Source organism: Microbacterium flavum, from assembly GCF_018717645.1.
GTDB lineage: Bacteria > Actinomycetota > Actinomycetes > Actinomycetales > Microbacteriaceae > Microbacterium > Microbacterium flavum.
Genome location: NZ_JAFLHG010000003.1, coordinates 223,334 through 277,846, shown reverse-complemented (window position 1 = coordinate 277,846; position 54,513 = coordinate 223,334). Strand labels below are relative to the sequence as shown.

The following is a 54,513-nucleotide window of genomic DNA, read 5'->3' as shown; positions in this document are numbered from 1 at the left end:
GAGACGCCGCGAGCAGCGCCTGACCGAGAAGGATCGTCGCGATCCGCCCCGCGCGGTCGGCGAGGATGCCGAACAGCGGCGACAGCCCGTACATGCCGAACACGTGCACGGCGATCGTGGTGCCGACGACCGCCGTGACATGATCCGGCGCGAGGTGCGCGAGATGCACCGGCGTCATCGCCATCACCGATGCCATGACGACGTGCGATCCGGCCACCGCGAACATCGCGTAGCGCGCGGCGATCGGCCGGTCGGTGTCGACGATGTGATCGCGCCGAGCCTCGCCGCTGCGCGCCAGGCGCTGCGCGACGAGCAGCGGATCAGGGCGCAACGCGACCAGGTAGAGCGCGAACGCGGCGACCTGCGCGACGATCGAGAACGCGTACGCGCCGGTGAGCGGAGGCATCCCGATCACCCGTCCCAGGGCCTCCCCCGGCGTGAGCAGCAGCGGCCCGACCACGCCGCCGACGGTCGTCGCCCACACGACGACACCCAGGTCTCGCCCACGACGCTCAGCGGGCGCGAGATCGGTGGCGGCGAACCGCGACTGCAGGTTGCCGGCGTTCCCCGCCCCGATGAGGATCACCCCGGCGATGAGCAGCGGGAAGCTGCGCCCAGCCGCCGCAGTGATCACGACGACGATCCCGACGAGCGCGAAGAGGTTGCCGAGGGTCAGCGCGACCCGGCGCCCGCGCCGTGCGGCGAGGCGCGCGAGCGGGATCGCGCAGAACGCTGCGCCGAGGGTGACGGATGCCGTGGCCAGCCCCGAGAGCGATTCCTGCCCCGACACGTCGGCCGCCAGCAGCGCCCCGAGCGACACGGTCGCCCCGAACGCGATTCCGCCCAGCACCTGGCCCGCAGCGAGCACGCGGACCGTACGCCGCTGGAGCGACGCGACGTCTTCGGTCACGCGTTGCGCGCGGTGTTGCGGAGCGTGCCGAGGCCGGTGATCTCGACCTCGACCGTCTGACCGGCCTCGAAGGGGCCGATGCCGGCGGGCGTGCCGGTGAGGATCACATCGCCCGGCAACAGCGTGAACGCGGCGGAGGCGTACGCGATGATCTCGGGCACGGAGTGCACCATGTCCGAGATCGGACCGTCCTGACGGACCTCGCCGTCGACACGCGTGACGATGCGGGCACCGCCGTCGAGGTCGAACTCGGTCTCGATCGCGGGGCCGAGCGGGCAGAAGGTGTCGAACCCCTTCGCCCGCGCCCACTGCCCGTCGCTGCGCTGCAGATCGCGCGCGGTGACGTCGTTGCCGATCGTGTAGCCGAACACGTAGTCGAGCGCGTTCTCCGCGGAGACGTTCTTCGCGACACGACCGATCACGACGGCGAGCTCGCCCTCGAAATCGGTGCGCTCGGACTGCGGCGGGCGCACGATGGCATCCCCCGGGCCGATCACCGCAGTGTTGGGCTTCAGGAACAGCAGCGGCGCGGCCGGTGCCTCGCCGCCCATCTCGGCGGCGTGGTCACGGTAGTTCTTGCCGACGCACACGACCTTCGAGCGCGGGATGACCGGCGCGAGCAGCGCGACATCCGCGAGCCGCACCCGCTCCCCCGTCGTGTCGAATCCGGCGAACAGCGGGTCGCCGGCGAGGACCACCAGCTCCTTCTCGTCGACGATGCCGAAGCGGATCGCCTCCTCATGACTGAAGCGGACGATCTTCACTCGCCGGACTCCGCCCCGGCCCCGGTCCCCGAGCCTGTCGAGGGGTCGTCGAGGCGGACAAGCCACCCGTGGGTGTCTTCGCGACGTCCGTACTGGATGTCGGTGAGCTCGTCGCGCAGCGACTGGGCCAGGGGACCGAGCGGCTGCGCGTCGACGAAGTCGCGGCCCTTGAGCTCGCCGATCGGCGCCACCACGGCGGCCGTTCCACAGGCGAACACCTCGACGATGTCGCCCGAGGCCACGCCCGAGCGCCACTCATCGATCGAGACGGCGCGACCCTGGACCTTGTGGCCACGGTCGGCGGCGAGCTGGAGGATCGAGTCGCGCGTGATGCCCTCGAGGATCGAGTCCGACTGCGGGGTGACGATCGTCCCGTCCTTGTAGACGAAGACCACGTTCATGCCGCCGAGCTCCTCGACGTTGCGATCCTGATCGAGGAAGACGACCTGGTCGCATCCCTCCTCGTAGGCCTCCGCCTGCGGAAGCAGGCTCGCGGCGTAGTTGCCGCCGGTCTTCGCGGCACCCGTGCCGCCCTTGCCGGCGCGTGCGTAGTCCTCGCTCAGCCAGATCGAGACCGGCTTCGCGCCGCCCTTGAAGTACCCGCCCACCGGAGAGGCGATGACGTAGTACCCGACCTTGTTGGCCGGGCGCACGCCCAGGAACGCCTCCTTCGCGAACATGAAGGGGCGCAGGTACAGGCTCTGGTCGGAGCCCGAGGGCACCCACGCGCCATCGACCGCGATGAGCGCCTTGAGCGATTCGATGAAGTACTCCACCGGCAATTCGGGCAGCGCGAGGCGCCGGGCGCTGCGCTGCAGGCGCCGGCCGTTCTGGTCCGGGCGGAAGGTCCAGACCGATCCGTCCGCGTGCCGGTAGGCCTTGATGCCCTCGAAGATCTCCTGCCCGTAGTGCAGCACGGCCGCTGCCGGGTCCAGCGAGAGCGGACCGTAGGGCTGCACGCGCGCGCGGTGCCAGCCGCCGCGCACCGACCAGCAGATGTCGACCATGTGGTCGGTGAACGTGGTGCCGAAGGCCGGGTCGACCAGCAGCTGCTCGCGCTCGGCGGTGGTCTTCGCGGCCAGGTTGCGCGTGACCGAGAACTCCAGAGGAGCGAGTCCGGCGTCGGGTTCGTAGGTGAGGCTCATGTCGTGTCCTGAGGGTGTGATCGGTCGGCGTGGGGTGCGGCCGTTCCAGGCTACGCCTGGACGGCTGCGGCGATGGCGTCGCCGACCTGTGCGGTGGTGCGGGGTGTCGAGCCCCGGTGGGCGATGTCCTCCTCGACGGCGCGGGTGACGCGTGCGGCTTCGCCCGAGAGCCCGAGGTGATCGAGCATGAGAGCGACGGAGAGGATCGCGGCCGTGGGATCGGCCTTCTGCTGGCCCGCGATGTCCGGAGCCGAGCCGTGCACGGGCTCGAACATCGAGGGGAACGCGCCGTCGGGGTTGATGTTCCCCGATGCGGCGAGACCGATGCCTCCGGTGACGGCGCCGGCCAAGTCGGTGAGGATGTCGCCGAAGAGGTTGTCGGTGACGATCACATCGAAGCGACCGGGGTTCGTGACCAGGTAGATCGTGGCCGCGTCGATGTGGACATAGTCTACGGTCACGTCCGGGTGCTCGGATGCCACGGCATCCACGATGCGCTTCCACATCCCGCCCGCGTGGACGAGGACGTTCGTCTTGTGGACGAGCGTCACCTTCTTGCGGCGCTTCTGCGCGACCTCGAACGCGTAGCGGACGACCCGCTCGATGCCGAAGGCGGTGTTCACGCTCGTCTCGTTCGCGACCTCGTGCGCCGTGCCGGTGCGGATCGACCCGCCGTTGCCGACGTACGGACCCTCCGTGCCCTCGCGGACCACGACGAAGTCGATCTCGCCGGGCTCCGCGAGCGGACCGGGAGCCCCCGGATACAGCTTCGAGGGACGCAGATTCACGTAGTGGTCGAGGGAGAAGCGCAGCTTCAGCAGCAGGCCGCGCTCGATGTTCGCGTCCTTCAGCCGCGGGTCGCCGGGCACGCCGCCGACGGCACCGAGGAGGATCGCGTCCTGCGTCGCGATCGCCGCGAGGTCGTCATCGGTCAGGGTGTCGCCGGTCTCGAGGTAGCGCGCCGCGCCGAGGGAGAAGCGCGCCTTGTCGAACGTGACATCGGAGGCCGCAGTCACCGCATCGAGCACCTTCTCGGCCTCGCCGACGACCTCGGGACCGATGCCGTCGCCCGGGATGACGGCCAGCTTGATGACGCGCGACATGGAACTCCTCGAACTCGCGGGAAGGCCGCGCGCCGCCTCAGTGGTCGACGTGCGCGGTGCGGGACCCCTTCAGCGTAGTGGCCGCGATGACCGCCGCGATGGCGACGAGAACCGCCCCGATCACCGCGGTCGTGCCGACACCCGCATCGAACGCGTGGGCCGCGGCCGTGCGCAGGGCGTCCGCGGTGGCGGCGTCGAGCGAGCCCGCAACCGTCATCGCGCCGGCAAGGGTCTCGCGCGCGGCATCCGCGGCGGCTCCCTCGACGCCCGCCGGCAGGACGATCCCGCTCCGGTAGGCGGCCGTGAGGATGCCGCCGAGAACGGCGGTGCCGAGGACGGCTCCGAGCTCGTAGGCGGTCTCCGACACCGCGCTCGCGGCGCCCGCCTTCGCGGGAGGAGCGCTCGCGAGGATCAGCTCGTTGGAGACCGTCTCGGCTGCGCCGATGCCGACCCCGAGGAGCACGAACGCGGCGACCAGGAGCGGCAGCGCCCCCTCGCCCACGGACCCCGGCACCATCAGGTAGGCGATCGCCGAGAACGTGAGCGCCACGGGGACGACGATGCGCGCCGACACGCGCCGGGCGATCGGCACGACGAGCAGGCCCGCCGCGATCATCGCGAGCATCCCCGGAACCAGCGCGAAGCCGGCCTCCATGGGCGACAGGCCGACGATCAGCTGCAGGTGCTGGGCGACGAAGTACAGGAATCCGACGAGCGAGACGACGCTCAGGAGGTTCACGAGCAGCGCTCCGCTGAACGTGCCGCGGCTGAACAGGCGCATATCGAGCATCGGCTGATCGGAGGCGAGCTGCCGGCGCACGAACGCCACGCCGAACCCGACTCCGGCGACGGTCAGGATGACCGGAAGCACGCCGAAGCCGTGCACCGCGACCTCCTTGATCGCGTAGACGATCGGCACCATGGTGAGCATCGACAGCGCGATGCTCAGCGGGTCGATCCGACCCGGCCGCGGATCGCGGCTCTCCGGGACGAGGAGCGGGGCGAAGACGAGGAGGGGCACGAGCACCGGCACCGACATGAGGAACACCGAGCCCCACGCGAAGTGCTCGAGCAGGATCCCGCCGACGATCGGGCCGAGCGCGGCGCCCGCGGAGAACATCGACGCCCAGACGGCGATGGCCATGCGGCGCTGATCGCGATCGGTGAAGATCGACCGCAGCAGAGACAGCGTCGAGGGCATGAGCATCGCGCCGAAGACGCCCATCCCGGCGCGGGCGGCGATCAGCCACGCGGCGCTCGGGGCGAAGGCGGCGAGCACAGAGACCGCGGCGAAGCCGGTCGCTCCGATGAGGAGCATCCGGCGCCGTCCGAAGCGGTCGCCGAGGGTCCCCATCGTGACGAGGAGACCGGCGAGCACGAGCGGGTAGGCGTCGATGATCCAGAGCTGCTGCGCGCTGGACGGGCCCAGGCTGAGTGCGATGTCGGGCAGCGCGAAGCTGAGCACGGTGTTGTCCACCGAGACGAGCAGCACGGGCAGCATGAGCACGACCAGCGCGGCCCAGCCGCGCCAGCCCACGCGCCGTCCCTGAGCGTCGGCGATGCGGAGTTCTTCAGTCAAAGTCATTTGTATACCGTCCAGCCGGTATAGTAACAGATATGAGCCGCCCTCCCCTCGCCCGCGAGAAGGTCCTCGACGCATTCGAGGCGATCCTCGTCGCCGAGGGCGAACGTGCCGCGACGATGGATGCCACGGCGCGCGCCGCGGGCGTCTCCAAGGGCGGCCTGCTCTACCACTTCGCGTCGAAGGAGGCCCTCGAGGCCGGGCTGGTCGAGCGCCTGCAGGTTCTCGTGGACGAGGACGTCGTCGCGATGACGGGCCACCCCGGCGGACCCATCGCGTTCTACCTGCGCTCGTCGGTGATGACGAACGACCCGATCGACCGAGCCATCCTCGCGACCTCTCGCCTCGCCCAGGGCGGCAACGCTCAGGCTGCCGAAGCGCTCCGGGAGGTGCGGGAGAAGTGGGCGGATGCTCTCCGCCCCTACGCCCCCGATGGGGCGGCGCTGGATCTCGTGATGCTCGTGGGCGACGGCCTCTACTTCAACAACGCCCTCTCGGGCGGCTCGATCCCGGGCCCCGTCCCCCGCGGTGACGCCATGGACGCCCTGGTCGCCCTGGTCGAGCGCGCGGTGCGCTGAGGATCAGTCCTCGGTGATCTCGATCTGGCGGAAGAGGTCGGCGCCGACGGCGGTGCGCATCGACTCGAAGATCTCCTCGGGCACCGGCTGGTCGACGGTCAGCACCGACAGGGCCCGGCCGGAGGCATCCGGCTGCGCGACGAAGAGTCCGGCGATGTTGATGCCGGCCTCGCCGAGCTTCTGACCGTAGATCGCGACGATGCCGGGGCGATCGGCGTAGCGCATGACGAGGTGATGCTGCTCGATGGGCACCTCGATCTCGTACCCGTTGATCCCGACGATCTTCGGCACCATCCGCGTGCCGGCGAGGGTGCCCGCGACCGTGAGGACCGTCCCGTCGGACAGCGTGCCGCGCAGGATCGTGATGTTGCGGTACAGCGGGCTGTCGGCCTCGACGATCAGACGGGTCTCGATTCCGCGCTGCTCCGCGAACAGGGGCGCGTTCACGTACGAGACGTTCTCACTGACGATCTTCGAGAGGATGCCCTTGAGGGCGGCAAGGCGGTACACGCTCACGTCGTAGGCGGCCAGCTCGCCCCGCACCTCGATGTCGAGGCTCGTGAGGGCGCTCGCGGCCAGAGCGGAGAACACCTGGCCGAGCTGCTCGACGAGCGCGATGCCGGGGCGCACGAACGGGTCGATGACGCCGCCGGCGACGTTGACCGCGTCGGGCACGAGGTCGCCCTCGAGAGCGAGCTTGACCGAGCGAGCCACCGAGATGCCGGCCTTCTCCTGCGCCTCGTCGGTCGAGGCGCCCAGGTGCGGCGTCACGACGACGTTCGGCAGCGACAGCAGCGGGAAGGCGGTGCCGTCCTGCTTCGGGGGCTCCGACGTGAACACGTCGAGACCCGCGCCGGCGATCTCGCCCGTCGTGAGGGCCGTGAACAGCGCCTCCTCGTCGATCAGGCCGCCGCGGGCGACGTTCACGACGTAGGCGGTCGGCTTCATGATGGCGAACTGCTCGGCGCCGATCATGCCGGTCGTCTCCGGCGTCTTGGGCATGTGGATCGTGACGAAGTCGCTCTGCGCGAGGAGGTCCTCGAGGCTCAGCAGCGTGACGCCGAGCTGCTGCGCCCGCGCGGGAGTGACATACGGGTCGTACGCGACGACCGTCACGCCGAACCCCTGCAGACGGGCGGCGATGAGGGCGCCGATCCGACCGAGGCCGACGATGCCGACGGTCTTCTCGAAGAGCTCGGTCCCCGTGAAGGAGCTGCGCTTCCACGCGCCGGCGGCGAGGGAGGAATGCGCGGCCGGGATGTGGCGGGCGAGGCTCAGGATGTGCCCGACGGTGAGCTCGGCGGCGGAGATGATGTTGGAGGTCGGGGCGTTGACGACCATGACGCCGGCGGCCGTCGCCGCCTTGATGTCGACGTTGTCGAGGCCGACGCCCGCGCGGGCGACGACCTTCAGCCGGGATGCCGCGGCGATGGCCTCGGCATCCACCTTCGTCGCCGACCGCACGAGGATCGCGTCGGAGTCCGCGATCGCCGAGAGGAGCGCGGGACGGTCGGTGCCGTCCACGGTCCGGATCTCGAAATCGGGCCCGAGGGCGTCGATCGTGGCGGGAGAGAGTTCTTCGGCGATGAGGACGACGGGCTTGGACACGGCGGCAGAACCTTTGCGAAGGGATCGGTGGAAGGATGCCAGCCTACCGGGGGCGCGGAGCCGCCGATGACCGTATGACGGGCGAGGTCGCCGCGCTCAGCCGAGCAGCGCGGCGCCGTTCGTCACGCTGTACGCGACGACGTTGAGCCAGAACACCGCGACGATGCACAGGCCTGCGAGGAGGGTGAGGGACAGCTCTCCCCACGTGCGGCGCCAGCCGATCGCGAATGCCACGCCGAAGGCGACGAGGGGGAACAGGACGGCGGCGAGGAGGATCGCCCAGCCGGCGCCGTTCAGTCCCAGAGGGCCGGTGGCCTGCGAGATGAGGAACGCCACCGCGTTCCATACCGCGTAGGCGTAGAACAGTCCGAAGAAGACCGAGAGGGCGACGATCACCCAGGTCGGCAGCGCGCGCGGGCGCGCCGGGCGGGGCGTCGGCGTCGCGGTCGCACCGGACTCGGAGGTCATGACGCCACCGTCCCGACAGCGCCCACCATGACGAACGGCCATGGGACGAGCAGGACGAGACCGGCCACGAGGCACGAGATCCGCACCCACGCCTTCGCGCTCCGCGTGAGGACGTAGGCGGTGCCGAACCAGACCACGGGGGCGATGACGGCGAGCCAGAACGCCGCCTGGTAGCCGACGGGGCTCACGAGGTACTGCGCGGTCCCCTGCAGCCGGATCCCCCCGACGATCCAGCCGATGGTGAAGAGGAGGTAGACGCCCGCGAGCACGCCCAGCGCGAGGAGCGCTGCGGTGGACAGCGGCTCGCGCTCCCCCGGCATGACGACCGATCCGTCGGCCTCGATCCGTCCGACGCTCGCGCTGTCCTTGCCGACCGCGGTGAACCCGTCCGGCAGCGCGACCGGCTCAGCGGCCGGATCGTCGCGCGGAGCAGCGGGCGCGGCGGGTGCAGCCGCACCCACGTCGAGGGTGGGGTCGTCGTCCCCCTCCCAGCGGAGGGCGTCGTCGTCGCGTCCGGACATCACGCGCTCAGCGTAGCGCGCTCAGCGGGCCGCGTCCGCGACTGCGGCGACGGCAGCGCGGACCGCCTCCGGGTCGGTGACGTCGTAGCCGGGCGTCCCGCCGCCCGGGCCCGAGGGGTCTTCGGCCCCCGCCCGGCCGCGCGCGGAGAGGTGCACGGCGTCGACGCCGGTCGCGACGATCGCGGGGATGTCCTCGGCGCGGATGCCGCCACCCGCCATGATCTCGACCTCCCCGCTCTCCCGGGCCAGGCGCGTGAGGGTCTCGAGCCCGTCGATCGACCTCGCCGCTCCACCGGACGTGAGAATGCGATCGACGCCGATCTCCCGCAGCTGCGCCAGCACGGCGAGGATGTCCGGCGTCGCATCGATCGCGCGGTGGAAGACGAGCGTCGCCGCGCCCGCGGCATCCCGCCAGCGCGCCACGGCGTCGAGATCGGCGCGCCCCTCCGCAGTGAGCGCGCCGATGACGACGCCTCCCGCGCCGTGGCGGACGGAGGCGGCGATGTCGGCCTGGACCAGGGCGATCTCCTCCGCCGAATAGACGAATCCGCCGCCGCGGGGGCGGACGAGGACGTTCACCCGGTCTCCCCCGACCGCCTCCGCCGCGGCCTCGATGAGGCCCAGCGAGGGTGTGAGACCACCCATCGCAAGCGCCTGGCACAGCTCGAGGCGATCCGCGCCGGCGGCGATCGCCGCTCGCGCTCCGGCGGGGTCCTGGACGGCGATCTCGAGCGCGACGGTCATACCCGCCACGCTAGCAAAGCGCCGGATCGGCGACGGGCCGGATCAGCAAAGGCGAGGGCCCGACCCCCTGGTGTGGGGTCGGGCCCTCTGGCTGTGACAGCCGTTCTCGGCGGGTGCGCCGAGAGTCTTCGTCAGCGTGCGGCCGAACCTTCGGTGTAGTCGCTGTCCTGCTGCTTCCACGCGAAGAGCGAGCGCAGCTCCTTGCCGGTCTTCTCGATCGGGTGCGACGCCTCCTTCTCGCGGAGCGAGAGGAACTCGGGCGCGCCGGCATCCTGGTCGTCGATGAAGCGCTTGGCGAACGCGCCGGACTGGATGTCGGCGAGGACGGCCTTCATGTCCTCCTTGACCTCCGGGGCGATGACGCGGGGACCGGAGACGTAGTCGCCGTACTCGGCCGTGTCGGAGATCGACCAGCGCTGCTTGGCGATACCGCCCTCCCACATCAGGTCGACGATGAGCTTCAGCTCGTGGAGCACCTCGAAGTAGGCGATCTCGGGCTGGTAGCCCGCCTCGGTGAGGGTCTCGAAGCCGTACTGGACGAGGTGGCTCATGCCGCCGCAGAGGACGGCCTGCTCCCCGAACAGGTCGGTCTCGGTCTCCTCGGTGAAGGTCGTCTTGATGACGCCGGCGCGCGTGCCGCCGATCGCCTTCGCGTACGAGAGCGCGGTCGCCCAGGCGGTGCCCGAGGCATCCTTCTCGACGGCGATGATGTCGGGGATGCCGCGGCCGGCGACGAACTCGCGGCGCACCGTGTGACCCGGAGCCTTCGGGGCGACCAGGATCACGTCGACACCCTCGGGAGTGTCGATGTAGCCGAAGCGGATGTTGAAGCCGTGCGCGAACGCGAGCGTCTTGCCCTCGCTGAGGTTCGGGGCGATCGACTCGCTGTAGATGCCGCGCTGGTGCTGATCGGGCGCGAGCACCATGATCAGGTCCGCCCACTGCGTGGCGTCGGCGACGCTCTTGACCTCGAAGCCGTCCTCCTGGGCCTTCGCGGCGGACTTCGAGCCGTCCTTGAGGGCGATGACGACCTCGACGCCGGAGTCGCGGAGGTTCTGCGCGTGGGCGTGGCCCTGCGAGCCGTAGCCGACGATCGCGACCTTCTTGCCCTGGATGATGGACAGGTCGGCGTCGGCGTCGTAGAAGATCTCAGCCATGGTGTGTGTTTCTCCTTGATTGGGAAGGTGAGTGTCCAGGACACGCGGGGAGTCTGGGGCGAGGATCCGCGTGTCGTGGACACTCGCCGGGGTGTAGTCGGGTGGAGTGGCGTCAGCTGCGGAGGACCCGCTCGGTGATCGACTTGCCGCCACGGCCGATGGCGACCATGCCGGATTGGGCGAGCTCCTTGACGCCGAACGGCTCCAGTGCGCGCAGGATCGCGTCGACCTTGCCGCGGTCGCCGGTCACCTCGACGACCACCGCGTCACTCGCGTAGTCGACGATCGAGGCGCGGAACAGGTTCACGACCTCCAAGACGTTCGAGCGCGTCTGGTTGTCGGCGCGCACCTTGATCAGCATGTGCTCGCGCTGGACGGATGCCGCGTAATCGAGCTCGACGATCTTGATGACGTTCACGAGCTTGTTCAGCTGCTTGGTCACCTGCTCGAGCGGAAGGCCCTCGACGTCGACGACGACCGTGATGCGGGACAGTCCCGGCACCTCGGTGACGCCCACCGCGAGGGATTCGATGTTGAAGCCGCGCCGGGCGAACAGCCCCGCCACTCGGGTCAGAAGGCCCGGCTTGTCCTCGACCAGGAGGCTCAGAACGTGCTTGCTCATGATCAGTCCTCCTGGTCGAAGCTCGGCGCGTGCTGGCGCGCGTACTGGACGAAACTGTTGCTGACGCCCTGCGGCACCATCGGCCACACCATCGCGTCGGCCGAGACGACGAAGTCGATCACGACCGGGCGGTCGTTCGTCTTCAGCGCGAGCTCGATGGCCGCATCCACGTCCTCCGCCTTCTCGACGCGGATGCCGAGGCATCCGTACGCCTCGGCGAGCTTCACGAAGTCGGGGATGCGCCGTGTGCCGTGCCCCGTGTTCAGGTCGGTGTTGGAATGGCGTCCGGCGAAGAACAGCGTCTGCCACTGGCGCACCATGCCCAGGCTGGAGTTGTTGATGATCGCGACCTTGATCGGGATCTCGTTGATGACGCAGGTCGCGAGCTCCTGGTTGGTCATCTGGAAGCACCCGTCGCCGTCGATCGCCCAGACGACACGGTCGGGTTCGGCGACCTTCGCGCCCATCGCCGCGGGCACCGAGTAGCCCATCGTCCCGGCGCCGCCGGAGTTGAGCCACGAGTTCGGCCGCTCGTAGGAGATGAACTGCGCCGCCCACATCTGGTGCTGGCCGACGCCCGCCGCGTAGACGGCCTCCGGGCCGGAGAGCTCGCCGATGCGCTTGATCACGTACTGCGGCGCGAGCAGGCCGTCCTCGGGCTCGGTGTACCCGAGGGGGAACTCCTGGCGCAGTCCGTCGAGGTAGGACCACCACTCCGAGATGTCCGGCGTGTGCTCTGCGCGCGCCGGGTGGAACGCGGCATCCAGGTCGACGAGCACCTCTTTGAGGTCACCCACGATCGGCACGTCGGCCGTGCGGATCTTGGAGATCTCCGCGGGGTCGATGTCGACGTGCACGATCTTCGCGTTCGGGGCGAACAGCTCCGCCTTGCCGGTGACGCGGTCATCGAACCGCGCTCCGAGCGCCACGATGAGGTCGGACTCCTGCAGCGCGAGCACGGCGGGAACGGTGCCGTGCATGCCGGGCATGCCGAGGTTCTGCGTGTGCGAGTCGGGGAACGCGCCGCGCGCCATCAGCGTCGTGACGACGGGCGCCCCGGTCGCCTCGGCGAAAGCCAGCAGCTCCGCCGACGCGCCGGCGCGGATGACGCCGCCGCCGACGTAGAGCACGGGCTTGGCGGACGTGGCGATCAGCTGGGCGGCAGCCTGGATCTGCTTGCCGTGCGCCTTCGTCACCGGACGGTACCCGGGCAGGTCGATCTTGGGCGGCCAGACGAACGGCGCGGATGCCTGCTGGGCATCCTTGGTGATGTCCACGAGCACGGGGCCGGGTCGCCCCGTCGAGGCGATCTCGAACGCCGCGGCGATCGCACCGGGGATCTCCTCGGCGCGCTTGACCAGGAAGGAGTGCTTGGTGATCGGCATGGTGATGCCGACGATGTCGGCCTCCTGGAAGGCGTCGGTGCCCATCAGGTGGCTGAAGACCTGGCCGGTGATGCAGACGATGGGGACGGAGTCCATGTAGGCGTCGGCGATCGCGGTGACGAGGTTCGTCGCTCCCGGGCCGGACGTCGCGATCGCGACGCCGGTGCGCCCCGTGGCGGCGGCGTAGCCCTCGGCGGCGTGACCGGCGCCCTGCTCGTGGCGGACGAGGATGTGACGGACCTTCTCATCGTCCATGAGCGGGTCGTAGACGGGCATGATCGCGCCGCCGGGGAGACCGAAGACGTCGGTGACGCCGAGGAGGTCGAGTGTGCGCACGACGGCCTGCGCGCCGGTGATCGAGGGGGACGCGGCGGATGTTCCGCGCGCGGGCGGCCGGGGCACGGCCGCAGCGGTGTCGAGTGACATGTGGGAGACCTCGGTGATCGTGGATGCGAAGAAGAAGCGGGCCTAGCCCGTCGTCGCGCCCTCCGCAGCGGAGCGCACGAGTTTCGAGTACTTGGCCAGAACGCCACGGGTATAGCGCGGGGGAAGGGGCTCCCAGCCGTCCCGGCGGGAGCTCAGCTCTGCCTCGTCGACGAGTAGGTCGAGGGTGCGAGCCGCGATATCGACCCGTATCAGATCACCATCGCGCACGAAGGCGATGGGACCAGCGTCCACCGCTTCGGGTGCTATGTGGCCGATGCACAGGCCGGTTGTGCCGCCTGAGAATCGTCCGTCCGTCAACAGTAGTACATCTTTTCCGAGCCCCGCGCCCTTGATGGCGGCGGTGATCGCGAGCATCTCGCGCATTCCCGGGCCGCCCTTGGGGCCCTCGTAGCGGATGACGATGACATCCCCCGCGTCGATCGCACCGGCCTCCAGTGCGTCCATCGCGGCGCGCTCGCGCTCGAAGACGCGGGCCGGACCCTCGAACACCGAGGCGTCGAAGCCCGCGGTCTTCACGACCGCACCCTCGGGCGCCAGGGAGCCGTGCAGGATCGTGATGCCGCCCGTCGCGTGGATCGGGTTGTCGAAGGAGTGGATCACCGTGCCGTCGACGGGATCCGGGTTCAGCGCCTCCAGGTTCTCGGCGAGCGTTTTGCCGGTGACGGTCAGGGCGTCGCCGTGGAGGAGTCCCTCATCGAGCATGGCCTTCATGATGACCGGGATGCCGCCGTGCCGGTCGACGTCGTTCATGACGTACTTCCCGAACGGCTTCATGTCGGCCACGTGCGGAACCTTGTCGCCGATGCGGTTGAAGTCGGTGAGGCTGAGCTCCACCTCCGCCTCGCGCGCGATCGCCAGGAGGTGCAGGACCACGTTCGTCGAGCCGCCGAGGGCCATCGCGAGCGCGATCGCGTTCTCGAACGCCTGCGGCGTGAGGATGTCGCGCGTCGTGATGCCCTGGCGGAGCAGCTCGACGACGGCCTCGCCCGAGCGGTGCGCGAAGTAGTCGCGCCGACGGTCGGCCGAGGGCGGCGCGGCCGAGCCCGGCAGCGAGAGCCCGAGGGCCTCGGCGACCGACGCCATGGTGTTCGCCGTGTACATTCCACCGCAGGCGCCCTCGCCGGGGGCGATCGCGCACTCGATGCGCTTGAGGTCCGCCTCGCTCATCTTGCCCGCCAGACACGCGCCGACGGCCTCGAACGAGTCGATGATCGTCACGTCCTTCTCAGTGCCGTCCGAGAGCTTCACCCAGCCCGGCGCGATCGAGCCGGCGTAGAGGAAGACGCTCGACAGGTCGAGGCGGGCGGATGCCATGAGCATCCCCGGGATCGACTTGTCGCAGCCGGCGAGGAGCACGGTGCCGTCGAGGCGCTCGGCCATGACCACCGTCTCCACGGAATCGGCGATGACCTCGCGGGAGACGAGCGAGAAGTGCATGCCCTCGTGGCCCATCGAGATGCCGTCCGAGACGGAGATGGTGCCGAACTGCAGCGGGTATCCGCCGCCGGCGTGCACGCCCTCCTTCGCGCCCTGCGCGAGCCGGTCGAGGCTGAGGTTGCAGGGAGTGATCTCGTTCCAGCTCGATGCGATGCCGATCTGGGGCTTGTCCCAGTCCTCGTCGCCCATGCCGACGGCCCGCAGCATGCCGCGGGAGGTCGTCGCCTCGATGCCGTCGGTGACGGCGCGGGAGCGGGGCTTGATGTCGACGGTGGCGCTGGTGTCGTCGCGGGAAGGCATTCTCGCAGTCTATTCCCGCCGGTGGGCGCGCTCGTGTGCGAGGCGCACAAGCATCGCGGCGAGTTGTGGGATGCCCTCCACACGGACCCGCGCGTGAGTGGAGCCGGTCCCGACGTGCACGCCGACGTCGCCGGGCTGGAGTGCACCCAGCGCGTCCTCGTCGGTCACGTCATCCCCCGCGAAGAGCACCGCGCTCGCGCCGGTGCGCTCCCGCAGCCATGCCACGGCGGCATCCTTGCCCTCGGCGCGGAAGGCGTACTCGACGATGTGGTGTCCCTCCCGACGGCGCCAAGTGGGTGCCTCGCGCGCCATCAGCGCGTCGACGCGCGCGTGCAGGTCCGCGCGATCCGCCTCCGCCACGACGCGTGAGGGGACGGCGAAGCCGTACGACTTCGGCTCGATCCAGGCGTTCGGGATGTCGGCGACCAGCTCCTCCGCTGCCGCGCGCAGGCGGTCCCGAAGGGCCCGCTCCGACGCGGTCGGCCCGTCCCCCGCGGTCCCTCCGGGCACCCAGTGCTCGGCGCCGTGGGACCCCGCGAGGAGGATCGGCGAATCGTCGCGATGCTCGGCGATGATGCGTAGGTCCCCGAGGCTGCGACCGGACACGAGCGCGACGGATGTCTGCGGAACCGCGATCAGGGCGTCGAGGGCCTCCCGAGACTCCGGCAGCATCCGCGCATCCATCGGCTCGTCGATGAGCGGCGAGAGCGTTCCGTCGAAATCGAGCGCCACGAGAAGGTGACGCGTGTCAGCGAGACGGGCGACGGCATCGTCGGGGCTGAGGCTCGCGCTCGTGCTCACGAGGTGGCCGCCTCGCCGCTGCGGAGCGCCAGGTCGCCGAGGAAGGAGCGCGACCAGTCGGAGACGTCGTGATCGCGGACGCGGCGGCGGAGCGCCCTCATGCGTCGGCGGCGCTCGGCCTCGGGCATCTCGATCGCGGCCGTGATGGCATCCTTCAGACCGGCGATGTCGTGCGGGTTCACCCGCACCGCCTGGGTCAGCTCGTCGGCCGCCCCGGTGAACTCGCTGAGGATGAGGACGCCTCCCCCATCGACGCGACTGGCGATGTACTCCTTGGCGACGAGGTTCATCCCGTCGCGGAGCGCCGTGACGAGCATGACGTCGGCGGCGAGGTAGAGCGCCACCATCTCCTCGCGCGGGTACGAGTGATGGAGGTACCGGATCGCCGTGTGCCCGACGGTGTCGTAGTCGCCGTTGATCCGACCGACGGTGAGCTCGATCTCGTCGCGCAGCTGCATGTAGGCCGCGACGCGCTCACGGCTCGGACTCGCGACCTGCACGAGAGTGACGTCCTCGACGTCCAGTCGGCCGTCGGCGAGCAGTTCGCCGTACGCCTTCAGGCGATGACCGATGCCCTTGGTGTAGTCGAGCCGGTCGACCCCGAACAGCACCGTCTTCGGATTGCCGAGGCTCTCGCGGATCTCCTTCGCCCGAGCCTGCACGTCCGGGCGCCGGGCGAGCTCGTCGTACGCCGCCACGTCGATGGAGATCGGGTAGGCCTTCGCGATCGCCGTACGCGTGCCGCCGCCCTCCGCCTCGGTCCTCGGCACCTTGATGGAGCCCGCCTTGGTCTCATACCCCAGCTGACGCCGAACCGCGCGGGCGAAGTTGCCGGCATCCGCCACCCTCTGGAAGCCGATGACATCGGCGCCGAGCAGGCCGGAGAGGACCTGCTTCCGCCACGGGAGCTGGGCGTAGAGGCCGTATGCGGGGAACGGGATGTGGTGGAAGTAGCCGATCGTCACATCGGGCCGAAGCTCTCGTAGCAAGCTCGGGACGAGCTGCAGCTGGTAGTCCTGCACCCACACCGTCGCGCCCTCGGCCGCGACCGAGGCCGCGGCCTCGGCGAACCGCCGGTTGACCCGGACATACGCGTCCCACCACTCACGGTGGTAGGCCGGCGGTGAGATCACGTCGTGGTAGAGGGGCCAGATGGTGTCGTTCGAGAAGCCCTCGTAGTACAGCTCCACATCCTCTTCGCTGAGGACGACGGGAACGAGCGCCATGCCGTCGAAGGTGAACGGCTCGATCTCCGCACCCGGTTGGCCGGGCCACCCGACCCAGGCGCCGCCGCTCTGCTGGAGCACCGGTTCGAGGGCGGCGACCAGTCCTCCGGGCGAGCGGCGCCAGTCGTCGTCCTCGGCGGAGCGGTCCACCGGGAGTCGGTTGGAGACGACGACGAGATCCGCCGTCGTCGTCGCGTGATCGCTGTGCGTCGTCGCGTGGTCGCTCTGCGCGCTCATGGCGCTCCTCTCGGCGGGGGTCGTTCCAGGCTAACGTGGTCGTATGCGCAAGTACCTGTTCGGGACCGGGCTCATCTCCGCCGTGACGAGCGGCGTCGCGCTTCTGCGCGGCGCGCGCGGAGACGTGCCGTTCACGTGGCGACAGGCCCTCGCATGGCTCAGCTGGGGCATCACCCTCGCCCTGTCCATCGGCACGCTGATCGACACCTACCGGGCCTCGCGCGGCCATCTGATCGCCACCGACTCGCCCATCCACGGCGACGAGGAGAAGCTGCTCAAGAAGCGCCTGCAGCGCTGAGCGTGCTGCGCGCGGGCGTCAGCGCACGCTCAGCGGGCGCAGGTGCAGCGGTTCTCCGCCGGCACCCCGGCGAGGGCGGACTCGATGTGCTCGCCGCACCCCGCCCAGGTCGTCTTGCCGCAGCGTGCGCACGTCACCGGCTGGCACATGTCAGATCTCCATCTCGTAGTGGACGAATCCGGTACTGGTCGCGACAGCGTCATAGAGGCGCCGCGCCGTCGAATTCTCCGATTGGGTGAGCCAGTAGACCTTCTCGGCACCGGCGGAACGAGCCTGATCGCGCACGTGGCCGATCAGTGCGGACCCCACTCCCCCGCGCCGGAGATCCGGGGCGACGAACAGGTCCTCGAGGTAGCAGTACTCGCCGCGACGCCAGGTCGCGGGGTGGAACAGCCAGTGCACGATCCCGACCGCTCGGCCGTCGTCATCACGGGCCATCGCTCCGTGCAGGACGCCGTCGGCGACGAGGCGGGCGAAGGTCATCTCGGTCACCTCGGCGGGAACCTCGCTCGCGTAGAAGCGCAGATAGCCCTCCCAGAGCGCGCGCCACTCCCGCTCATCGGCGGAGGTGATCGGAGCGATGGTGGGCACGTCTCCAGGGTAGCGCCGCCCGCCGATGGAGGCGCTCAGCGCGTGACGATGAGCGCCTCGCCCTGACCACCGCCGCCGCAGAGGCCCACCGCCGCCGTGCCGGTGCCCCGTCGGACGAGCTCGTGGACGGCGTGGACGACCAGACGCGCTCCGGAGGCCCCGATCGGGTGGCCGAGGGCGATCCCGCCGCCGTGGATGTTGACGACGTCTTCGGTGAGTCCGAGCTCGGCCTCGGAGTGGGCGACCACGGCTCCGAACGCCTCGTTGATCTCGACGAGATCGAGATCGGATGCCGCGAGGCCCTGGCGATCCAGCGCCTGCGCGATGGCGCGCGCCGGCTGGGCGTGCAGGGAGTTGTCCGGCCCCGCAACCTGGCCCGCCGCGCCGACGACCGCGAGGACGGGCCATCCGGCGGCAGCCGCGTGTGCGCGGGTCGTCAGGACGACCGCGGCCGCGCCGTCGGAGATCTGCGAGGCGTTTCCCGCCGTGATCGAGCCGTCCGAGGAGAAGGCGGGGCGGAGGCCGGCCAGGGTCACCTCGGTCGTCGTGTCGCGGATGCCCTCGTCCTGGGCGACGCGGGTCGGCTCGCCACGGCGCTGGGGCACCTCGACCTCGACGATCTCCGCCGCGAAGAGGCCGGCGTCGCGCGCCGCCGCCGCACGCGCGTGGGAGAGCGCGGCGACGTGATCCTGCGCCTCGCGGGTGATGCCGAACGCGGGGTTGAGGCGCTCGGTGGAGGCCCCCATGGACTCCTTGTCGTAGGCATCCGTCAACCCGTCGTAGGCCATGTGGTCGAGCACCTCGATCGAGCCGTAGGCGTAGCCGTCCCGCGACCCCATGAGCAGGTGCGGCGCGCGGGTCATCGACTCCATGCCGCCCGCGACCACGACGGTCGCATCGCCCGAGGCGATCATGCGCTTCGCATCGATGATCGCGGTGAGGCCCGACAGGCACACCTTGTTCACCGACGAGGCGGGCACGTCCCAGCCGAGTCCTGCGGCCAGGGCCGCCTGGCGGGCGGGGTTCTGACCCGACCCGGCGGGCAGGACCTGACCCATGATGACGGCGTCCACGGCGTCCGCGGGGATCCCGGCCTTCTCGAGGGCGCCCGCGATCGCGAAGCCCCCGAGCTGGGGGGCGCTGAACGAGGCCAGCTGGCCCTTGAGGCGACCCTGCGGCGTGCGGGCGGCGGCGACGATGACGATGTCGTCGGTGGTCATGCGAGCTCCTTGAGCGATTCGGAGAGGATGAGGTCGGGTTCGGTCGCGGCGATGACCTCATCGACGGTGACCCCGGGCGCCGTCTCGACGAGGACGAGCCCGGCGGGAGTGACGTCGATCACGGCGAGGTCGGTGATGATCCGATCGACGACGCCGCGGCCGGTGAGGGGCAGCGAGCAGGCGTCCACGATCTTCGCCGAGCCGTCACGGGCGACGTGCTCCATCAGGACGATCACCGTACCGGCGCCGTGGACGAGGTCCATCGCTCCCCCGGGCCCCTTGACCATCTTGCCGGGGATCATCCAGTTCGCCAGGTCTCCGGTCCGGGACACCTGCATCGCCCCGAGGATCGCGGCGTCGATCTTGCCGCCGCGGATCATGCCGAAGCTCAGCGCGGAGTCGAAGAACGCCGAGCCCGGCAGAACCGTGACGGTCTCCTTGCCGGCGTTGATGAGGTCCGGATCGACGTTCTCCTCGGACGGATAGGGACCCACGCCCAGGATGCCGTTCTCCGACTGGAGGACGACCGTGACGCCGTCGGGCACGTGGTTCGGCACGAGGGTGGGAAGTCCGATGCCGAGGTTGACGTACGAGCCGTCGGCGAGCTCGGCGGCCGCGCGTGCGGCCATCTCGGTGCGGGTGAGTGCCATGGTCAGGCTCCTTCGGGGATGTCGCGGGGCGTCGCATCGGTCCCCGTGCTTGTCGAGGGGTCGGCCGAGACGGTGCGCCGCTCGATGCGCTTCTCGATGTCCGGACCCACCTCGACGATGCGGTGGACGTAGATGCCGGGAAGGTGCACGTCATCGGGATCGATCCCGCCCGCGGGGACGAGCTCTTCGACCTGCGCGATGCAGACCGTGCCGGCCATCGCGGCCAGCGGGTTGAAGTTCCGCGCCGACTTGTGGAAGACGAGGTTGCCGTGCACATCCCCCTTGGCGGCGTGGACGAGGGCGTAGTCGGTGACGATCGCCTCTTCGAGGACGTACTCGCGCGCGGTGCCGTCCGGGGCGAAGGTGCGCACGTCCTTCTGCGGAGAGGCGACGGCGATGCCGCCCTGTCCGTCGTACTTCCGCGGCAGCCCGCCCTCGGCGACCTGCGTGCCGACTCCGGTCTGGGTGAAGAACGCGGCGATTCCGGCGCCGCCGGCCCGGAGCTTCTCCGCCAGCGTTCCCTGCGGGGTGAGTTCGAGCTCGAGCTCACCGGAGAGGAACTGCCGCTCGAACTCCTTGTTCTCGCCGACGTAGGACGAGGTCATCTTGCGGATCCGCTTGGCGTTCAGCAGGACGCCGAGCCCCCAGTCGTCCACGCCGCAGTTGTTGGAGACGATGGAGAGGTCCTGCGTCCCCTGCGCGAGCAGCGCCTCGATGAGGGCGATCGGGTTGCCCGAGAGGCCGAACCCGCCGACGGCCAGGGAGGCGCCGTCGGGGATGTCGGCGACGGCCTCCGCGGCCGTCGCGTACGTCTTGTCGATCACGTGAACTCCTTCGTCGTCCGTGTCCCTCCATCGTCCGCCCTCGCGAGCCGGTTGGCGCGCCGGTGTTTGCGATGTGGGCTGTCGATCGCATATTGTCCACATCATGGACAACACGCCGTCTGCGACCGTTCCCGGCGCGCAGGCGATCGCCCGCGCAGCCTCACTCCTGCGCCTCGTCACCGGCGCGGGAGACGGCGGACTGACCGTCGCAGATCTCGCGCGACGAGCGGACCTCACCCGCCCCACCACGCACCGCCTCCTCTCGGCACTCCGGCACGAGGGGCTCGTCGACCAGGACGAGCGCACCGGGCGCTGGATGCCGGGACCCGAGCTGTACCTCATGGGCACGGTGGCGGCATCCCGCTACGACATCACCGCGATCGCCCGCGACATCGTGCGCTCTCTGGCCGTGCGGACCGAGGAGAGCGCGTTCCTCTCGGTGCGCCGAGGCGACGAGACCGTCTGCCTGCTGCGAGAGGACGGCGCGTTCCCGATCCGGTCGTTCGTCCTCTCGGAGGGGACGCGATTCCCCTTGGGCGTGGCGTCGGCGGGTCTCGCCATCCTCGCATTCCTCCCGCCCCACGATGTGGACGCCTACTTCGACCGGCACCCCGAGCTCCCCGAGCGGCACGGCGCTGCGCATGCGGAGCCGCGGCTGCGTGCCCGACTGCGTGAGACGCATGCCCGGGGCTTCGCCGTCAACCCGGGGCTCATCGTCCCGGGCAGCTACGGTCTGGGCGCGGCCGTGTTCACCGCGTCGGGGCACCCCCAGTGGGCGCTGAGCCTCACCGGCGTCGAGTTCCGCTTCACGCCGGATCGGATCCCCGAGCTGGGCCGCACCCTCCTCGCGCACGCGCACCAGCTGTCCACGCGCGTCGCGGCGTCGGCGCGCTGACCGCAGCTGGCGGGGTGCTCACGCTGTGGCGAGCGACAGCTCCCGTTCGACGGCGGCGGCGATCCGCGCGGCGCCGGAGGCACTGAGGACGACGGTGTAGTGGTTGAACCCCTCCCAGCGCTCGTGGGCGATGTCGGGGTAGGCGGCCAGCAGACCGCGCAGGTGCTCGTCCGGATACAGCCCGGGCGCCTCGTCCTGCAGCCCGCGCGGCACGGTGATGAGGAGCGCAGGTCGCGACAGCGCGGCGAGCGAGTCGACGACGGTCGTCGTCGTGTTCATGTCGACGGTGTCCTCGACGGTCGTCGCGTACGACGTCGCGGGGCGGAGCCCGCCGTCTCCCGCGGGCACGAGGTCGTACGCCAGGTAGCGCTCGAGCGCGGGCGTCCAGTCCGCGGCGAACGCGGGGTGGTCGCGCCAGAAGTCGAGGTACTCCGCGACATCCGCGAACCGCAGGTTGAGCCGCGCCGCGGTCGGACCGAGGATCGCGCCGACCAGCTCGTCGGCGTCGAGGCCGGCGGGTGCCCCCAGGGGCAGCCCTCCATCCACGAGGAGCAGTCGCGCGACGAGGTCCGGATGCCGCGCCGCGAAGGCGACGGCGACGAACGCTCCCATCGAGTGCGCGACGACGACGGTGGGGCCGAGCCCGTGCGCGCGGGCGACCGCCGCGAGGTCGTCGGCGTGGCTGAGCATGCCGGCGGGGCCGACGAGCTCGTTGCTGCGCCCCCGTCCGCGGAGGTCGGGCGCGATGATGCGCACTCCCGGGAGAGCGTCGGCGAGGTTCTCCCAGGCCAGATGGGAGGAGGTGACGCCGTGGATCGCCAGGATCGTCGGGGCATCGGGCTCCGCGGCGTCCCACACGCCGACGGCGAGGTCTCCCCCGGCGACCGGGACGCGCACCTCGCGCCGAGCGCGCGTCATCGTGCGGTCCAGCCGCCGTCGATGGTGTAGCTCGCGCCCGTCACCATTCCGGCCTTGTGCGAGGCGAGCCATCCGACCAGCGAGGCGACCTCGTCGGCTTCGACGAGGCGCTTGACGACACCCTCGGTGAGCATGATCTTCTCGACCACCTCGCTCTCCGGGATGCCGTGGACCTTCGCCTGATCGGTGATCTGCTTCTCGACGAGAGGGGTGCGCACGTACGCGGGGTTGATGCAGTTGCTCGTCACGCCGTGCGGGCCGCCTTCGAGCGCCGTCACCTTCGACAGCCCCTCGAGGGCGTGCTTGGCCGAGACGTAGGCGGACTTGAACGCGCTCGCACGGAGGCCGTGGGCGCTGGAGATGTTGATGACCCGGCCCCAGCCGCGGGCGTACATCCCGGGGAGCGCCGCGCGGATGAGAAGGAAGGGCGACTCGACCATGAGCCGATGCATGAAACGCCACCGCTCGGGGTCGAACTCCTCGATCGGGGCGACCGTCTGGATGCCGGCGTTGTTCACGAGGATGTCGACGTCGAGGGTCAGATCCTCCTGGGCGGCGGTGTCCGACAGGTCGACGACCCAGGCCTCGCCGCCGAGGGCTCCGGCAGCCTCGTTCGCGGCCTCGGCGTTGAAGTCGGCGACGATCACGTGTGCTCCGCGCGCGGCGAACTCCTGCGCGCACGCGAGGCCGATGCCGCTGGCACCGCCCGTCACGAGTGCGCGGTGGCCCGTCAGGTCCTGCTCAGTCATTCCCACCTCCGGGGGTGCGGCGCGCGTCGAGCGCGTTGCGGATGAATCTCGTCATGTGGTCGATGATCGCGTCGGGCATCTCGGTGGGGGCGGCACCGGACTCGTCGCGCTCCCAGAGGAGGTAGCGCATGCCGATGAGCTCGCCCGCTCCCATCAGGGCCCACGCCGTGACCTCGGGGTCGAGGCCCGCGTCGACCTCCCCGTCGCGCTGCGCGGCGCGGAGCCCCGCCTCGTAGCCGTCGACGATGCGGGTGTAGTGCAGGCGCAGCATCTCGGGCGAGACGAACTCCGCCTCCCGCACGATGCGGTAGAGCGCGGGATGGGCCGCCGTGAAGCGGAAGAAGCCCTCGAAGCCGGCGCGCTCGGCCTCGATGCGTCCCGATGCCCCCGCCATGGCCTCACTCATGGAGTGGCGCACACGTCGGTTCAGATCGACGACGAGCTCTTCGAAGATCTGCTGCTTGCTGTCGAAGTAGAGGTAGAAGGTCCCGAGGCCGATGCCGGCCCTCTCGGTGATCTTCACGATGGATGCCTCGTGGTAGCCGAGGCTCGCGAAGACCTGCTCGGCGGCTTCGAGGAGCTTCCGCCTCGTCGCCTCTCCGCGTTTGGTGAGCGGCTTGCCGGTCGCCGACAGCGCAGGGGCCGGGTCGGCGGTCTCCGCGATCAGGTGCGATGCGGTGTCATCCATCGACGGTCTCCTTCATCAGGTCGGCGGCGCGACGGCGCAGCCGCGAGCGGGCGAGCTTCTCGATCGTCGAGCGGGGCAAGGACTGGACGAACGCGATCCGCACCGGCACCTTGTAGCCCGCGAGCTCCGCACGGGCGTGCGCGAGCACCTCGTCCTCGCCGAGCACCGCCCCCTCGGCGCGGACGACGAACGCGACGCCGCGCTCGCCCCACACCGCGTCCGGCACGCCGACGACAGCGGCCTCGAGGATGCCGGGATGCAGGCACAGCGCCCGCTCGACCTCGGCGGGCGCGACGTTCTCGCCCCCGGAGATGAAGATGTCCTTCAGCCGGTCGACGATCCGGTAGACGCCCGCGGCATCACGGTGGACGATGTCGCCGGTGCGCAGCCACTCGCCGGACATCACCCGCGCCGTCGCCTCCGCGTCGTGCAGGTAGCCGGCAAAGACGCTCGGCCCGCGCACCCACAGCTCCCCCGTCGCCTGGCCGGAGAGCGCGAGGCCTGTCGCGGTGTCGACGATGCGGACGTCCACGTGGGGATACGGACGACCGACGGCTCCGGGGAAGAGCCCGCTGTCCGACGCCGGCAGGCAGAGCACGTTCGGGGCGGCCTCCGTGAGCCCGTACCCCTGCGTCAGCGGCACGCCGGCGGCGGCCCAGCACGCCGCGAGGTCGGCGGGCAGGGTGGCGCCGCCGACGAGCGCCTGGCGCAAGGGGCCCGCGGCGACCTGCGCGAAGGCGGGATCGTCGGCGAGCAGGCGGTACTGGGTGGGCACGCCCATCATGGCCGTCACGCCCCGCTCGGCGAGCAGCTGCAGGATCCGCTGGGGCTGGAAGGACCGCTCCAGCACGACCGTCGCCCCCACCCACCAGGCCAGCAGCGGCTGGCAGTTCCACGCGGCGATGTGGAACTGCGGGAGCATCGAGAGGACGATGTCCTCACTCGTCAGCTGCTGCGCGCCCGCGAGGGCCAGGTTGTTCCAGAAGCAGTTCGCGTGCGTGAGGACGACGCCCTTCGGCGCCGCCTCGCTCCCGGAGGTGTAGATGACGAGGAGCGGATCGTCGTCGCGGACGGCGCGCCGGGGGGCGGGGGCGCCCGCGCGCACCGGGACGGATGCCTCGACGCCCGTCGTCCCGAGGGCGCACGCCGGCAGAGGCCGCGGCACGCGCCGCAGTGCCTCTGCGGCGAGGCCCTCGTACTCGTCCTCGATGAGGACCAGGGTGGGGTCCGACTGCGCGAGGACCTCGCCCAGCTCGCGGGGTGCGAGACGCCAGGACAGCGGCACGAACGCGATCCCGGTCTTGGCGCACGCGAAGAAGGCGACCACGTGGTCGATGGAGTTGCCCGAGACGGTCGCGATGCGGTCTCCCGGGCCGTAACCGCGGCGGCGCAGGGCGTCGGCAAGCGCCGCGGCCCGCTCCTCGAGCTCGCCGTAGCCGATCCGGACGCCGCGGTCATCGATCGCGGTGCGGCGGGGAGAGCCGACCGCGCGGTCGGTCAGCCAGCGACCGATCGTGTGCGGACCGTCGAGCGTCATACCCGCGCCTCCACCTGCTCGGCGGCGGGCTCGTCCGACTCGTCGATCTGGCGCAGCTGCGACCGCGTCCGCTCACCCCGTCGACGGCGCACCGCGGCGTCGATCGTGCCGGCGATGCCCCCCGGGAGGAACATCACCACGAGGATGAACAGCACGCCCAGGATGAACAGGGGCTCCGAGAGCGGGATGCGCAGAACGTCCGGCAGGGAGTGGATCCACTCCGCGCGGGAGAGCACGGTCAGGCGCTGATCCAGGATCGTGTAGAGCACACCGCCTACGATCGCACCCCAGCGGAACCCGACGCCACCGAGGACGACCATCACGAGCACCGTGATCGTCAGATCGGCGCCGACACTCGAGGGTTGCGTGCCCGACTGCAGGAGCATGTACGCGATCCCGGCGAGGGAGGCGCACAGCGCCGCGACGACGAACACGATGAGCTTCGCGGTGTACGGCCGAAGGCCCAGCACCTGCACCCGCAGCTCGTTCTCGCGGGTCGCCTGCGCGAGATGCCCGAGCCGGGAACGGTCCACCCACAGGACGATGAGGTACACGACGACGAGCACCACGAGGGTGAACCAGTAGAGGTTCCGGGTGTTGACGACCCCGACGAGCCACTCCGGCACCTGCGCGACCGGCAGTCGCAGGCCCTCCTCGCCGCCCGTGACCTGCTGGTTGCGCCGGACGAGGACGGAACCCGCCTGCGCGAAGGCGAGCGTGACCATGGCGAACGGGATGCCGGAGACCCGCATCGAGATCGCACCGGTGAACACGGCGATCACCATCCCGCCGAGGAGGGCGATGAAGACACCCGGCCAGAGCGGCACGCCGAAGAACTGGAGGGCCAGCCCGAGACCGTACGATCCGGCCCCGAAGTAGAGCGCGTGCCCGAAGGAGAGCATCCCGCCCGTGCCGAGGAGCAGGTTGTACGACAGCGCGAGGGCCGCGAACACCATGCACAGCGAGAGGAGCGCGAGGGTGCCCGGCGTGTAGGTCGCGCCGGGCAGCACACCGGGGATCTGGATGTTCAGGAGCGGCAGGACCGCCATGAGCACGACGAGCGCGCCGCCGACGATGAAGGGGAGGTAGGCGCCCGAGCGTCCGCGGACGAGGGTGGGGACCCCGGTGGTGACGGTCATGCTTTCCTCCCCATGAGGCCGGTGGGGCGCACCAGCAGGACGACGGCGAGCAGGACGACGACGATGAAGTCGCCCGTGCCGTTCAGGTAGACGTTCGCGAACTGCTGCAGCACCGCGACGATCACCGATGCGATGGCCGCCCCCGTGAGCGAGCCGAGCCCGCCGATCACCGTCACGATGAACGCGAAGATGAGCAGGGTCGCCCCGAGGTGGGCGGAGACGAAGGTCGTGTAGTGCATCGCGAGGACGCCGCCGATGCCGGCCGCCGCTCCCCCGATGGCGAAGACGAGCGTGAAGCTCTTGCGCACATCGATGCCCAGGGCGGTGACCATCGAGCGGTTCTCCACGCCGGCGCGGATGATCATGCCGTACCGGGTCTTCTTGAGGAACAGCACGAGACCCACGAGGACGAGCGTCGCCGCGATCATCAGCACCCAGTACGTGTTCGGGATGCGCGCGCCGAGGACCTCGGTCGTGCCCTTCAGCCACGGCGGACCGGCGATGTTGACGGCATCCGTTCCCCAGATCCCCTCGAAGAGGGCGACGGCCGCGAAGGAGAGGCCGACCGTGACGAGGACCTGTTCGATGTGCCGTTCGTACAGGGGGCGGATGAGGATCAACTCGGTGAGCGTCGCGAAGATCGCGCCCACCGCCGCGCCGACGAGCACCGAGATGAGGAAGGAGCCCCAGGATGCGGTGCCGAGCGCCTGCGCGACCTGCCAGCCCACGAAGGCGCTGAGAGTGAGGAACGCGCCGTGCGCGAAATTGAGCACGTGCATCAGGCCGTAGATGAGGCTCAGGCCGGAGGCGACGAGGAAGTAGAGGGCCCCGAGCCCGACGCCCGTGAGGAGGATGAGGACGATGCTGCTCATGAGTGGACCTCCGCGCTGACGCCGAGCAGGCGCGTGGTGAGGGAGTCGTCGTCGAGGATCTCGCGGGCGGACCCCGTGTGCACGACCCGCCCCCCGGCGATCACCACGGCGCCCTGCGCGAGGCGCCGGACGACATCGAGGTTCTGCTCGACGAGGAGGATGGGGACGATCTTGGATGCCTCTTCCAGCGCATCCGCGACCTCGCCGACGATCTTCGGGGCCAGGCCCTTCGTGGGTTCGTCGACCAGGAGGATCTGGTTCTCGTTGAGGAGCGCGCGGGCCACGGAGACCATCTGCTGCTGACCGCCCGACAGGGTCCCGGCCGCCTGGGCGCGTCGCGCGACGAGGTCGGGGAACAGCTCGGCGACGAACTCGCGGCGCGGATTCTTGTCGCGCTCGGCGAGGGCGAGGTTCTCCGCCACCGTGAGCCCGGCGAAGACCTCACGGTCCTCCGGCACGTAGCCCACCCCGCGCTGGACGATCCGATGGGTGGGCAGTCCGTCGATCCGCTCACCCGCGAGGGTCACCTCGCCGCGACGGTGGATGAGGCCGAGGATCGCGCGGATCGTCGAGGTCTTGCCGACGCCGTTGCGGCCGAGGACGGCGGTGATGCCGGTGGCGGGCACCTCGAACGACACCGACTCGACGACCTGCTGTCCCGCGATGGAGGCGGAGAGGTTCCGGACGGTGAGGATGGGCGGCGCAGTGGTGACGCTCATGCGGCGCTTCCTTCCGTGCGGCCGAGGTAGGCGCTCTGCACGAGCGGGTCGGCCATGATCTGCTGAGGACGGTCGTACGCGATGATCGACCCCGAGTACATGACGGCGACCTTGTCGACGAGGCCCATGAGGACGTCGATGTGGTGCTCGACCATGAGGACGGTGCAGCCGGTCTCGCGCTGCAGGTCGCGGATGTTCTCGACGAGACCCGCCACATCCCCCGAGGCGACGCCCGCCATGGGCTCATCGAGGAGGACGATGGATGCCTGGGTCGCGAGCAGCACCGCGATCTCGAGCTTGCGCTTGTCGCCGTGCGAGATGTCGCCGGCGGCGGTGTCGAGCTTGTGGGTGAGCCCGACCTTGACGAGCTGCGCCAGTGCGTGCTCGGTCGCGGCATCCGACCGCTTCGGGAAGCGCAGGAGCGAGTAGTTGCCGCCCCGGGAGACCTGCGCTGCGATCCGCACGTTCTCCAGCACGCTCAGGCGCGGGAAGAGGCTCGAGGTCTGGAAGGTGCGCCCCAGTCCCGCCCGCGCCCGCTGGGGCACAGACGAGCGGGTGATGTCCTCACCGTTCATCAGGATCGTCCCCGATGTGGGCCGCGAGACTCCGGAGATCACGTTGAACAACGTGGTCTTGCCGGCGCCGTTGGGACCGATCACGCCGACGAGGCTGCCGGGCGCGATGTCGAGGTCGACGTCTTTCAGGATGGTCGCACCGCCGATCTGCAGGCCGAGGCCCGAGATCTGCAGCGCGGACGGGACAGGAGCGCTCATCGTGTTACTGCTTCTCCGCCGGGGCGACCTCGTCGGCCGGGACGGTCTTGACGAGCTCGGGCGCGAAGCCGGAACCGGAGGCGACGAGCTTCACCTGGTACATGTCCTGGATCAGCGCGTGGTCGCTGGCGCGCACCGTGAGGTCGCCCTTGGGGCCTTCGAACGAGTAGCCCTTGAGAGCGCTGACCATCGCGTCGACGTCGCCCTTGCCCTCCTTGATCGCCTGGACGATCATGATGGCCGCGTTGAAGCCGTCGGGGGTGAACAGGTCGGGGGTGCCGCCGGCCTGCTCGACCGCTGCGACCATCTTGTCGTTGACCTCGTTGTCGGGTGCGCCCGCGAAGTAGTGGTTCAGGAAGCTGATCTTCTCCGAAGCCTCGCCGTAGGCGCCGAACGTCGCCGAGTCGCCGAGACCGGTGACGACGGGGACGGCATCCAGAACGCCCTGCTGGCTCATGGCCTGCCACATCGCGCCGGAGGTGGCGCCGGCCCACGCGACGAACACGAGATCGGGGCTGCCGGCGAGCACCTGCTGCGCGAACGGGGTGAACTCGGTCACGTCCTCCGCGACGAGCACGCTGTCCACGGTCGCACCCTTGCCACCGAGGATCGCCTTGACGGCGGCCTCGTTGCCCTGGCCGAACGCGTTGTTCTGAGCGAGGACCGTGATCTTCTTGCCCTTGATGTCGCCGAGGAAGGTTCCTGCGGTCGCGACGTCCTGCGCCGACTGGCGACCGGAGCGGAACGTGTAGCCGTTGATGCCGGTGATGGCGTCGGCGGCGGCGGGGCCGGAGATGAAGAGGACCTTGTTCTGCCCGGCCTGCTCGGCCACGGCGGCCGCGACGCCCGAGGACGCGCTGCCGGCGAGGATGTTCACGCCCGAGCCGATGAGGTCCTTCGCGGCACCCACGGCCGTGTCTGGGTCGCCGGCGTCGTCGCGGTAGTCGATCGTGATCTTCGTGCCGTTGACCTCGTCGGAGCCGTCCGTGGCCCACTCAAGGCCGGCCTTGAAGCCGTCGAGGTACTGCTTGCCGTAGCTCGCGAGGGGGCCGGTCTCACTCGTGATGACGCCGACCGTGATCTCCGCGGGGCCCGCGGCGGCGGAGTCGGAGGGATCGGCGGTGGATGCCTGCGGCGCGCAGGCCGCCAGGGCGAGGGCGGCCGTGGCCACCACGGCGCCGACGAGTGCTGTCTTCGGGAGCGACTTCTTCGTAACCCGCATGTGCGTGCCTTTCACCATTGGAAGGAGGACCTGAAATCTGATTCAGATACTGAGAGTCTGTTCAGGTTTGCCGATCGTGTCAAATGCGACGCGGTCCCTCGCAGGTCACGATCGGATAACCCGTCTGCGTTGCATACCGTGGGTATATACTTGGGGTATGCAACACGACGAAGACATCCTCCGGCTCGTGACGGGTGCGCACGCTCTGACGCGCATCGCGTCGCTCGAGACCCGGACCGAAGCCCCCGCGGCGCAGTGGCGCACGATCTCCCTGCTCCGCGAGTACGGACCGCAGCGGATCGGCGACCTCGCGGCGCTCAGCCGCGTGACACAGCCGGGGATGACACGGCTCGTCGCGCAGATGACGAGCGAGGGGCTCCTCGAGCGCGGCGTCGACGCGCACGACTCCCGCGCGACGGTCGTGAGCGTCACGGAGGCCGGCCTCGCCGCCCTCGACGAGTGGATGCAGGTGCTCGGGCGCGCGCTCGCCCCGCGCTTCGCCGATCTCGACGACGACGACTGGACCGCGATCCGCCGGGCCGCCGACATCGTTCAGGCACGCACGCGCCTCGTCGCTCCCGCGGTCGCTCCCGCCCTGGCGGACGCCCGATGAGCGCCGCGGCGAAGGTCAGCGTGTGGCGCCAGCCCGCGCAGGTGTGGGCGGTCGCGTTCGCCTGCGTCATCGCGTTCATGGGCATCGGCCTGGTCGACCCGATCCTCCCCGCGATCGCCGAGTCGCTGCAGGCCAGCCCCGTCGAGACGGAGCTGCTGTTCACGAGCTACCTCGTCGTGACCGGCCTCGCGATGCTCTTCACGAGCTGGATCTCCTCGCGCATCGGCACGAAGGCGACGCTCCTCATCGGTCTCGGTCTCATCGTCGTCTTCGCGCTGCTGTGCGCCCTCTCGGGCAGCGTCGACGCCGTCATCGGCTTCCGCGCCGGGTGGGGGCTCGGCAACGCCCTGTTCATCTCGACCGCCCTCGCGACGATCGTGGGCGCGGCATCGGGCGGGTCCTCCGCCGCGATCATCCTCTACGAGGCCGCCCTCGGGCTCGGCATCGCGATCGGCCCGCTTCTGGGCGGCATCCTGGGCGAGATCAGCTGGCGCGGACCGTTCTTCGGCGTCGTCGCGCTGATGGCGATCGGGTTCGTCGCCGTGCTCGTACTCGTCCGCTCTTCGGGAGAGCAGCGCACACCGGTCGCCCTGTCGGCCCCCTTCAAGGCGCTCGGCCGGCCGGCTCTGGCCGTGCTCGCGATCGCCGCGCTCTTCTACAACATCGGCTTCTTCGTGCTGCTGGCGTTCTCCCCGTTCCCCCTCGGCTTCGGCGCGATGGGCATCGGCCTGACGTTCTTCGGCTGGGGGGTCGCCCTGGCCGTCACGAGCGTCTGGGTCGCCCCGCTGCTCCTGCGGAGTCTCTCGCGGAGCACCGCGATGCTGATCGTCCTGCCGCTGCTCGCACTCGACCTCGTCGTCGCGGGGCTCGTGGTCGCCACCCCGGCCGCCCTCGTGACCTGCATCATCGTCGGCGGACTGTTCCTCGGGCTCATGAACACGATCCTCACGGAATCGGTGATGGAGGCCACCGATCTCCCGCGCTCGGTGGCGTCATCGGCGTATTCCGCGGTGCGGTTCCTGGGCGGGGCTGCCGCTCCCCCGATCGCCGCGGCTCTCTGGCACGCGGCCGGCGCGTCGGTGCCGTTCTACTTCGCCGCCGCATCCGTCGTGATCTCCGCCGCGGTGATCCTCTTCGGTCGTCCCGCGCTCGCGCGGATCGACGCCCACGAAGCGGACGCCCCCGAGGAAGCCGCCGCGATCCTCATCGGCGACGCCGCCTGATCCGCGCAGTATCCGCAGAACGCCACCAGAATCGGATGCCACGGCCCGTGGCATCCGATTCTGGTGCCTCTTTCCGCTTCAAGTCAGCGGCGACACCTCACCCGGCGTGGACGATGGGGACTTCCCATGTCGCCAGCTCGTCGAGCCTCGGGCGGTACAGGCGGATCATGAAGTTCCACCCTTCGGGAAGGTCGACACGATTGGGTGTGGACGAGTCCCAATCGCCGAGGTGCACGGTGGTGGTGCCGTCGGGGTTCTTGAGCGCGAAGACGGAGTTCACGTTGGTGAGTTCTTCGGGCCCGGGTTCGAAGTAGCCGGCCGCGTTGTAGACGCTGAGTGACCAGAATGCGTCCGCGGGTACGTCGTCGAACGTCATGGTGTATCGACCCCTCGGGAGGCCGGGCTCGATCGTGATGTAGGAGGCCTCCGCGTCGGGCAGTCCGCCCCAGCCGAGTGCCGTTCCCACGAGGTGGCGGACGGGGTCGACTTCGTCCGCGCGCCCGAAGCACTTCGTCAGACCACCCATGGTGCTTCCCAGCGTCAAGAGCGCTGTGCGGATCGCCCTCTGCGATTCCGGATCGAAGGGCTCCGGCGAGAAGTCCCGCTGCTCTCCGGTTTCGAGCAGCAGACCGTCCTGCAGCTCGTGGACTCGCTGCAGATCGGCGGGATCGTTCGGATCGAACAGGATCCGCGCAGCGACGACGACGTAGTCGGTGTCGAACTCCTCGACGGTCAGATCGTAGGTGCCTGCCGAATGGAACACACGGTTGACGTAGTGGTCCTGGTTGACCACCATCACCGACACGTAGCGGTCACCGACGTCGGGAATCGTGAGCCGTGCGCCGCCGCGCAGGTCGACGATCGCCGCGGAGTACAGAGTGTCCCGGTTCTGACGAATGATCGGCTGGCGCGACAGCGGTTCGAGAACGCGATTGTGGAAGAACACACCGAGCCCACCGATCGTCGGCAGCATACCCAGGACCATCGCATCGCTCTCCGCACGGGCGAAGTTATCGATCGTCACCGTCGTCGTCATAAGAACCTTCCCGTCGATCTGCCGGGCCCGCTCGCCGCGACCACCGAATCCGTGTACCTACGATAGCCATCGGCCGACGTGGTCCACACTGGGAGGATGACCGACCCGCTCGACGATCTCGCCGCCCAGGCATACTTCTACGGCTTCCCGCTCGTGTTCAACCTCGAACAGGTCAGTCGGTACGTCCACACCGGAATCGGGAAGAATCCCGCGGCACCGTGGAACTCGTTCAGCCACGCGCGATCGTTGGCAGGTCCCGCGGACCGGTTCGTGACCATCAACAACGACACCGTGTACTCGATGGCGCAGCTCGATCTCAGCGTCGGACCGATCCTGCTCGAGGTGCCCGATACCGCCGGGCGCTACTACGTCCTGCAGTTCGTCGACGCGTGGACGAACAACTTCGCGTACATCGGCCACCGCGCCACCGGAACACGCGAGGGAACGTTCCTTCTCGTTCCCCACGACTGGGCGGGCCACGCTCCGACCGGCGCGACTGTCGTGCGCGTCCCCACGCGGATCGCCTCGATCGTCGGCCGGTGGGCGGTCGACAGCGGCGAACCTCTCGAGAACGTCCACGCCCTGCAGGATGCCACGACGCTGACCCCCCTCGATCCCGCGCGCTCGCCGGTCGGGCTCGACGAGCCCGCCTCGGAGGCGGATGCCGCCGCGGAATTCTGGAGCAAGTATCGGACGTGGAGCCAGGCGTTCCCGCCCGCGCCTCGCGACCGTGGCCTGCAGGAGAGCTTCGCGACCCTCGGCCTGACCGGTTCCGACCCCCTCGACAGCCCGAGCCTGCACGCCGGCTTCGAAAAGGGCAAGGCGGCGCTCGAGGCGATCCTCGCCTCGGGTGGTGGCAACGCGATCGTCGGCGGGTGGAATCTGACGTATCACTCCTTCGACTACAACCTCGACTACTTCGAGGTCGGATCTCTCGATGATCCGGACTTCACCATCGATGATCCGCAGCGCCGCATCGTCCAGCGAGCGGGCGCCGCACTCGGCGGCCTCTGGGGGAATCAGGCGTTCGAAGCGGCCTACATCGCCACCTACGTCGACGCCGACGGCGACACCCTCTCCGGAGAGAACGTCTACACGCTGCACCTCGCCCCGACGCCCCCCGTGAATGCGTTCTGGTCGCTGACCATGTACGACGTACCGGACTACTACCTCGTCGAGAACCCCATCGACCGGTACTCCATCGGCGATCGCACGCCCGACCTCGTCTACGAAGACGACGGATCCCTGATCATCACGATCAGCCACACCGAACCCTCCGCGACGACCGCGCGTGCGAATTGGCTGCCCGCACCGAACGGTCAGTTCCGCCCCGTCCTGCGCATGTACGAGCCCGACCCCGCTGTCCTCTCCCGCGCCTACGAAGTGCCCCCACTCCGCAAGACCGAGTGACCGCCATGTGAGAGCCCGACCCGGGCACGCCGCGACTCTCCGAGAAGAGAACGACCCCCGATCCGGATGTCTCCACGGGATCGGGGGTCGTTCTTCGTTGTGGTGCACCCCCAGGGACTTGAACCCTGAACCCATTGATTAAGAGTCAATTGCTCTGCCGATTGAGCTAGAGGTGCGTACCGTGGCCGCCGCATCCCGGTGGAAACCGGAGGGGCGAACCGAGGGTCAACGTTACCATCCGATGCGCGCCATCGCGAATCGAGCATACGGCGGCACGTATCCTGGACAGGTGACCTCCCCCGCCACCACGCCCTCCTGGACTTCGCCCTTCGACGGCGACCTGCGGGGCGACCTCGCGCTCGCTTTGCGACTTGCGGATGCCGCGGATGCCGTCGCGATGGCGCGCTTCGACGCGGCCGATCTCGAGGTGCAGCTGAAAGCCGATTCCTCCCACGTCACCGAAGCGGACCTTGCGACCGAGCGCGCACTCCGCGGCATCCTCGACGCCGAGCGGCCCGCGGACGGCATCCTCGGCGAGGAGTACGGCACCTCGGGCGAAACGCACCGCCAGTGGATCATCGACCCCATCGACGGCACCGCGAACTACCTCAAGGGCATCCCGATGTGGACGACCCTCATCGCCCTCGCGATCGACGGAGTGCCGCGCGTCGGCGTGGCGAGCCAGCCCGCGCTCGGACGGCGCTGGTGGGCGGCGTCCGGCCAGGGCGCCTGGACGAACACGCCGGACGGCACCGTCCGACGCCTCGGCGTCTCCGCGGTCGATGCGATCTCGGAGGCGAGCGTGAGTTTCCAGTCGATCGCGCAGTGGGATGAGGTCGGCCGGTCCGGCGACCTCCTGCGGCTCAGCCGCTCCGTCTGGCGCGACCGCGGCTACGGCGACACCTGGCCGTACATGCTGCTCGCCGAAGGGCGGCTCGAGTTCGTCGCCGAGTTCGGCGTGAAGGAGTACGACATCGCAGCGCTCGTCCCCATCATCCTCGAGGCCGGTGGCCGCTTCACCGACATCGACGGCGTCGAGAGCATCTCCTCCCGCTCCTCGCTCGCGACGAACGGGCGCCTGCACGACGACTTCCTCACTCTGCTGACCTCCTCCCCCGAAACGGACCGATGACCCGCCGCCTCGCCGCCCTCGCGCCCCTCGCGCTCGCTGCCCTCCTTCTCGCCGGCTGCAGCGGCGGCGCCGCTCCCGACCCGACGGCGACCGTCGGCACCGGCGCGCCGACGACCGCGCCGCCGGTCGCGGGCACGGATCCGACGTCCAGCCCGGATGCCACCGCGCCCGGCGTCACGTGCGACGCGCTCGTGATCCCGGACCTGCACGCCGAGCTGGTCGAGAAGGGCTGGAGCTTCAAGGAGACCCCCTTCGCGGTCGCCGGGGTCACGCTCGACGACGGCATCGAGTGCACCTGGGCCGACTTCGCCAAGCCGTCCGGGGCGCTCCTCCTCTTCGGCTGGGCCTCACTGACCGGGGACCAGGCGACGACGATCCAGCGGTCCCTCGAACAGCAGGGCTGGAAGCGCGAGAGCGACGGCGAGAACGTGTTCCTCACCCAGGATGCCTCGCAGGCCCCCACGGTCGACGAGAACGGCTACGGCATGACGTACGAGTTCGGCGACGGGTGGATCACCCTCTCCGACACGAAGCAGAACCTGCTGCTCATCCAGCGACCGCTCCGCTGAACGCGAAAGGCCGGCCCCTCTCTCGAAACTCGAGAGAGGGGCCGGCCTTCACGTCATCCACGTGGTGACAGTGGCGTCGTGGAGCTGGGGGGAATCGAACCCCCGTCCAACGCTGAGATACTGCGTCTTCTCCGGGCGCAGTCTGTGAAGACGTTCTGCTCGGCTCCGACCTTTGTCACAGACACCTAAGTCGACGAGCCCAGCCTCAGAAGAGTCCCGTGTGACGTCGGGGCCCCGTCACACAGCTAGATCCCTAGATGACGCCAGGGTCCGTAGCGGGATCGCCTACGGTCTGACGGACTATCGGGCTCGCTTATGCAGCGAGGGCGAAGTCGTTGCGCTTTGCATCGGCAACTATGTTTTTGCAGAGGTCGTTTACGAGATAACCCTGCATCCTCGGCCCGCTTCCCGCAGTTACACAGACGCTGTCGAAACCGATCAGCCCCGTGCGCCTTGCGGCAGGGTGAGCCACTGTCACGCTGTGGAGTTGTGAGCGCGGAGCCGTCGGCATCCGAGCGTTACAGTCTATCCCATGAACGATGTCATCATCACCGTCCGCGGCGACAGCGAGACCCGTGTGATCCCCGAACTCGCCGTCGCCCACGTCGCCGCCACCGCCGACGGGCCGGAGCGCGGCGCCGTTGTGGAGCGCATCGCCGCCCTCGCCGAGCCGGTGCGCGCCGACCTCACGGCGCGCAAGGCCGCCGGGGGCATCTCGGACTGGTCGAGTCAGCGCGTCTCGGTCTGGGCGGACCGTCCCTGGAACAGCGAGGGGCGCCAGCTCGACCCGGTGCATCACGCCGCGGTCGAACTCACGGCGACGTTCACCGACGTCCTCGCCCTCTCCGACTGGCTGAACACGATCGCCGCGACGGAGGGCCTGCAGGTCGGCACCGTCGATTGGCGGCTGACCCCCGAGACGCGCGCACGGGTCGAGCGCGAGGTCGCGACGGATGCCGTGGCCGCCGCGGTCGAGCGCGCGACCGCGTATGCCACGGCGATCGGCCGCGCGACCGTCGTCCCGATCGAGGTCGCCGATCTGGGCCTCCTCGGCGGGGGCCACGGGCCGGACTCCCCCACGCCGCGCATGTTCGCGCGCGCCGCGATGGCCGTGGATGCCGTGGGTGGAGCGCCCGCGGTGGACTTCCGACCCGACGACATCGTGGTCACCGCCGCTGTGGAGGCGCGCTTCCGCGCCGAGTGACGCTCACGCGCTCCGGCGCGCGCTGCCGCCCACGGCATCCGTGAGCGGCCCCGTACCGGCCCCCGCGCAGGCACATCACCACCCCCGCAGGATCACACAGACTCCGCACCAGATCGCTCCCGGGGATGCGGACTACGCCTCATCCTGCGGAGTTCGTGCCGAGCGGTGGGCATCCCGACCGACCGCCCCGTCGCCCGCCGCACGCCGCGCGCCGCGGGAAGAGGGTCAGTCGCCGAGGCGGTTGCGACCGCGCATCGCGCGCTCCGCCTCCCGCTTGTCCTCGCGCTCGCGGATCGTCTGGCGCTTCTCGTACTCGCGCTTGCCCTTCGCGACAGCGATCTCCACCTTCGCCCGGCCGTCGGAGAAGTACAGCTTCAGCGGGATCAGGGTGTAGCCGCCCGCGCTGATCGCGTGCGAGAGCTTGATGATCTCCTGCTTGTGCAGGAGGAGCTTGCGAGTCCGCTTGGACGAGTGGTTGGTCCAGTGCCCCTGCGAATACTCGGGGATGTGCACCGCGTCGAGGTAGGCCTGGCCGCCGTCGATGTACGCGTAGCCGTCGCTGAGGTTCGCCCGCCCTTCGCGGAGGGACTTCACCTCGGTTCCGGTGAGGACGAGACCCGCCTCGTAGGTCTTCTCGATGGCGTACTCGTGGCGCGCGCGACGGTTGGTCGCGACGACCTTCTCCCCGCGTTCCCTGGGCATGGTGACTCCTCGTTCTGACAGCAGCCTGTCAGCTTACCTCAGCACGGAGCTCAGGCGCGCAGCCAGCGACGGATGGCGAAGCTCGCGGAGAGCGCGGCCAGCACGAGGCCGATCACGATGATCACGGGGATGACGACGGCGGCATCCCCCATCCCCACCCAGTCGGTGATGAACGTCACCCGATCCTTGAGGTACCCGCCCACCCCGAAATGCACGCCCGCCACGATCGCCCCGCCCGCCAGGAGCGATCCGATGAAGGCGGCGAAGACGCCTTCGAGGATGAACGGCGTCTGGATGAAGCGGTTGGACGCCCCGACGAGCCGCATGATGCCGACCTCCCGACGTCGGGCATAGGCGGAGAGGCGGATCGTCGTCGCGATCAGCAGCACGGCGGCGATGAGCATGAGGGAGGCCACGCCGACGGCGATATAGGTCGCGACGGTGAGCGCGGAGAAGAGCGGTTCGAGGTACTGCATCTGGTTCTTCACGCCCTCGACACCAGCCGTCCCGGAGAACGCCTCGGTGATGACATCGGACTTCCCGGGGTCGATCAGCCCCACCCAGTACGTGTCGCCGAGCTGTGCGGGAGTCACGTAGTCCTTGTACTCGTCGCCGTAGAGATCGAGCAGGTTCTGGTAGGCCTCGTCACCGGACTCGAAGCGCACGTCTCGGATGAGGTCGGCAAGGGCCGGGCTCTTCAGACGTTCGTCCACCGCCGCGATCTGCTCGGGCGTGGCCGCGCCGTCCACGCACGTGGTGGCCGTCGAGTCGTCGCGACACATCACGACGGAGACCTGCGCACGCTCCGCCCAGTAGCTCTGCATCTTCGCGATCTGCATCTGCATGAGCATCGCCGCACCGACGAAGGTGAGCGAGACGAAGGTGACGAGGACGACGGAGATCACCATCGAGGCGTTGCGCCGCAGGCCCGACAGGGCCTCGGCGAGGATCAGTCGCACCCTCACGAGGTCGGCCCCACTTCGTCTTCGTCGGATGCCAGTCCGAGGCGTTCGGCCACGGTGAGGTCGTCGAGCTCGAGCCCGTCGAGCTGGACGATCGGGGCGTCGATCCGGATCGGCCGGGTCGGCGGCCGGCCGTCGGCGTGCGTCGGAGACTGCGGCGGACTCTCCGGCGGTTCGGTGATGTCCGCGGCGACGGCCGGAGCGACCTCCGGCGTGACGGCCACCGCGGCGGCGACGGCGGACGCGGAGACGGCTTCCGCCGCGGCATCCTTCACCGCCGAGGGCACGGGTTCGACCGGGGACGCCGCGATCTCGCGCTGGAGCTCGAGGACGGCCGAGAGCGCGGCCGTGGCGGCGGCGCCCTTCTCCTCCTGGGGGGCGAGGCGCGGGATCGCCGAGGTGTCGCCGTACCCGCCCCGGCGGTCGTCGCGCATCATGACGCCGTCGCGCAGTTCGATCACGCGACGCTTCATCTGGTCCACGAAGCCGGCCTCGTGCGTCGCCATGACGACCGTGGTGCCGCCCTCGTTGATCCGCGCGAGCAGCTGCATGATGTCGACGGAGGTCGCCGGGTCGAGGTTTCCGGTCGGTTCGTCCGCGAGGAGGATTTGGGGGCGGTTGACGATCGCCCGGGCGATCGCGACGCGCTGCTGCTCACCACCCGACAGTTCGTGCGGGAGGCGCTTCTGCTTGCCGTCGAGTCCGACGAGGGTGAGCGCCTCGGGAACCGCCTGCTGGATGAACCCCCGGGAGGCTCCGGTCACCTGCAGCGTGAACGCGACGTTCTGGAAGACGGTCTTGTTCGGCAGGAGGCGGAAGTCCTGGAAGACCGCGCCGATGTTCCGGCGGAAGTAGGGCACCTTGCGGGTGGACAGCGTATGGAGGTCGCGGCCGAGCACGACGACGCGGCCGTCGCTCGGGGTGTCCTCGCGCAGGATGAGGCGCAGGCAGGAGGACTTGCCGGACCCCGATGCCCCGACGAGGAAGACGAACTCGCCGCGCTGCACCTCGAAGTCGACATCGCTGATCGCGGGCTTCTTGGTCCCGCGGTACTTCTTGGTGACGTGCTCGAACCGGATCATGACCCGTCGAGCCTACGTCGCGACCCGGCGGATGCCGGGCGCGACACTCGCCGCGTGTCGACCGCGTTCGCGGCGACGGATCAGTCGTCGTCCTTGCGCTTGCGCCAGCGGATCCCCGCGGCGATGAGGCCGTCGAGGTCGCCGTCGAAGACGACGGCAGGGTTCCCGACCTCGTAGCCGGTGCGGAGGTCCTTCACCAGCTGCTGACCGTAGAGGAAGTACGAGCGCATCTGGTCGCCCCAGCTCGCCGTGATCGTGCCGGCGAGTTCCTTCTTCTTCGCGGCTTCCTCCTCGCGCTTGAGGAGGAGCAGGCGCGTCTGGAGCACGCGCATGGCGGCTGCGCGGTTCTGGATCTGGCTCTTCTCGTTCTGCATCGAGACGACGAGGCCGGTGGGGAGATGGGTGATCCGGACGGCGGAATCGGTCGTGTTGACCGACTGGCCTCCGGGCCCGGAGGAGCGGAAGACGTCGACCCGGATGTCGTTCTCGGGCACCTCGACCTCGACGGCCTCTTCGAGCGCGGGGATCACCTCGACCGCCGCGAACGAGGTCTGGCGCTTGTCGGCGCCGCCGAAGGGGCTGATCCGCGCGAGGCGATGGGTCCCGGCCTCGACCGACAGGGTGCCGTACGCGTACGGAGCGTCGATCTCGAAGGTCGCGGACTTGATGCCGGCGCCTTCGGCGTAGGAGGTGTCCATCACCTTGACGGAATACTTGTGCCGCTCGGCCCAGCGCAGGTACATCCGCAGCAGCATCTCCGCGAAGTCGGTGGCGTCGTCGCCGCCGGCGCCGGAGCGGATCGTCACGACCGCGGGGCGATCGTCGTATTCGCCGTCGAGGAGGGTCTGCACCTCGAGCTGGCCGATCACGTCCTGCAGGTCGGAGACCTCCCGGCGCGCCTCGGCGGCCGTCTCCTCGTCGTCCATCTCGTTGGCGAGCTCGACCAGCACGTCGAGGTCGTCGAGGCGCTGCTCGACGTCGGTGACGCGCTTCAGCTCGGACTGCCGGTGACTGAGGGCGCTCGTGACCTTCTGCGCCTTCTCGACGTCGTCCCACAGATCGGGGGCGCCCGCCTCTTCGGACAGGCGGTCGATCTCGGCGCGGAGCGCCTCGACGTCGACCACCGCCGCGATGTCGGAGAACGTGGAGCGCAGCGCCTGGATGTCGGCGGAAGGATCGAAATCAAGCATGACACTCCAGACTAACGTGGATGTCGTGACCGATGCCGCCTCCCCCGAGCCGATCCGGCGGATGCTCTGGTCGCTCGCGCCGGTGATCTACGGTCCCACGGTGCTCTTCGCGCTCGGCGAGGGAGCCGTGATCCCGCTCCTGCCGATCTTCGCGTCGCGGCTCGGTGCCGACGTCCCGACGGCGGCGCTCGTCGCCTCGGCGCTGGTCGTCGGACAGCTGTGCGGCAACATCCCCGCCGGATGGTCGGTCGCACGCGTGGGTGAGCGCGTGACGATGGCGATCGGCGGTGTGATCGCGCTCGGCGGAGTGGCGGGGCTCGCTCTCGCCCCGAACCTGGCGCTCCTTACGGCATCCGTCTTCGTCATCGGCTTCTGCGCCGCGGTGTTCGGGCTCGCGCGGCATTCGTTCATGACGACGCGTGTTCCGCTGTCCTTCCGGGCGCGGGCGCTCTCCCTGCTGGGCGGTTCGTTCCGCCTCGGGATGTTCGTCGGTCCGTTCATCGCCGCGGCGCTTCTCGCCGTGTTCGGCGACGAGCACGCGACGGTCTGGTTCTTCGCGGTGTGTCTGCTGGCGACGGTGCTGCTGGTGATGTTCGGTCCCGACCCGGAGGCTCGGGCGGCGCCGGCGCGGACGCGTCTCACGCCGGTCGGCGACTCGCGCGTCGCGGAGGACACCGGTGAGCCGGTGACCGGGGCGATCCCGACCGCCGAGCGCGTCGGCGTGTTCCGCACCATGTGGCGCTATCGCGGCGTGCTCTCTCGGCTCGGGCTCGCCGCCGCGTCGCTGTCGGCGGTGCGCTCGGCGCGGCAGGTCGTGCTGCCGCTCTGGGGTGTGTCGATCGGGCTGGATGCCTCGACCATCGCGCTCGTCGTCGGAATCTCGGGCGCGATCGACTTCGCGCTCTTCTACGCGAGCGGGCAGGTCATGGACCGGTTCGGGCGATTGTGGGCGGCCCTGCCCGCGATGATCCTCATGGGAGCGGGGTTCCTCGCGCTCTCCGTCACCCACGATCTGCCGCAGGCGGCGATGTGGTTCGCGCTGTTCGCCGCGGTGCTCGGCGTCGGCAACGGTCTGTCGAGCGGCATCCTGCTGACTCTCGGCGCGGACGTCGCGCCCGTCGCCGATCCGGCGCCGTTCCTCGGCTCCTGGCGGACGCTGACGGATGCCGGGGGCGCGTTCGCGCCGCTTCTCGTCTCCGGCCTGTCGGCGGCGTTCTCGCTATCGCTCGCGACGGGCGCGATGGGCATCGTCGGGCTGCTCGGCGCGGCGGCGTTCATCCGCTGGGTGCCGCGCTTCGTGCCCCGCGGGCGCTGAGCGCGGCCGGCACGTCTGCTCGTCACGGCGATCAGCGGAGGGCCGTCCGACTCGTCGCGGTCGCTCCGAGCGTCCAGCCGTCGGGGACGAAGACCGTCAAGACCGGCGGATGCCAATCGACTTCGACGCTCACGCGGGCCGAGACCCCATCCGGGGTCGACGCAGAGACGAGCCTGGCCGTCCCGAGTGCGTCCAGGAGCTCCGCCGCCTGCGCGGCGACGCGCTCATCCGTCAGCTGGGCGACCGGGGCGCCGCCGTCGATGACCAGGGTGAACCCGTCCGCCCCGGCGAGCGCGGCCGCGTCGGCGGCGGCATCCGCCCGCTTCTGCGCGAGGTACAGGCTCGTCGCATCGACGCACACGAGCACGATGGCGATCGCGAGGATCGCGTAGCCGAGGGTCAGCAGCAGCACGGAGCCTTCGTCGTCGGGGTGTCTGCTCACGGAGCATCACCCCAGAAGCGCGAGACCTTCTGCACGGACGCCGCTTCGACCGGAACGCGCGCGAGGTCGTCGAGTCCGAGGACGGCGGGGACGAGAGGCAGCGGGACTTCGGTGCGAACGGTGACGGTGAGGAGGGCGCCGGCCGCCGGGCACGTGGCGGAGGAGCACGAGATGTCGACGGCGACGGTATCCCGGTCCAGTCCGTACTCCCGGACGATCGCGTCGAGGACCCGGTCCGCCCGCAGATCGGCGGTCGCCGTGTCCGGCGCCGAGGCGATCGTGCGCGCGAGCTGGCGCGCTCCCGTCTCGACCCCGAGGGCTTGTCCCTGGATCGCTCCGAGCGCCACCACGAGGTACACGATCGGAACCAGGAGGACGAGGCCGACGAGGATGAACTCCAAGGCGGCAGACCCGTCGTCGCCCCGTGCCGCCTCCCCCGGCAGATCAGTCGAAGCTCTCGCGTCAGTCGAAGCTCTCACGCGGCGCATGCGCCGTCACCTCCAATCCGGCGGGGATGCCGAGGAGACCGATGAGGGGCAGCGTCGTCCGCACCGTCACCTCGACCTGCGGACCCGCGTCGGAGTCGACGGTCGCAGCCGTCACCGCCGCCTCGAGCCCGCCCCCGACGGCGGAGGCGATGAGCCGTTCGGTACGGCTCGCGCCGTCTTCGGGGCGCGTGTCCGCGAGCGCCCCGTGGTACGCGCCCTCGACGGCGGCGTCGTGCACGACGTTGCGGACGTAGACGGCCAGCGCGAGCTGCACGACGGCGAGGGTGAGAAGCGTCAGGAGCGTGCCGACCAGGACGAACTCGACGGGCGCCGAGCCCGCCTCGTCGTCGCGAAGGCTCTCCCTGAGGCCGCGCATCGCCGGCTCAGAATCCCGACACCCGGGTGATCGCCTGGTTGAAGAGGTCGGCGAGCGCAGGCCCCGCCAACGCCCACACCGCGATCACGAGTCCGGCGGTCATCAGCGTGACGAGCACCCAGCCGGGGACATCTCCCCGCTCGTCGTCGACCGTGTCTTTCCAGGACGCGCGAAGCCGTCCCCATCCCGAGCGGATCATCTCCGCCTCCTTTCGACCGTCGCCGGTCATCCGAATCCGAGTTTGAGCAGGACGATCCCCGGGAACACGGCGAAGAGCACCGAGAGCGGGAGGATCAGGAAGACGAGCGGCAGGAGCATGAGGATCTCCTTGCGTCCGGCCGATTCGAGGAGCGCACGCTTGGCATCCTCGCGGGCATCGACGGCCTGCTCCTGCAGGACGTGCGCGAGCGGTGCGCCCCGATCCATCGCGGCGACCAGGTGCTCGACGGCGCGCGAGAGCGCGGGGACGTCACAGGTGCGGGCCACCTCCAGCAGCGCATCCGACAGGTTCGATCCGGTGCCGCTGGCGAGGACTGCGCCGCGCAGCTCGATCGTCAGCGCCCCCGAGCCGACCTCGCCCACGCGCCGCAGCGCGTCGCGCAGGCCCTCGCCGGCGGCCAGGCACAGGCCGAGGAACTCCAAGACGGTGGGGAGCTCCTCCTCGATCCGGGCGGATCGGCGCCGCGCAGCGCGCGCGAGACCCTGCTCGACCGCGACGATCGAGGCCACGCCCACCACGAGGGGCAGGGCGACGACCAGCGGTCCTCCGCGGCCCAGCAGCGTGGATGCCACGGCGAGCGCCCCGCCCACGACGACGCCGCCCACGCCCCAGCCCAGCTGACGCGCGCGGAACGCGACGACATCGGGCGCACGACCCGCCTGCCGCAGGCGCCGGGCGAGAGCGTCGCCACCACCGCCGCCGCCACTCCAGGCGACGGCCACGCGGTCGCGCGCGCCGCGCCAGCCGAGGCCCGACGGGGTGGGCCGGAGCGGTGTGAGTCCGACCGGGTCGGCGATGTCGCGCACGTACGGGGCGATGCGACGCGTCAGCGAGGGTGCGGCCCACTGCGGCACGCGCCGCACCATGAGGAGCACGCCCGCCGCGAGGCCCGTGCCGAGGAGCACGGCGTACGCCACCGCGGTGAGGGGGCTCATCCGAACCACCTCTGGGGCTCCGGGAGGCGTCCGAGACGGATGGTGAGGCGATAGGCGAACACCGAGACCACCGCGCCCACCAGCACGACGACAACCCCGGCGCCGGTCGCGTAGGCCCGCGCTCCCTCGGGTCGCAGTGACAGCAGGGCCAGGACGATCCAGGGGGCGACGACGCCGACGACCGCCGCGCCGCGCACCCACGACTGGCGCGCCTCGACTTCGGCACGGAGCGCAGCGTCCGCACGGACGGAGGAGGACAGGGCTCGGAGCACGGCCGTGAGCTCGGTCCCGCCGACCTGCCGCGCCATCCGGAGGGTCTCCACGATCCGGTCGGCGACGGGGTCGGCGAGCGTCGCCTTCAGCCGGAGCACACTGGAGTCGAAGTGCCCCGAGGCGGACATGTCCTGCGCGAACCGCTCGAAGGCGGGGCGCAGCGCCGGAGGACCGCTGACGGCGAGGGCGCACACCGCGTCGGGCAGGGACATGCCGGCGCGGACCGCCGAGACGAGCAGGTCGCAGACATCCGACCACAGTGCACGACGGGAGCGGCGCAGCCGCCGACCGCGGGCGCGCAACCACGAGAACGGCGCGACGGCCCCCGCGACCGCTGCCACCAGGGCCACCGCCGGCAACCCCGTCAGGAGCCACGCCGCGGCGGCGCACACGGCGGCGGCGAGCGCCGAGACCGCCGCGGGGCGGGAGACGGGCGCGTGGGCGAACCCGGCCTCCTGCAGGAGCCGCGCGATGCGACCGTCCCGCGTCGGGCGTGCGGCCTCGGCGCGGGGAGGCCAGAGCCAGGGGGAGGCGACGAGCAGCAGCCCCGCGGCGAGCACCGCACCCCAGATGACGGTCATGACGCCGCCCGCCGCTCGGCGGAGGCGGCGCGGTAGTGGGTACGGATCTCCACGACGCCGTCGATCACCTCACCGGTGACCTCGACGACCTCGTCCACGCGGCGGTGACCGTCGGACCCGCGACGGCAGTGCACGACGAGATCGACCCCCGCGGCGATGGCGGGGACGACGAACCCGGCGTCGATGTTCCGCCCGGCCAGCAGGGGCAGGGAGGCGAGCCGGCGCAGCGCATCGGCCGCGGAGTTCGCGTGGATGGTTGCGGCGCCCGGCACGCCGGTGTTGAGCGCCAGGAGCAGGTCGAGCGCCTCCGCATCACGCACCTCCCCCACGACCAGGCGATCCGGCCGCATGCGCAGCGCCTCTTTGACGAGGCGACGCAGGCTCACCGCGCCCGTCCCCTCGAGGCTCGGCTGACGTCCCTGGAGGGCGACCGCGTCCGGCGCCACGACCGCGAGCTCGAACGTCTCCTCCACGGTCACGATGCGGTGCTCGGCGGGGCACGACGCCAGGAGCGCGGCCAGCAGCGTGGTCTTGCCGGCATGGGTGGCACCCGAGACCAGGATGCTCCGACCGTCCGCCATCGCCGCACGCAGGAGGGCGGCGAGGTGATCGGGAAGGGCCCCGGCCGCGACGAGGTCGGGGAGCGTCCGGTGCGTCGCGAGGAACTTCCGGATGTTCACCGCGTAGTGCGTCCTGGTGATGTCCGGGATCACCACGTGGAGCCGGGATCCGTCGGGGAGCGAGGCATCGACGAAGGGCTGGCTCAGATCCACCCGCCGGCCGGTCGCGTGCAGCATCCGCTCGACGAGGTCGCGGACGGCGTCATCGGTCAGGCGGATCGGGACGCGCTCGCTCCGTCCGGCGCGGGCGGCGAAGATCGTGGCGGGGTCGTTGATCCAGATCTCCTCGACCTCGGGGTCATCCAGCAGCGCCTGCAGCGGCCCGTAGCCGGTGACCCGGGCGAGCACATCCCGGACGCACGCCCCCTCGTCGTCGATCGGCTCGAGTCCGCGGGCCAGCGCGAAGTCGTTGTGGCGCCGTACCTCGGCGAGTGCGATGACCTGCACCCGGCCCGGATCGCGCAGCGGATCGGACTGTTCCTCTCTCAGCCGGTCGCGCACGCGCTCGGCGACCGCCGCCACCGCGGGCACGGCGGATGCCGGGGTGAACGGGGCGGCGATCGTCATCCCGGCATCCTCACAAGATCCGCCGGCCTCCCGCGGGAGTTATCCACAGCGGATCCCAACGAGCGACACGTCGCCGAGCTCTCCGAGCAGCGGATCGGCGAGACCACCCCTCCTTGACATGTGGTCTGACCACAGGGACAATCGATTGCATGCTGACCATTCCGGAGACCCTCTCCGTGCAGGCGGATGCCGCCGTCCACAAAGCGGACGGCCTGCGCTCCCGCGGTCGATTCCTCCTCTCGGGCATGCTGGCGGGCGGCTACATCGGCATCGGCGTCGTTCTGATGGTGTCCACCGCCGGCCCCCTCGTCGCGGCGGGCGACGGCCTCGCGAAGCTCGTGAGCGGCCTCGTCTTCGGCGTGGCGCTGACCCTTGTGGTCTTCGCGGGGGCCGACCTCGTGACGAGCGCCATGATGGTCCTCCCGCAGGGTGCGCTCATGCGCACCGTCGGCCCCTGGCGCGCCGCAGCGACGATCCTCGCGACCTTCGCGGCGAACCTCGTCGGGGCGCTCGTCTTCGCCGGGCTCATCGTGGCCTCCGGGGTCCTGCGCGCGAACGCCGCCGGCGGAGCCATGCTCTCCGACATGCTGGCCGCGAAGGCGCACGAAGGGCCGATCGAGATGGTCGTGCGCGGGATCCTCTGCAACGTCCTCGTCTGCCTCGCGATCTGGATGGCCGCGCGTGTGCGCTCGGATGTCGCGAAGATCATGCTCATCTTCGCGGCGATCCTCGCCTTCATCTCCTCCGGCTTCGAACACGTCGTCGCCAACATGACGACCTACGGCATCGGACTGCTCACCGGCGACCCGAATGCGACATGGGCCCTCTTCGGCGGCAATCTGCTGTGGGTCGGACTCGGCAACCTCGTCGGCGGCGCGCTCATCATCGGGCTCGGGTACTGGGTGCTCGGCGGCTCGCCGCGCATCCCGCGCAGCACCCCCGCCGAGGCCCCGTCCCGCGCGGAGGCCCGGGAGCCCGCCCCGATAGACTGACCCCCGCGCGGGAGTGGTGAAATCGGCAGACACGCAGGATTTAGGTTCCTGTGCCTTCGGGCGTGTGGGTTCAAGTCCCACCTTCCGCACAGGGTGAGTAGGCGCTCGCGCGTTACGCTCTCCCCAGCAGTCTCGCCGTGGGCCTCGGCCTGCATCCCCGCCCACTCATCGACCGACGGGAACCTCGTTGCACTCTCTCGCCCTCATCCCCTGGCTGGATCCGGCATCGATCATCGGGGGCGCCGGGCCCTGGGCCCTCCTGGTCGTCTGCTTCATCGTGTTTGCCGAGACGGGCCTGCTCATCGGGTTCCTTCTCCCCGGCGACACCCTGCTCGTGATCTCGGGGCTGCTCTCGCACTCGACCCCCGACTTCCCGAACGGTGTGTTCGGCGTCAACATCTGGATCGTGGCGCTCCTGATCGGCCTGGCGGCGTTCGTCGGCGGTGAAGTCGGCTACCTCATCGGCCACAAGGGCGGCCCCGCGGTCTTCGAGCGCAAGGAATCGGGTCTGTTCAGCCGGAAGAACGTCGACCGCACCAACGCGTTCTTCACGAAATACGGCGGCCTCACGGTGATCCTCGCCCGCTTCGTCCCGATCGTCCGCACCTTCGCCCCCGTCGCCGCGGGTGTCGGCCACATGCCGTGGCGGAGGTACTCGCTCTACAACCTCATCGGCGCCCTGCTGTGGGGTTTCGGTCTCACGATGTTCGGCTACCTCATCGGGTTCATCCCGCCGGTCGCACACTTCGTCGAGTCGTACATCGACCTGATCCTGCTCGCCGCGGTCGGCGGCACCGCCCTCGTGACGCTGTGGCACTACGTCTCCGAGCGCCGCAAGGTCAAGAAGGAGCAGGCGGCGGGACTGCCCGCCGAGACGATCGAGCCGCTGCCCGTCGACGAGAGCTGAGCCCGGCGACGCCTGAAGCCGGTCAGGATGCCTTGCCGGCGCGAGCCTCGCGCGCCTTCTCGACGCTCGCCTTGAGGGCGGCCATCAGATCGATGACCTCGCCGCCGGCATCCTGCTCGGTCTTCTCGCCGAACGTCTCCGCGGTGTCGAGCGCATCGCCCTTCTCGAGCTTCGCGTCGATGAGCGTCCGCAGCTCCTGCTGATACTCGTCCACGAACTCGTCCGGCTCGAAGTCGCTCGAGAACTGCTCGACGAGGGATGCCGACAGCTCCAGCTCCTTCGCGGAGATCTTCACCGGCTCGTCGAGCGCGGGGAAGCTCGCCACGCGCACCTCGTCCGCCCACAGGAGCGTCTGGAGCACGAGCACGTCCCCTCGCACCCGGAGCGCCGCCAAACGCGTCTTCTGGCGCAGCGAGAACCGCACGATCGCGGTGCGCTCGGTCTGCTCGAGCGTCTTGCGCAGCAGCACATACGCCTTCGGTGAGGACGAGTCGGGCTCGAGGAAATACGGCTTGTCGAGGGTCATCAGGTCGATCTGGTCACTCGGGACGAACTCCACCACCTCGATCTCCCGCGACCTCTCCGCGGGGAGAGCGGCGAGATCCTCGGCGGTGAGGACGACCGTCCGCTCCCCGTCATCGAAGGCTTTGTCGATGTCGGCGTACGGCACGACCTCGCCGTCCAGCTCGCAGATGCGCTGATAGCGGATGCGGCCCCCGTCCGCCGCGTGCACCTGGTGCAGCGGGACGTCGTGGTCCTCGATCGCCGAGTAGACCTTCACCGGCACGTTCACAAGGCCGAAGGTCAGCGCGCCCTTCCAGATCGCTCTCATCCCCCCAGTGAACACCGGTCACACCCGTGACGCTAGCCTTGCGCCATGGCCGCGCCCGGGACCGGACCCAGAGGGGACCTCGTCGATGTCGACGGGCGGCGCCTGCGCCTGACGAACCTCGACAAGGTGATGTATCCGGACACCGGCACCACGAAGGGCGAGGTGATCGACTACTACTCGCGCGTCGCGCCCGCGCTCCTGCCGCACGTGCGGGGGCGCCCGGTGACCCGCATCCGGTGGCCGGACGGCACCGGCGGAGAGCGCTTCTTCGCGAAGGCTCTGGAGGCCGGGGCGCCGGAGTGGCTCGCGCGCCACGCGATCGATCACTCGTCCGGCGCGAAGGACTACCCGGTGCTCGACGACCGTGCCGGGCTCGTCTACCTCGCCCAGGTCGCGAGTCTCGAGCTGCACACACCGCAGTGGCGGTTCGACGGCGGCGGGCGGGGCCGCCCGGACCGGCTCGTGCTGGACCTCGACCCCGGCCCGGGCGTCGGCCTCGCCGAGTGCGCGGAGGTCGCGCGGTGGGCCCGCGACATCCTCGGCGACATCGGCCTGGACCCCTTGCCGGTGACGAGCGGGTCGAAGGGCATCCACCTCTACGCGCGGCTCGACGGGGCACGCACCAGCGAGGAGATCTCCGCCTTCGCCCACGAGCTCGCGCGTGCGCTCGAAGCCGACCACCCCGACCTCGTCGTGAGCGCGATGGCGAAGACCGCGCGCCCCGGGCGCGTGTTCGTGGACTGGAGCCAGAACAACGGCGCGAAGACCACCATCGCGCCGTACTCGCTGCGCGGCCGCGCCGAGCCCACCGTCGCCGCGCCGCGCACGTGGGCGGAGCTCGAGCTCCTGGGCCTCCGCCAACTGCGCTTCGACGAGGTGCTCGAGCGCCTCGAACACGACGGCGACCTGCTGAGCGCGCTGGCTCCGGGTGCCGCCGACGCGCTGCGCCCCTACGTCGCGAAGCGGACGGTCGGGGCGACGCCGGAGCCGTTCCCGGACGCGGCTGAGGCGACGGATGACGGCAGGAGCGGGCAGGCCCGCTTCGTCGTCCAGGAGCACCATGCGCGCCGACTGCACTTCGACCTGCGCCTGGAGCGGGACGGCGTGCTGGAGAGCTGGGCCGTCCCGCGCGGCCTTCCCGGCGACGGCGAGCGCAACCATCTCGCCGTGATGACCGAGCCGCATCCGCTCCGCTATCTCGACTTCGCGGGGACCATCCCCGCCGGTCAGTACGGGGCGGGGACGATGACGATCTGGGACACCGGGGTCTACACGGCCGAGAAGTGGCGCGACGACGAGATCATCTTCACCGCGTCCGGGAGGCCCGGCGGCCCGCTCGGAACCGCCCGTTTCGCGCTCATCCGCACCTCCGGCGCCGGAGAGAAGTCGCAGTGGCTCCTGCATCGGATGTCGCGTGCGGGAGAACGGCGCGCGCCTGACGCACCGATGCTCGCGACGCCGTCGACGCCCGCCCTCGCAAGCGCCGCCGCCACCCGGTGGGGCGATCCCTGGGTCGAGTTCAAGTGGGACGGCATCCGCGCGATCGGCACCTGGGACGGTGCGCACCTGATCCTCCGAGCCAGAAGCGGCACCGACATCACCGCGCGGTATCCGGAGCTGACCGCCGCCGCGGGGGCTCTCGGCGCCGAGCCTGCCGTCCTCGACGGGGAGATCGTGGCGATGGATGCCGCCGGTCGCCCGAGCTTCACGCGTCTGCAGGCGCGGATGCACCTGACGAAGCCCGCCGAGATCGCGCAGGAGAGCGCGCGCACACCGGTCCAATTCCTCCTCTTCGACGTCCTGCGCGCGGGCGAGGAGGACCTCACTGCTCTGCCCCTGCGGGAGCGGCGCGCGATCCTCGAGCATCTGTTGGCGCAGGCGACCGCCCCTCTCGTCCTCCCCCCGGTCGCGGACGACGTCCGTGTCGCACTCTCGGCGGCATCCGACCTGCAGCTGGAGGGCGTCGTCGTCAAGGATCCGCGCTCCCCGTACCGGCGCGGAACCCGGTCCGAGGAGTGGCTCAAGGTCAAGCTCACCGCGACGCAGGACGTCGTCATCGGCGGGATCCGTCCGGGCCGCGGCGGGCGCACCGGCTCCATCGGCTCGCTCCTGGTCGGCATCCCGACCGCCGCGGGCCTCCGCTACGTCGGCCGCGTCGGATCCGGCTTCAGCGAGCGGGAGCTCGCCCGCCTCGCCGCGGTGCTCGAACCCCTCCGCACCGAGGAGAACCCCTTCGTCGGCGTCCCGGATGCCGACGCATCGGACGCCCTCTGGGTCCGCCCGGACCTCGTCGGCGAGGTCGAGTTCGCCGAGTTCACCCCCTCGGGGACCCTCCGCCACGCGCGCTGGCGCGGCCGGCGGGAGGATGTCACGCCGGCGCAGGTGTCGGCGTCGGCGTGGGAGTCGGCTCGCCCATGAACACGCCGACGCGCTCCCCGTCGAAGACGAAGCTCAGCGCCGTGCCGTCGGGGAACCGGGCGCGCAGCTCGTCGGGCGCCCGTTCGTCGACGACCATCGGCGCCGTGGGAGGGAAAGGTCCCGCGCCGCAGCCGTAGTAGGTCGGGCCGTCGTACCCGACCGACGAGCCGTTGTTCGTGAAGCGGGAGATGATCGCCACGTTGATGCATTCGACCTCGGACGCGTACATCCCCGCGGGGAGCCGCATGACGACGAGGCCCAGATACTCGTAGGACACGACCTCGCTCTGCGGCCCGAACCACTCGGGGAACCAGTCGAGGCCCGTCGTGTCGAGCGGCTGGTCGAGGGTGGCGACCTGGGTCGCGCCGGTCACTTCGGAGACGGGGCGAATGGACGCCAGCGAGAAGACGAGCGCCCCGACGGAGACGGCAACGACGAGGACCGATGCCGCCCAGACGATCAGCCATGCGCGCGGAATCCGGCGCGGCGGACGGCGGGGAGCGGTGGTGTCGGCCGCGACGTCGGCGGCGGCGGGGGCGGCGGCTGTCGGGGCGTTCGGGCCGGTCCCGTCTTCTTCCTCGTCGCTCACCTCCACCGGAGCGTCTGCGTGGGATGCCGCGCGGCGCTCCTCGTCCTCGAGGTGCCGCAGCCGCGCCAGGGCCCGCGGATCGTCGTGGATATCGGCGTTCGGGCCGTATGCGCGACCGCGCAGCAGTGCGAGCTCGTCCGGGGCTGCAGTCATCCTCTGCATCGTCGCACACCTCGCCCGGTCAGTGGCCAGGTCCGTCGCTCCCGTCAGTGGAGGTCGCGCTCGCGGTGTCCCGTCGGCTCGAACTGAAACGTGGAGTGCTCGACATCGAAGTGGTCCGCGAGGCACGTCTGGAGGCGCGAGAGGAGCGCGGCCGAGCGGCCGTCCGCGAGGACCTCGGGTTCGACGACGACGTGCGCCGTGAAGACGGGGGCGCCGCGGGTGAGCTGCCACACGTGGATGTCGTGGGCGTCGACCACCCCGTCGGCGTCGAGGAGGTGCGCCCGGATCGTCGCGACATCGGTGCCCTCGGGGACGCGCTCCCCCAGCACCGCGAACACTTCGCGCAGGAGCGAAATCGCACGCGGCACGATCATGACCGCGATCACGAGGGATGCCACGGCGTCAGCCGGCATCCATCCCGTCGTCCAGATGACGATCGCGGCGACGATGACCACGGCCGAGCCGATGAGGTCTCCGAGGACTTCGAGGTAGGCGCCGCGCACGTTGATCGAGGTCCGCTGCGCGGCCGAGAGCAGCCACATCGAGATCGCATTGGCGACGAGGCCGACGATCGCCACGACGAGCATGAGCCCGCCCGACACCTCGACATCCGCCGGGTGCAGAAGCCGTCCCACGGCCTCGACTGCGATCCAGACGCACAGGACGATCAGCAGGACGGCGTTGATGAGAGCCCCGAACACCTCGGCGCGCTGGTAGCCGTACGTGTTGCGCGCGTCAGCGGGTCGCGCCGCGACCAGACTCGCGATGAGCGCGATGACGAGCGCCGAGGCATCCGCGAACATGTGCGCCGCGTCGGCGAGGAGCGCCAGGGAGCCGGTGAGGACCGCCCCGACGATCTGGACGATCATGACGAGCGTCGTCAGCGTCAGCGAGATCGCGAGCAGGCGGTGATTGGCCTGCCCGCGAACCCCGGAGACCCCGGCGCCGCCGTGCGCATGATCGTGCATGCATCGAGGCTATGCCCCTCCGCCGCCTCGAGGGGAGGCCCCCGCCCAGTCGGGAATGAGTGTGATTCTCAGCTTCGACGGCCGCGACGCGTCAGAGGGCGCCGAGGAGCGGGGCGAGGGCGCGGAACGCCCGCGCCCGGTGCGAATCCGCGTTCTTCTCATCCGCGGTCAACTCCCCCGCCGTCCGCTCCGCCCCCGGCGACTGGCCGTCGGGGATGAAGATCGGGTCGTAGCCGAAGCCGCCCCCGCCGGCCGCGGCGCCGGCCAAGCGCCCGGGCCAGAGTCCCTCGACGACATGCTCCGCGCCGCCGGGGATCACGAGGGCGATCGTCGAGGTGAAGTGGGCGGTGCGATGCGGATCGGCGATGTCGGAGAGCTGGTCGAGCAGGAGCTCCAGGTTCGCGGCGGCATCCTTGCGGTGCCCGGCCCAGTACGCCGAGAACACCCCCGGGGCGCCGCCGAGGACGTCGACGCAGATGCCGGAGTCGTCGGCGAGGGCGGGAAGACCCGTGTGCGCCGCCGCGGCGCGGGCCTTGATCAGGGCGTTCGCCGCGAAGGTGGTGCCGTCCTCGACG

General features: G+C 70.4%; 58 protein-coding genes, 2 tRNA genes and 1 other RNA gene (2 of these 61 only partly in view). 14 read left to right on the top strand and 47 right to left on the bottom strand.

Translation table 11 applies throughout. The features are described from left to right. The 5 genes in view from J0P97_RS05055 to J0P97_RS05035 are tightly spaced (at most 50 nt apart) and all read right to left on the bottom strand, a layout consistent with a single transcriptional unit that may run on beyond the window. Positions 1–910: the 5' portion of an MFS transporter gene (locus J0P97_RS05055; protein WP_215486675.1), read on the bottom strand. Its footprint begins 329 nt before the window's first position; only the first 910 of its 1,239 coding nucleotides appear in the window; its start codon is at positions 908–910; its stop codon lies beyond the left edge, outside the window. After that, positions 907–1,674, bottom strand: a complete 768-nt coding sequence (locus J0P97_RS05050; protein WP_215486674.1) for a fumarylacetoacetate hydrolase family protein — start codon at positions 1,672–1,674, stop codon at positions 907–909. The genes J0P97_RS05055 and J0P97_RS05050 overlap by 4 nt, the downstream gene beginning before the upstream one ends. Then, positions 1,671–2,819, bottom strand: a complete 1,149-nt coding sequence (locus J0P97_RS05045) for a branched-chain amino acid aminotransferase (RefSeq protein WP_215486673.1) — start codon at positions 2,817–2,819, stop codon at positions 1,671–1,673. Before J0P97_RS05045 ends, J0P97_RS05050 begins: the two co-directional genes overlap by 4 nt. 50 nt (positions 2,820–2,869) lie before the next feature. Continuing rightward, entirely contained in the window at positions 2,870–3,922 is a 1,053-nt protein-coding gene (locus J0P97_RS05040) for a 3-isopropylmalate dehydrogenase (RefSeq protein WP_215486672.1), read from the bottom strand. Positions 3,923–3,959: 37 nt separating this feature from the next. After that, entirely contained in the window at positions 3,960–5,507 is a 1,548-nt protein-coding gene (locus J0P97_RS05035; protein WP_215486671.1) for an MFS transporter, read from the bottom strand. A gap of 32 nt (positions 5,508–5,539) precedes the next feature. On the opposite strand from J0P97_RS05035, the gene J0P97_RS05030 reads away from it, so the two are divergent. Next, positions 5,540–6,082, top strand: a complete 543-nt coding sequence (locus tag J0P97_RS05030) for a TetR/AcrR family transcriptional regulator (RefSeq protein ID WP_215486670.1) — start codon at positions 5,540–5,542, stop codon at positions 6,080–6,082. Between the two features lie 3 nt (positions 6,083–6,085). Here the strand turns inward: J0P97_RS05030 and serA are convergent, their stop codons facing one another. The 10 genes from serA to otsA all read right to left on the bottom strand — a co-directional run bounded on the left by serA (position 6,086) and on the right by otsA (position 17,035). Then, entirely contained in the window at positions 6,086–7,690 is a 1,605-nt protein-coding gene (gene serA, locus J0P97_RS05025; protein ID WP_215486669.1) for a phosphoglycerate dehydrogenase, read from the bottom strand. Between the two features lie 96 nt (positions 7,691–7,786). Then, positions 7,787–8,158, bottom strand: coding sequence for a bacitracin resistance protein (locus J0P97_RS05020; protein ID WP_215486668.1), 372 nt, complete (start codon positions 8,156–8,158; stop codon positions 7,787–7,789). Then, on the bottom strand, positions 8,155–8,679 hold the full coding sequence (locus J0P97_RS05015) for a DNA polymerase III subunit gamma/tau (protein WP_246539827.1): 525 nt from the start codon (positions 8,677–8,679) through the stop codon (positions 8,155–8,157). The genes J0P97_RS05020 and J0P97_RS05015 overlap by 4 nt, the downstream gene beginning before the upstream one ends. Positions 8,680–8,700: 21 nt before the next feature. Continuing rightward, positions 8,701–9,423, bottom strand: a complete 723-nt coding sequence (locus J0P97_RS05010; RefSeq protein ID WP_215486666.1) for a copper homeostasis protein CutC — start codon at positions 9,421–9,423, stop codon at positions 8,701–8,703. 131 nt (positions 9,424–9,554) lie between these two features. Then, a complete protein-coding gene (gene ilvC, locus J0P97_RS05005; protein WP_215486665.1) occupies positions 9,555–10,580 on the bottom strand; it encodes a ketol-acid reductoisomerase in 1,026 nt (341 codons plus the stop codon). 112 nt (positions 10,581–10,692) lie between these two features. Then, complete coding sequence (ilvN, locus tag J0P97_RS05000; protein WP_215486664.1) at positions 10,693–11,202, bottom strand: acetolactate synthase small subunit; 510 nt, start codon at positions 11,200–11,202, stop codon at positions 10,693–10,695. A 2-nt stretch (positions 11,203–11,204) separates the two neighbouring features. Continuing rightward, positions 11,205–13,013, bottom strand: a complete 1,809-nt coding sequence (locus tag J0P97_RS04995) for an acetolactate synthase large subunit (RefSeq protein ID WP_215486663.1) — start codon at positions 13,011–13,013, stop codon at positions 11,205–11,207. Positions 13,014–13,055: 42 nt separating this feature from the next. Further along, positions 13,056–14,771, bottom strand: a complete 1,716-nt coding sequence (gene ilvD / locus J0P97_RS04990; RefSeq protein WP_215486662.1) for a dihydroxy-acid dehydratase — start codon at positions 14,769–14,771, stop codon at positions 13,056–13,058. Positions 14,772–14,780: 9 nt separating this feature from the next. After that, positions 14,781–15,572, bottom strand: coding sequence for a trehalose-phosphatase (otsB, locus tag J0P97_RS04985; RefSeq protein WP_215486661.1), 792 nt, complete (start codon positions 15,570–15,572; stop codon positions 14,781–14,783). Further along, a complete protein-coding gene (gene otsA, locus J0P97_RS04980; protein WP_215486660.1) occupies positions 15,569–17,035 on the bottom strand; it encodes an alpha,alpha-trehalose-phosphate synthase (UDP-forming) in 1,467 nt (488 codons plus the stop codon). Before otsA ends, otsB begins: the two co-directional genes overlap by 4 nt. A gap of 43 nt (positions 17,036–17,078) precedes the next feature. Here otsA and J0P97_RS04975 point away from each other — a divergent pair, with 43 nt between their 5' ends. Continuing rightward, positions 17,079–17,333 (top strand): hypothetical protein, encoded by a 255-nt coding sequence (locus tag J0P97_RS04975; protein ID WP_215486659.1) that lies wholly within the window; start codon positions 17,079–17,081, stop codon positions 17,331–17,333. A 29-nt stretch (positions 17,334–17,362) separates the two neighbouring features. Here the strand turns inward: J0P97_RS04975 and J0P97_RS16040 are convergent, their stop codons facing one another. The 5 genes from J0P97_RS16040 to J0P97_RS04955 are packed head-to-tail and all read right to left on the bottom strand — an operon-like array spanning position 17,363 to position 20,618. Further along, positions 17,363–17,482, bottom strand: coding sequence for a DUF8730 family Cys-rich protein (locus J0P97_RS16040; RefSeq protein WP_504739346.1), 120 nt, complete (start codon positions 17,480–17,482; stop codon positions 17,363–17,365). Between the two features lies 1 nt (position 17,483). After that, positions 17,484–17,924, bottom strand: coding sequence for a GNAT family N-acetyltransferase (locus J0P97_RS04970; protein ID WP_215486658.1), 441 nt, complete (start codon positions 17,922–17,924; stop codon positions 17,484–17,486). Between the two features lie 35 nt (positions 17,925–17,959). Then, positions 17,960–19,144 carry an acetyl-CoA C-acyltransferase gene (locus J0P97_RS04965; RefSeq protein ID WP_215486657.1) on the bottom strand — a complete coding sequence of 395 codons (1,185 nt, stop codon included), beginning with the start codon at positions 19,142–19,144 and terminating at the stop codon, positions 17,960–17,962. Further along, a complete protein-coding gene (locus J0P97_RS04960) occupies positions 19,141–19,794 on the bottom strand; it encodes a 3-oxoacid CoA-transferase subunit B (protein ID WP_215486656.1) in 654 nt (217 codons plus the stop codon). The genes J0P97_RS04965 and J0P97_RS04960 overlap by 4 nt, the downstream gene beginning before the upstream one ends. A 2-nt stretch (positions 19,795–19,796) precedes the next feature. Beyond that, positions 19,797–20,618, bottom strand: coding sequence for a CoA transferase subunit A (locus J0P97_RS04955; RefSeq protein ID WP_215486655.1), 822 nt, complete (start codon positions 20,616–20,618; stop codon positions 19,797–19,799). Positions 20,619–20,721: 103 nt separating this feature from the next. Between J0P97_RS04955 and J0P97_RS04950 the strand changes: the two genes are divergently transcribed. Then, positions 20,722–21,513 (top strand): IclR family transcriptional regulator, encoded by a 792-nt coding sequence (locus J0P97_RS04950; protein ID WP_215486654.1) that lies wholly within the window; start codon positions 20,722–20,724, stop codon positions 21,511–21,513. Positions 21,514–21,531: 18 nt separating this feature from the next. Here J0P97_RS04950 and J0P97_RS04945 read toward each other — a convergent pair whose 3' ends face one another. Genes J0P97_RS04945 through J0P97_RS04905 form a run of 9 tightly spaced genes read right to left on the bottom strand, consistent with a single transcriptional unit; the run spans position 21,532 to position 30,130 of the window. Further along, positions 21,532–22,431 carry an alpha/beta hydrolase gene (locus J0P97_RS04945; RefSeq protein ID WP_215486653.1) on the bottom strand — a complete coding sequence of 300 codons (900 nt, stop codon included), beginning with the start codon at positions 22,429–22,431 and terminating at the stop codon, positions 21,532–21,534. Further along, positions 22,428–23,180 carry a 3-hydroxybutyrate dehydrogenase gene (locus J0P97_RS04940; RefSeq protein ID WP_215486652.1) on the bottom strand — a complete coding sequence of 251 codons (753 nt, stop codon included), beginning with the start codon at positions 23,178–23,180 and terminating at the stop codon, positions 22,428–22,430. Before J0P97_RS04940 ends, J0P97_RS04945 begins: the two co-directional genes overlap by 4 nt. Then, positions 23,173–23,868: a TetR/AcrR family transcriptional regulator gene (locus J0P97_RS04935; protein ID WP_215486651.1), complete on the bottom strand. Its 696-nt coding sequence runs from the start codon at positions 23,866–23,868 to the stop codon at positions 23,173–23,175. Before J0P97_RS04935 ends, J0P97_RS04940 begins: the two co-directional genes overlap by 8 nt. After that, the gene (locus J0P97_RS04930) at positions 23,861–25,405 is read right to left on the bottom strand and encodes a class I adenylate-forming enzyme family protein (protein ID WP_215486650.1); all 1,545 of its coding nucleotides are present in this window, start codon (positions 25,403–25,405) and stop codon (positions 23,861–23,863) included. Before J0P97_RS04930 ends, J0P97_RS04935 begins: the two co-directional genes overlap by 8 nt. Beyond that, positions 25,402–26,544 (bottom strand): branched-chain amino acid ABC transporter permease, encoded by a 1,143-nt coding sequence (locus J0P97_RS04925; protein ID WP_215486649.1) that lies wholly within the window; start codon positions 26,542–26,544, stop codon positions 25,402–25,404. The genes J0P97_RS04930 and J0P97_RS04925 overlap by 4 nt, the downstream gene beginning before the upstream one ends. Next, complete coding sequence (locus J0P97_RS04920; protein ID WP_215486648.1) at positions 26,541–27,416, bottom strand: branched-chain amino acid ABC transporter permease; 876 nt, start codon at positions 27,414–27,416, stop codon at positions 26,541–26,543. The genes J0P97_RS04925 and J0P97_RS04920 overlap by 4 nt, the downstream gene beginning before the upstream one ends. Next, the gene (locus J0P97_RS04915) at positions 27,413–28,135 is read right to left on the bottom strand and encodes an ABC transporter ATP-binding protein (RefSeq protein WP_215486647.1); all 723 of its coding nucleotides are present in this window, start codon (positions 28,133–28,135) and stop codon (positions 27,413–27,415) included. The genes J0P97_RS04920 and J0P97_RS04915 overlap by 4 nt, the downstream gene beginning before the upstream one ends. Beyond that, a complete protein-coding gene (locus J0P97_RS04910) occupies positions 28,132–28,908 on the bottom strand; it encodes an ABC transporter ATP-binding protein (RefSeq protein WP_215486646.1) in 777 nt (258 codons plus the stop codon). The genes J0P97_RS04915 and J0P97_RS04910 overlap by 4 nt, the downstream gene beginning before the upstream one ends. 4 nt (positions 28,909–28,912) lie before the next feature. Next, positions 28,913–30,130 (bottom strand): substrate-binding domain-containing protein, encoded by a 1,218-nt coding sequence (locus tag J0P97_RS04905; RefSeq protein ID WP_215486645.1) that lies wholly within the window; start codon positions 30,128–30,130, stop codon positions 28,913–28,915. A 157-nt stretch (positions 30,131–30,287) separates the two neighbouring features. Here J0P97_RS04905 and J0P97_RS04900 point away from each other — a divergent pair, with 157 nt between their 5' ends. Both J0P97_RS04900 and J0P97_RS04895 read left to right on the top strand, forming a co-directional pair. Next, positions 30,288–30,743, top strand: a complete 456-nt coding sequence (locus J0P97_RS04900) for a MarR family winged helix-turn-helix transcriptional regulator (RefSeq protein ID WP_215486644.1) — start codon at positions 30,288–30,290, stop codon at positions 30,741–30,743. Then, positions 30,740–31,966, top strand: coding sequence for an MFS transporter (locus J0P97_RS04895; protein ID WP_215486643.1), 1,227 nt, complete (start codon positions 30,740–30,742; stop codon positions 31,964–31,966). Before J0P97_RS04900 ends, J0P97_RS04895 begins: the two co-directional genes overlap by 4 nt. A 97-nt stretch (positions 31,967–32,063) precedes the next feature. Here J0P97_RS04895 and J0P97_RS04890 read toward each other — a convergent pair whose 3' ends face one another. Beyond that, positions 32,064–33,002, bottom strand: coding sequence for a DUF1254 domain-containing protein (locus J0P97_RS04890; protein WP_215486642.1), 939 nt, complete (start codon positions 33,000–33,002; stop codon positions 32,064–32,066). A gap of 96 nt (positions 33,003–33,098) precedes the next feature. Here J0P97_RS04890 and J0P97_RS04885 point away from each other — a divergent pair, with 96 nt between their 5' ends. Further along, complete coding sequence (locus J0P97_RS04885) at positions 33,099–34,412, top strand: DUF1254 domain-containing protein (RefSeq protein WP_215486641.1); 1,314 nt, start codon at positions 33,099–33,101, stop codon at positions 34,410–34,412. Between the two features lie 100 nt (positions 34,413–34,512). On the opposite strand, the gene J0P97_RS04880 is transcribed toward J0P97_RS04885, so the two are convergent. Next, positions 34,513–34,588: transfer RNA gene (locus J0P97_RS04880), tRNA-Lys, on the bottom strand. 113 nt (positions 34,589–34,701) lie between these two features. On the opposite strand from J0P97_RS04880, the gene J0P97_RS04875 reads away from it, so the two are divergent. Then, on the top strand, positions 34,702–35,544 hold the full coding sequence (locus J0P97_RS04875; protein ID WP_282836834.1) for an inositol monophosphatase family protein: 843 nt from the start codon (positions 34,702–34,704) through the stop codon (positions 35,542–35,544). Further along, positions 35,541–36,113, top strand: a complete 573-nt coding sequence (locus J0P97_RS04870; protein WP_215486639.1) for a nitrate ABC transporter substrate-binding protein — start codon at positions 35,541–35,543, stop codon at positions 36,111–36,113. Before J0P97_RS04875 ends, J0P97_RS04870 begins: the two co-directional genes overlap by 4 nt. Positions 36,114–36,189: 76 nt before the next feature. Here J0P97_RS04870 and ssrA read toward each other — a convergent pair. After that, positions 36,190–36,559, bottom strand: a transfer-messenger RNA (tmRNA) gene (gene ssrA, locus J0P97_RS04865). 86 nt (positions 36,560–36,645) lie between these two features. Here ssrA and J0P97_RS04860 point away from each other — a divergent pair. Beyond that, the gene (locus tag J0P97_RS04860; RefSeq protein ID WP_215486638.1) at positions 36,646–37,317 is read left to right on the top strand and encodes an SIMPL domain-containing protein; all 672 of its coding nucleotides are present in this window, start codon (positions 36,646–36,648) and stop codon (positions 37,315–37,317) included. A 225-nt stretch (positions 37,318–37,542) separates the two neighbouring features. Here J0P97_RS04860 and smpB read toward each other — a convergent pair whose 3' ends face one another. From smpB to prfB, 4 genes are all read right to left on the bottom strand, one after another. Beyond that, positions 37,543–38,019, bottom strand: coding sequence for an SsrA-binding protein SmpB (gene smpB / locus J0P97_RS04855; RefSeq protein WP_215486637.1), 477 nt, complete (start codon positions 38,017–38,019; stop codon positions 37,543–37,545). A gap of 50 nt (positions 38,020–38,069) precedes the next feature. Next, positions 38,070–38,984 carry a permease-like cell division protein FtsX gene (ftsX, locus tag J0P97_RS04850; RefSeq protein ID WP_215486636.1) on the bottom strand — a complete coding sequence of 305 codons (915 nt, stop codon included), beginning with the start codon at positions 38,982–38,984 and terminating at the stop codon, positions 38,070–38,072. Continuing rightward, complete coding sequence (gene ftsE / locus J0P97_RS04845) at positions 38,981–40,063, bottom strand: cell division ATP-binding protein FtsE (RefSeq protein ID WP_215486635.1); 1,083 nt, start codon at positions 40,061–40,063, stop codon at positions 38,981–38,983. Before ftsE ends, ftsX begins: the two co-directional genes overlap by 4 nt. 80 nt (positions 40,064–40,143) lie before the next feature. Further along, the gene (gene prfB, locus J0P97_RS04840; RefSeq protein ID WP_215486634.1) at positions 40,144–41,253 is read right to left on the bottom strand and encodes a peptide chain release factor 2; all 1,110 of its coding nucleotides are present in this window, start codon (positions 41,251–41,253) and stop codon (positions 40,144–40,146) included. A 61-nt stretch (positions 41,254–41,314) separates the two neighbouring features. Between prfB and J0P97_RS04835 the strand changes: the two genes are divergently transcribed. Continuing rightward, entirely contained in the window at positions 41,315–42,568 is a 1,254-nt protein-coding gene (locus J0P97_RS04835; RefSeq protein ID WP_215486711.1) for an MFS transporter, read from the top strand. Positions 42,569–42,599: 31 nt separating this feature from the next. Here J0P97_RS04835 and J0P97_RS04830 read toward each other — a convergent pair whose 3' ends face one another. From J0P97_RS04830 to J0P97_RS04800, 7 genes are all read right to left on the bottom strand, one after another. Further along, positions 42,600–43,010 (bottom strand): pilus assembly protein TadG-related protein, encoded by a 411-nt coding sequence (locus J0P97_RS04830; RefSeq protein ID WP_282836835.1) that lies wholly within the window; start codon positions 43,008–43,010, stop codon positions 42,600–42,602. After that, entirely contained in the window at positions 43,007–43,411 is a 405-nt protein-coding gene (locus J0P97_RS04825; RefSeq protein WP_308163430.1) for a TadE family protein, read from the bottom strand. Before J0P97_RS04825 ends, J0P97_RS04830 begins: the two co-directional genes overlap by 4 nt. Before the next feature lie 61 nt (positions 43,412–43,472). Continuing rightward, a complete protein-coding gene (locus J0P97_RS04820; protein WP_215486632.1) occupies positions 43,473–43,874 on the bottom strand; it encodes a TadE/TadG family type IV pilus assembly protein in 402 nt (133 codons plus the stop codon). A gap of 7 nt (positions 43,875–43,881) precedes the next feature. Further along, on the bottom strand, positions 43,882–44,073 hold the full coding sequence (locus J0P97_RS04815; protein ID WP_215486631.1) for a hypothetical protein: 192 nt from the start codon (positions 44,071–44,073) through the stop codon (positions 43,882–43,884). 26 nt (positions 44,074–44,099) lie between these two features. Next, complete coding sequence (locus tag J0P97_RS04810; protein ID WP_215486630.1) at positions 44,100–45,029, bottom strand: type II secretion system F family protein; 930 nt, start codon at positions 45,027–45,029, stop codon at positions 44,100–44,102. Next, on the bottom strand, positions 45,026–45,883 hold the full coding sequence (locus tag J0P97_RS04805) for a type II secretion system F family protein (protein WP_215486629.1): 858 nt from the start codon (positions 45,881–45,883) through the stop codon (positions 45,026–45,028). Before J0P97_RS04805 ends, J0P97_RS04810 begins: the two co-directional genes overlap by 4 nt. Then, positions 45,880–47,070 carry a TadA family conjugal transfer-associated ATPase gene (locus J0P97_RS04800; RefSeq protein WP_215486628.1) on the bottom strand — a complete coding sequence of 397 codons (1,191 nt, stop codon included), beginning with the start codon at positions 47,068–47,070 and terminating at the stop codon, positions 45,880–45,882. The genes J0P97_RS04805 and J0P97_RS04800 overlap by 4 nt, the downstream gene beginning before the upstream one ends. Positions 47,071–47,219: 149 nt before the next feature. Here J0P97_RS04800 and J0P97_RS04795 point away from each other — a divergent pair, with 149 nt between their 5' ends. From J0P97_RS04795 to J0P97_RS04785, 3 genes are all read left to right on the top strand, one after another. Continuing rightward, positions 47,220–48,062, top strand: a complete 843-nt coding sequence (locus tag J0P97_RS04795; RefSeq protein ID WP_215486627.1) for a formate/nitrite transporter family protein — start codon at positions 47,220–47,222, stop codon at positions 48,060–48,062. 7 nt (positions 48,063–48,069) lie between these two features. Next, positions 48,070–48,151 (top strand) — tRNA-Leu (locus J0P97_RS04790). A 98-nt stretch (positions 48,152–48,249) separates the two neighbouring features. After that, positions 48,250–48,969 (top strand): DedA family protein, encoded by a 720-nt coding sequence (locus J0P97_RS04785; RefSeq protein WP_215486626.1) that lies wholly within the window; start codon positions 48,250–48,252, stop codon positions 48,967–48,969. Positions 48,970–48,991: 22 nt separating this feature from the next. Here the strand turns inward: J0P97_RS04785 and ku are convergent, their stop codons facing one another. Next, positions 48,992–49,801, bottom strand: coding sequence for a non-homologous end joining protein Ku (gene ku / locus J0P97_RS04780; protein ID WP_215486625.1), 810 nt, complete (start codon positions 49,799–49,801; stop codon positions 48,992–48,994). Between the two features lie 45 nt (positions 49,802–49,846). Here ku and J0P97_RS04775 point away from each other — a divergent pair, with 45 nt between their 5' ends. Beyond that, complete coding sequence (locus J0P97_RS04775) at positions 49,847–52,219, top strand: ATP-dependent DNA ligase (protein ID WP_215486624.1); 2,373 nt, start codon at positions 49,847–49,849, stop codon at positions 52,217–52,219. Here the strand turns inward: J0P97_RS04775 and J0P97_RS04770 are convergent. From J0P97_RS04770 to rdgB, 3 genes are all read right to left on the bottom strand, one after another. Next, positions 52,170–52,961 (bottom strand): spermidine/putrescine ABC transporter permease, encoded by a 792-nt coding sequence (locus J0P97_RS04770; protein WP_246539775.1) that lies wholly within the window; start codon positions 52,959–52,961, stop codon positions 52,170–52,172. The two genes, J0P97_RS04775 and J0P97_RS04770, sit on opposite strands and share 50 nt — an antisense overlap. 53 nt (positions 52,962–53,014) lie before the next feature. After that, complete coding sequence (locus tag J0P97_RS04765) at positions 53,015–53,938, bottom strand: cation diffusion facilitator family transporter (RefSeq protein WP_215486622.1); 924 nt, start codon at positions 53,936–53,938, stop codon at positions 53,015–53,017. A gap of 91 nt (positions 53,939–54,029) precedes the next feature. Continuing rightward, a protein-coding gene (gene rdgB / locus J0P97_RS04760; RefSeq protein ID WP_215486621.1) for an RdgB/HAM1 family non-canonical purine NTP pyrophosphatase crosses the window boundary here: on the bottom strand, positions 54,030–54,513 show its 3' portion. Its footprint extends 149 nt past the window's final position; only the last 484 of its 633 coding nucleotides appear in the window; its start codon lies off the right edge, out of view; it ends in the stop codon at positions 54,030–54,032.

Excerpts from the sequence above, each read along its gene's own strand:
- J0P97_RS05045 (WP_215486673.1), bottom strand. The coding sequence starts at position 2,819 with ATGAGCCTCACCTACGAACCCGACGCCGGACTCGCTCCTCTGGAGTTC.
- J0P97_RS04800 (WP_215486628.1), bottom strand. The coding sequence starts at position 47,070 with ATGACGATCGCCGCCCCGTTCACCCCGGCATCCGCCGTGCCCGCGGTG.
- J0P97_RS04920 (WP_215486648.1), bottom strand. The coding sequence starts at position 27,416 with ATGAGCAGCATCGTCCTCATCCTCCTCACGGGCGTCGGGCTCGGGGCC.
- J0P97_RS04895 (WP_215486643.1), top strand. The coding sequence starts at position 30,740 with ATGAGCGCCGCGGCGAAGGTCAGCGTGTGGCGCCAGCCCGCGCAGGTG.
- J0P97_RS04860 (WP_215486638.1), top strand. The coding sequence starts at position 36,646 with ATGAACGATGTCATCATCACCGTCCGCGGCGACAGCGAGACCCGTGTG.
- J0P97_RS04900 (WP_215486644.1), top strand. The coding sequence starts at position 30,288 with ATGCAACACGACGAAGACATCCTCCGGCTCGTGACGGGTGCGCACGCT.
- ftsE (WP_215486635.1), bottom strand. The coding sequence starts at position 40,063 with ATGATCCGGTTCGAGCACGTCACCAAGAAGTACCGCGGGACCAAGAAG.
- J0P97_RS04905 (WP_215486645.1), bottom strand. The coding sequence starts at position 30,130 with ATGCGGGTTACGAAGAAGTCGCTCCCGAAGACAGCACTCGTCGGCGCC.
- ilvD (WP_215486662.1), bottom strand. The coding sequence starts at position 14,771 with ATGCCTTCCCGCGACGACACCAGCGCCACCGTCGACATCAAGCCCCGC.
- J0P97_RS04870 (WP_215486639.1), top strand. The coding sequence starts at position 35,541 with ATGACCCGCCGCCTCGCCGCCCTCGCGCCCCTCGCGCTCGCTGCCCTC.
- J0P97_RS04965 (WP_215486657.1), bottom strand. The coding sequence starts at position 19,144 with ATGACCACCGACGACATCGTCATCGTCGCCGCCGCCCGCACGCCGCAG.
- J0P97_RS04835 (WP_215486711.1), top strand. The coding sequence starts at position 41,315 with ATGCTCTGGTCGCTCGCGCCGGTGATCTACGGTCCCACGGTGCTCTTC.
- J0P97_RS04950 (WP_215486654.1), top strand. The coding sequence starts at position 20,722 with ATGGACAACACGCCGTCTGCGACCGTTCCCGGCGCGCAGGCGATCGCC.
- J0P97_RS04930 (WP_215486650.1), bottom strand. The coding sequence starts at position 25,405 with ATGACGCTCGACGGTCCGCACACGATCGGTCGCTGGCTGACCGACCGC.
- ku (WP_215486625.1), bottom strand. The coding sequence starts at position 49,801 with ATGAGAGCGATCTGGAAGGGCGCGCTGACCTTCGGCCTTGTGAACGTG.
- J0P97_RS04775 (WP_215486624.1), top strand. The coding sequence starts at position 49,847 with ATGGCCGCGCCCGGGACCGGACCCAGAGGGGACCTCGTCGATGTCGAC.
- J0P97_RS04795 (WP_215486627.1), top strand. The coding sequence starts at position 47,220 with ATGCTGACCATTCCGGAGACCCTCTCCGTGCAGGCGGATGCCGCCGTC.
- J0P97_RS04940 (WP_215486652.1), bottom strand. The coding sequence starts at position 23,180 with ATGACTGAGCAGGACCTGACGGGCCACCGCGCACTCGTGACGGGCGGT.
- ilvC (WP_215486665.1), bottom strand. The coding sequence starts at position 10,580 with ATGGCTGAGATCTTCTACGACGCCGACGCCGACCTGTCCATCATCCAG.
- J0P97_RS04765 (WP_215486622.1), bottom strand. The coding sequence starts at position 53,938 with ATGCACGATCATGCGCACGGCGGCGCCGGGGTCTCCGGGGTTCGCGGG.
- J0P97_RS05020 (WP_215486668.1), bottom strand. The coding sequence starts at position 8,158 with ATGACCTCCGAGTCCGGTGCGACCGCGACGCCGACGCCCCGCCCGGCG.
- J0P97_RS05035 (WP_215486671.1), bottom strand. The coding sequence starts at position 5,507 with ATGACTTTGACTGAAGAACTCCGCATCGCCGACGCTCAGGGACGGCGC.
- J0P97_RS04915 (WP_215486647.1), bottom strand. The coding sequence starts at position 28,135 with ATGAGCGTCACCACTGCGCCGCCCATCCTCACCGTCCGGAACCTCTCC.
- smpB (WP_215486637.1), bottom strand. The coding sequence starts at position 38,019 with ATGCCCAGGGAACGCGGGGAGAAGGTCGTCGCGACCAACCGTCGCGCG.
- J0P97_RS04890 (WP_215486642.1), bottom strand. The coding sequence starts at position 33,002 with ATGACGACGACGGTGACGATCGATAACTTCGCCCGTGCGGAGAGCGAT.
- J0P97_RS04885 (WP_215486641.1), top strand. The coding sequence starts at position 33,099 with ATGACCGACCCGCTCGACGATCTCGCCGCCCAGGCATACTTCTACGGC.
- J0P97_RS04770 (WP_246539775.1), bottom strand. The coding sequence starts at position 52,961 with ATGACTGCAGCCCCGGACGAGCTCGCACTGCTGCGCGGTCGCGCATAC.
- prfB (WP_215486634.1), bottom strand. The coding sequence starts at position 41,253 with ATGCTTGATTTCGATCCTTCCGCCGACATCCAGGCGCTGCGCTCCACG.
- J0P97_RS04810 (WP_215486630.1), bottom strand. The coding sequence starts at position 45,029 with ATGAGCCCCCTCACCGCGGTGGCGTACGCCGTGCTCCTCGGCACGGGC.
- J0P97_RS05040 (WP_215486672.1), bottom strand. The coding sequence starts at position 3,922 with ATGTCGCGCGTCATCAAGCTGGCCGTCATCCCGGGCGACGGCATCGGT.
- J0P97_RS04910 (WP_215486646.1), bottom strand. The coding sequence starts at position 28,908 with ATGAGCGCTCCTGTCCCGTCCGCGCTGCAGATCTCGGGCCTCGGCCTG.
- J0P97_RS04820 (WP_215486632.1), bottom strand. The coding sequence starts at position 43,874 with ATGCGCGGCCTCAGGGAGAGCCTTCGCGACGACGAGGCGGGCTCGGCG.
- J0P97_RS04815 (WP_215486631.1), bottom strand. The coding sequence starts at position 44,073 with ATGATCCGCTCGGGATGGGGACGGCTTCGCGCGTCCTGGAAAGACACG.
- J0P97_RS04805 (WP_215486629.1), bottom strand. The coding sequence starts at position 45,883 with ATGACCGTCATCTGGGGTGCGGTGCTCGCCGCGGGGCTGCTGCTCGTC.
- J0P97_RS04925 (WP_215486649.1), bottom strand. The coding sequence starts at position 26,544 with ATGACCGTCACCACCGGGGTCCCCACCCTCGTCCGCGGACGCTCGGGC.
- J0P97_RS04975 (WP_215486659.1), top strand. The coding sequence starts at position 17,079 with ATGCGCAAGTACCTGTTCGGGACCGGGCTCATCTCCGCCGTGACGAGC.
- J0P97_RS05015 (WP_246539827.1), bottom strand. The coding sequence starts at position 8,679 with ATGTCCGGACGCGACGACGACGCCCTCCGCTGGGAGGGGGACGACGAC.
- J0P97_RS05010 (WP_215486666.1), bottom strand. The coding sequence starts at position 9,423 with ATGACCGTCGCGCTCGAGATCGCCGTCCAGGACCCCGCCGGAGCGCGA.
- ilvN (WP_215486664.1), bottom strand. The coding sequence starts at position 11,202 with ATGAGCAAGCACGTTCTGAGCCTCCTGGTCGAGGACAAGCCGGGCCTT.
- J0P97_RS04960 (WP_215486656.1), bottom strand. The coding sequence starts at position 19,794 with ATGGCACTCACCCGCACCGAGATGGCCGCACGCGCGGCCGCCGAGCTC.
- J0P97_RS04935 (WP_215486651.1), bottom strand. The coding sequence starts at position 23,868 with ATGGATGACACCGCATCGCACCTGATCGCGGAGACCGCCGACCCGGCC.
- J0P97_RS05030 (WP_215486670.1), top strand. The coding sequence starts at position 5,540 with ATGAGCCGCCCTCCCCTCGCCCGCGAGAAGGTCCTCGACGCATTCGAG.
- J0P97_RS04995 (WP_215486663.1), bottom strand. The coding sequence starts at position 13,013 with ATGTCACTCGACACCGCTGCGGCCGTGCCCCGGCCGCCCGCGCGCGGA.
- J0P97_RS04945 (WP_215486653.1), bottom strand. The coding sequence starts at position 22,431 with ATGACGCGCGCTCGGCGCGAGGTGCGCGTCCCGGTCGCCGGGGGAGAC.
- J0P97_RS16040 (WP_504739346.1), bottom strand. The coding sequence starts at position 17,482 with ATGTGCCAGCCGGTGACGTGCGCACGCTGCGGCAAGACGACCTGGGCG.
- otsA (WP_215486660.1), bottom strand. The coding sequence starts at position 17,035 with ATGAGCGCGCAGAGCGACCACGCGACGACGCACAGCGATCACGCGACG.